Source organism: Streptomyces sp. NPDC005496, from assembly GCF_042872045.1.
Lineage (GTDB): Bacteria > Actinomycetota > Actinomycetes > Streptomycetales > Streptomycetaceae > Streptomyces.
In genome coordinates, this window is sequence record NZ_JBIAJQ010000015.1 from 115,344 (window position 1) to 173,014 (window position 57,671).

General features: G+C 70.3%; 50 protein-coding genes, 5 pseudogenes and 1 riboswitch (2 of these 56 cut by a window edge). Of the genes and pseudogenes, 17 read left to right on the top strand and 38 right to left on the bottom strand.

All coding sequences use genetic code 11. The features are described 5' to 3' along the window. The 3 genes and pseudogenes from ACFYQQ_RS35800 to ACFYQQ_RS35810 form a co-directional block, all read left to right on the top strand. A pseudogene (locus ACFYQQ_RS35800) lies at nt 1-260 on the top strand (adenosine deaminase) (it extends 890 nt beyond the left edge of the window). A 67-nt stretch (nt 261-327) separates the two neighbouring features. Continuing rightward, entirely contained in the window at nt 328-1,008 is a 681-nt protein-coding gene (locus tag ACFYQQ_RS35805) for a glycerophosphodiester phosphodiesterase (protein ID WP_355789183.1), read from the top strand. A gap of 433 nt (nt 1,009-1,441) precedes the next feature. Then, on the top strand, nt 1,442-2,614 hold the full coding sequence (locus tag ACFYQQ_RS35810; protein WP_355789186.1) for a serine hydrolase domain-containing protein: 1,173 nt from the start codon (nt 1,442-1,444) through the stop codon (nt 2,612-2,614). Between the two features lie 27 nt (nt 2,615-2,641). Here the strand turns inward: ACFYQQ_RS35810 and ACFYQQ_RS35815 are convergent, their stop codons facing one another. Both ACFYQQ_RS35815 and ACFYQQ_RS35820 read right to left on the bottom strand, forming a co-directional pair. Beyond that, nucleotides 2,642-3,832, bottom strand: a complete 1,191-nt coding sequence (locus ACFYQQ_RS35815; protein ID WP_355789189.1) for a spermidine/putrescine ABC transporter substrate-binding protein — start codon at nt 3,830-3,832, stop codon at nt 2,642-2,644. A gap of 224 nt (nt 3,833-4,056) precedes the next feature. Next, complete coding sequence (locus ACFYQQ_RS35820; RefSeq protein WP_356172009.1) at nt 4,057-5,496, bottom strand: gamma-aminobutyraldehyde dehydrogenase; 1,440 nt, start codon at nt 5,494-5,496, stop codon at nt 4,057-4,059. Between the two features lie 163 nt (nt 5,497-5,659). Here ACFYQQ_RS35820 and ACFYQQ_RS35825 point away from each other — a divergent pair, with 163 nt between their 5' ends. The 7 genes from ACFYQQ_RS35825 to ACFYQQ_RS35855 all read left to right on the top strand — a co-directional run bounded on the left by ACFYQQ_RS35825 (nt 5,660) and on the right by ACFYQQ_RS35855 (nt 12,521). After that, nucleotides 5,660-6,175, top strand: coding sequence for an Lrp/AsnC family transcriptional regulator (locus tag ACFYQQ_RS35825; protein WP_355794328.1), 516 nt, complete (start codon nt 5,660-5,662; stop codon nt 6,173-6,175). Continuing rightward, complete coding sequence (locus ACFYQQ_RS35830) at nt 6,160-7,539, top strand: aspartate aminotransferase family protein (protein WP_356172006.1); 1,380 nt, start codon at nt 6,160-6,162, stop codon at nt 7,537-7,539. Before ACFYQQ_RS35825 ends, ACFYQQ_RS35830 begins: the two co-directional genes overlap by 16 nt. Before the next feature lie 190 nt (nt 7,540-7,729). After that, nucleotides 7,730-8,467 (top strand): ATP-binding cassette domain-containing protein, encoded by a 738-nt coding sequence (locus ACFYQQ_RS35835; protein WP_355794047.1) that lies wholly within the window; start codon nt 7,730-7,732, stop codon nt 8,465-8,467. After that, entirely contained in the window at nt 8,449-9,807 is a 1,359-nt protein-coding gene (locus ACFYQQ_RS35840; protein WP_388906718.1) for a hypothetical protein, read from the top strand. Before ACFYQQ_RS35835 ends, ACFYQQ_RS35840 begins: the two co-directional genes overlap by 19 nt. Before the next feature lie 130 nt (nt 9,808-9,937). Next, a complete protein-coding gene (locus ACFYQQ_RS35845) occupies nt 9,938-10,345 on the top strand; it encodes a VOC family protein (protein ID WP_355794373.1) in 408 nt (135 codons plus the stop codon). Nucleotides 10,346-10,547: 202 nt separating this feature from the next. Continuing rightward, complete coding sequence (locus ACFYQQ_RS35850) at nt 10,548-11,693, top strand: LOG family protein (RefSeq protein ID WP_388906722.1); 1,146 nt, start codon at nt 10,548-10,550, stop codon at nt 11,691-11,693. 177 nt (nt 11,694-11,870) lie between these two features. Continuing rightward, the gene (locus ACFYQQ_RS35855; RefSeq protein ID WP_355794091.1) at nt 11,871-12,521 is read left to right on the top strand and encodes an LAETG motif-containing sortase-dependent surface protein; all 651 of its coding nucleotides are present in this window, start codon (nt 11,871-11,873) and stop codon (nt 12,519-12,521) included. Between the two features lie 89 nt (nt 12,522-12,610). On the opposite strand, the gene ACFYQQ_RS35860 is transcribed toward ACFYQQ_RS35855, so the two are convergent. The 5 genes from ACFYQQ_RS35860 to rlmN form a co-directional block, all read right to left on the bottom strand. Beyond that, nucleotides 12,611-13,408, bottom strand: a complete 798-nt coding sequence (locus ACFYQQ_RS35860; protein ID WP_355794092.1) for a maleylpyruvate isomerase family mycothiol-dependent enzyme — start codon at nt 13,406-13,408, stop codon at nt 12,611-12,613. Nucleotides 13,409-13,418: 10 nt separating this feature from the next. Then, nucleotides 13,419-14,480, bottom strand: a complete 1,062-nt coding sequence (locus ACFYQQ_RS35865; protein WP_356171991.1) for an ABC transporter ATP-binding protein — start codon at nt 14,478-14,480, stop codon at nt 13,419-13,421. Further along, entirely contained in the window at nt 14,480-16,171 is a 1,692-nt protein-coding gene (locus ACFYQQ_RS35870) for an iron ABC transporter permease (RefSeq protein ID WP_355779980.1), read from the bottom strand. Before ACFYQQ_RS35870 ends, ACFYQQ_RS35865 begins: the two co-directional genes overlap by 1 nt. Next, nucleotides 16,147-17,229, bottom strand: coding sequence for a thiamine ABC transporter substrate-binding protein (locus ACFYQQ_RS35875; protein WP_355779977.1), 1,083 nt, complete (start codon nt 17,227-17,229; stop codon nt 16,147-16,149). The genes ACFYQQ_RS35870 and ACFYQQ_RS35875 overlap by 25 nt, the downstream gene beginning before the upstream one ends. 79 nt (nt 17,230-17,308) lie before the next feature. Next, nucleotides 17,309-17,414, bottom strand: a riboswitch (TPP riboswitch). Nucleotides 17,415-17,499: 85 nt separating this feature from the next. Next, a complete protein-coding gene (rlmN, locus tag ACFYQQ_RS35880) occupies nt 17,500-18,606 on the bottom strand; it encodes a 23S rRNA (adenine(2503)-C(2))-methyltransferase RlmN (RefSeq protein WP_121406228.1) in 1,107 nt (368 codons plus the stop codon). Nucleotides 18,607-18,745: 139 nt separating this feature from the next. Here rlmN and ACFYQQ_RS35885 point away from each other — a divergent pair, with 139 nt between their 5' ends. Then, nucleotides 18,746-18,955, top strand: coding sequence for a hypothetical protein (locus ACFYQQ_RS35885; RefSeq protein WP_355779973.1), 210 nt, complete (start codon nt 18,746-18,748; stop codon nt 18,953-18,955). 86 nt (nt 18,956-19,041) lie between these two features. On the opposite strand, the gene ACFYQQ_RS35890 is transcribed toward ACFYQQ_RS35885, so the two are convergent. From ACFYQQ_RS35890 to rpsB, 5 genes are all read right to left on the bottom strand, one after another. Beyond that, on the bottom strand, nt 19,042-20,181 hold the full coding sequence (locus tag ACFYQQ_RS35890; protein WP_355779970.1) for a phosphatidate cytidylyltransferase: 1,140 nt from the start codon (nt 20,179-20,181) through the stop codon (nt 19,042-19,044). Beyond that, the gene (gene frr / locus ACFYQQ_RS35895; protein ID WP_121406225.1) at nt 20,181-20,738 is read right to left on the bottom strand and encodes a ribosome recycling factor; all 558 of its coding nucleotides are present in this window, start codon (nt 20,736-20,738) and stop codon (nt 20,181-20,183) included. The genes ACFYQQ_RS35890 and frr overlap by 1 nt, the downstream gene beginning before the upstream one ends. Before the next feature lie 171 nt (nt 20,739-20,909). Further along, entirely contained in the window at nt 20,910-21,680 is a 771-nt protein-coding gene (pyrH, locus tag ACFYQQ_RS35900) for a UMP kinase (RefSeq protein WP_355779967.1), read from the bottom strand. 186 nt (nt 21,681-21,866) lie between these two features. Beyond that, complete coding sequence (tsf, locus tag ACFYQQ_RS35905) at nt 21,867-22,703, bottom strand: translation elongation factor Ts (protein ID WP_355779964.1); 837 nt, start codon at nt 22,701-22,703, stop codon at nt 21,867-21,869. A 96-nt stretch (nt 22,704-22,799) separates the two neighbouring features. Further along, a complete protein-coding gene (gene rpsB, locus ACFYQQ_RS35910) occupies nt 22,800-23,732 on the bottom strand; it encodes a 30S ribosomal protein S2 (RefSeq protein ID WP_355779961.1) in 933 nt (310 codons plus the stop codon). 280 nt (nt 23,733-24,012) lie between these two features. Between rpsB and ACFYQQ_RS35915 the strand changes: the two genes are divergently transcribed. After that, nucleotides 24,013-24,822 (top strand): peptidoglycan DD-metalloendopeptidase family protein, encoded by an 810-nt coding sequence (locus ACFYQQ_RS35915; RefSeq protein WP_388906732.1) that lies wholly within the window; start codon nt 24,013-24,015, stop codon nt 24,820-24,822. 190 nt (nt 24,823-25,012) lie between these two features. On the opposite strand, the gene ACFYQQ_RS35920 is transcribed toward ACFYQQ_RS35915, so the two are convergent. The 4 genes and pseudogenes from ACFYQQ_RS35920 to ACFYQQ_RS35935 form a co-directional block, all read right to left on the bottom strand. Next, the gene (locus ACFYQQ_RS35920; protein ID WP_355792680.1) at nt 25,013-25,570 is read right to left on the bottom strand and encodes a helix-turn-helix domain-containing protein; all 558 of its coding nucleotides are present in this window, start codon (nt 25,568-25,570) and stop codon (nt 25,013-25,015) included. Between the two features lie 245 nt (nt 25,571-25,815). Next, on the bottom strand, nt 25,816-26,652 hold the full coding sequence (whiG, locus tag ACFYQQ_RS35925; protein WP_355792683.1) for an RNA polymerase sigma factor WhiG: 837 nt from the start codon (nt 26,650-26,652) through the stop codon (nt 25,816-25,818). Nucleotides 26,653-26,923: 271 nt separating this feature from the next. Then, complete coding sequence (gene dprA, locus ACFYQQ_RS35930; RefSeq protein ID WP_356243138.1) at nt 26,924-28,069, bottom strand: DNA-processing protein DprA; 1,146 nt, start codon at nt 28,067-28,069, stop codon at nt 26,924-26,926. After that, a pseudogene (locus ACFYQQ_RS35935) lies at nt 28,066-28,710 on the bottom strand (ATP-binding protein); the annotation flags it as partial. The gene dprA and the pseudogene ACFYQQ_RS35935, both read right to left, overlap by 4 nt. A 125-nt stretch (nt 28,711-28,835) precedes the next feature. Between ACFYQQ_RS35935 and ACFYQQ_RS35940 the strand changes: the two are divergent. From ACFYQQ_RS35940 to ACFYQQ_RS35950, 3 genes are read left to right on the top strand one after another with little or no spacing between them, the layout of a single operon-like run. Beyond that, nucleotides 28,836-30,014, top strand: coding sequence for a tyrosine-type recombinase/integrase (locus ACFYQQ_RS35940; protein ID WP_355782359.1), 1,179 nt, complete (start codon nt 28,836-28,838; stop codon nt 30,012-30,014). After that, nucleotides 30,011-32,620, top strand: a complete 2,610-nt coding sequence (locus ACFYQQ_RS35945; protein WP_355782362.1) for a tyrosine-type recombinase/integrase — start codon at nt 30,011-30,013, stop codon at nt 32,618-32,620. The genes ACFYQQ_RS35940 and ACFYQQ_RS35945 overlap by 4 nt, the downstream gene beginning before the upstream one ends. Then, on the top strand, nt 32,617-33,216 hold the full coding sequence (locus ACFYQQ_RS35950; protein ID WP_355782364.1) for a DUF6262 family protein: 600 nt from the start codon (nt 32,617-32,619) through the stop codon (nt 33,214-33,216). The genes ACFYQQ_RS35945 and ACFYQQ_RS35950 overlap by 4 nt, the downstream gene beginning before the upstream one ends. Nucleotides 33,217-33,484: 268 nt before the next feature. Here the strand turns inward: ACFYQQ_RS35950 and ACFYQQ_RS35955 are convergent, their stop codons facing one another. The 17 genes and pseudogenes from ACFYQQ_RS35955 to ACFYQQ_RS36035 all read right to left on the bottom strand — a co-directional run. Continuing rightward, the gene (locus ACFYQQ_RS35955) at nt 33,485-35,440 is read right to left on the bottom strand and encodes a hypothetical protein (protein WP_388906737.1); all 1,956 of its coding nucleotides are present in this window, start codon (nt 35,438-35,440) and stop codon (nt 33,485-33,487) included. A 658-nt stretch (nt 35,441-36,098) separates the two neighbouring features. Further along, a complete protein-coding gene (locus ACFYQQ_RS35960) occupies nt 36,099-37,019 on the bottom strand; it encodes a hypothetical protein (protein ID WP_355782372.1) in 921 nt (306 codons plus the stop codon). Between the two features lie 221 nt (nt 37,020-37,240). After that, nucleotides 37,241-38,239 (bottom strand): annotated as a pseudogene (locus tag ACFYQQ_RS35965) (YifB family Mg chelatase-like AAA ATPase); the annotation flags it as partial. After that, complete coding sequence (locus tag ACFYQQ_RS35970) at nt 38,239-38,610, bottom strand: YraN family protein (protein WP_388906740.1); 372 nt, start codon at nt 38,608-38,610, stop codon at nt 38,239-38,241. The gene ACFYQQ_RS35970 and the pseudogene ACFYQQ_RS35965, both read right to left, overlap by 1 nt. A 137-nt stretch (nt 38,611-38,747) precedes the next feature. Next, a complete protein-coding gene (locus tag ACFYQQ_RS35975; protein WP_003965949.1) occupies nt 38,748-39,056 on the bottom strand; it encodes a DUF2469 domain-containing protein in 309 nt (102 codons plus the stop codon). 55 nt (nt 39,057-39,111) lie between these two features. After that, nucleotides 39,112-39,641 (bottom strand): annotated as a pseudogene (locus ACFYQQ_RS35980) (NUDIX hydrolase). Beyond that, nucleotides 39,631-40,374, bottom strand: a complete 744-nt coding sequence (gene lepB / locus ACFYQQ_RS35985) for a signal peptidase I (RefSeq protein WP_355791678.1) — start codon at nt 40,372-40,374, stop codon at nt 39,631-39,633. The pseudogene ACFYQQ_RS35980 and the gene lepB (ACFYQQ_RS35985) overlap by 11 nt, the downstream one beginning before the upstream one ends. 78 nt (nt 40,375-40,452) lie before the next feature. Beyond that, on the bottom strand, nt 40,453-41,409 hold the full coding sequence (lepB, locus tag ACFYQQ_RS35990; protein ID WP_355791680.1) for a signal peptidase I: 957 nt from the start codon (nt 41,407-41,409) through the stop codon (nt 40,453-40,455). Next, nucleotides 41,297-42,373, bottom strand: coding sequence for a signal peptidase I (gene lepB / locus ACFYQQ_RS35995; protein ID WP_356171968.1), 1,077 nt, complete (start codon nt 42,371-42,373; stop codon nt 41,297-41,299). The genes lepB (ACFYQQ_RS35990) and lepB (ACFYQQ_RS35995) overlap by 113 nt, the downstream gene beginning before the upstream one ends. Then, nucleotides 42,366-43,082, bottom strand: coding sequence for a signal peptidase I (lepB, locus tag ACFYQQ_RS36000; protein ID WP_355791164.1), 717 nt, complete (start codon nt 43,080-43,082; stop codon nt 42,366-42,368). The genes lepB (ACFYQQ_RS35995) and lepB (ACFYQQ_RS36000) overlap by 8 nt, the downstream gene beginning before the upstream one ends. A gap of 45 nt (nt 43,083-43,127) precedes the next feature. Beyond that, entirely contained in the window at nt 43,128-43,478 is a 351-nt protein-coding gene (gene rplS / locus ACFYQQ_RS36005) for a 50S ribosomal protein L19 (protein ID WP_007384968.1), read from the bottom strand. A 132-nt stretch (nt 43,479-43,610) separates the two neighbouring features. Beyond that, nucleotides 43,611-44,444 carry a tRNA (guanosine(37)-N1)-methyltransferase TrmD gene (gene trmD, locus ACFYQQ_RS36010; RefSeq protein ID WP_355791161.1) on the bottom strand — a complete coding sequence of 278 codons (834 nt, stop codon included), beginning with the start codon at nt 44,442-44,444 and terminating at the stop codon, nt 43,611-43,613. Further along, nucleotides 44,444-45,055, bottom strand: coding sequence for a ribosome maturation factor RimM (gene rimM, locus ACFYQQ_RS36015; protein ID WP_355791158.1), 612 nt, complete (start codon nt 45,053-45,055; stop codon nt 44,444-44,446). Before rimM ends, trmD begins: the two co-directional genes overlap by 1 nt. Before the next feature lie 178 nt (nt 45,056-45,233). Continuing rightward, complete coding sequence (locus tag ACFYQQ_RS36020; RefSeq protein WP_005479813.1) at nt 45,234-45,473, bottom strand: RNA-binding protein; 240 nt, start codon at nt 45,471-45,473, stop codon at nt 45,234-45,236. A gap of 2 nt (nt 45,474-45,475) precedes the next feature. Then, nucleotides 45,476-45,904 (bottom strand): 30S ribosomal protein S16, encoded by a 429-nt coding sequence (gene rpsP, locus ACFYQQ_RS36025; protein WP_355791155.1) that lies wholly within the window; start codon nt 45,902-45,904, stop codon nt 45,476-45,478. A gap of 579 nt (nt 45,905-46,483) precedes the next feature. Beyond that, complete coding sequence (locus ACFYQQ_RS36030) at nt 46,484-47,080, bottom strand: hypothetical protein (RefSeq protein ID WP_351544937.1); 597 nt, start codon at nt 47,078-47,080, stop codon at nt 46,484-46,486. A 254-nt stretch (nt 47,081-47,334) separates the two neighbouring features. After that, nucleotides 47,335-47,828: pseudogene (locus tag ACFYQQ_RS36035) on the bottom strand (proline--tRNA ligase); the annotation flags it as partial. A gap of 297 nt (nt 47,829-48,125) precedes the next feature. Between ACFYQQ_RS36035 and ACFYQQ_RS36040 the strand changes: the two are divergent. After that, entirely contained in the window at nt 48,126-48,980 is an 855-nt protein-coding gene (locus ACFYQQ_RS36040) for a methyltransferase domain-containing protein (protein ID WP_355792968.1), read from the top strand. A 118-nt stretch (nt 48,981-49,098) separates the two neighbouring features. Here the strand turns inward: ACFYQQ_RS36040 and ffh are convergent, their stop codons facing one another. The 5 genes from ffh to ACFYQQ_RS36065 form a co-directional block, all read right to left on the bottom strand. Continuing rightward, nucleotides 49,099-50,646: a signal recognition particle protein gene (gene ffh / locus ACFYQQ_RS36045; RefSeq protein ID WP_355792966.1), complete on the bottom strand. Its 1,548-nt coding sequence runs from the start codon at nt 50,644-50,646 to the stop codon at nt 49,099-49,101. A 194-nt stretch (nt 50,647-50,840) separates the two neighbouring features. Beyond that, nucleotides 50,841-53,288, bottom strand: a complete 2,448-nt coding sequence (locus tag ACFYQQ_RS36050) for a [protein-PII] uridylyltransferase (protein ID WP_356171956.1) — start codon at nt 53,286-53,288, stop codon at nt 50,841-50,843. A 26-nt stretch (nt 53,289-53,314) separates the two neighbouring features. Beyond that, nucleotides 53,315-53,653 carry a P-II family nitrogen regulator gene (locus ACFYQQ_RS36055; protein ID WP_142192909.1) on the bottom strand — a complete coding sequence of 113 codons (339 nt, stop codon included), beginning with the start codon at nt 53,651-53,653 and terminating at the stop codon, nt 53,315-53,317. Further along, nucleotides 53,650-54,990 carry an ammonium transporter gene (locus ACFYQQ_RS36060; RefSeq protein ID WP_355790016.1) on the bottom strand — a complete coding sequence of 447 codons (1,341 nt, stop codon included), beginning with the start codon at nt 54,988-54,990 and terminating at the stop codon, nt 53,650-53,652. Before ACFYQQ_RS36060 ends, ACFYQQ_RS36055 begins: the two co-directional genes overlap by 4 nt. 334 nt (nt 54,991-55,324) lie before the next feature. Further along, nucleotides 55,325-56,803: a hypothetical protein gene (locus tag ACFYQQ_RS36065; protein WP_356171952.1), complete on the bottom strand. Its 1,479-nt coding sequence runs from the start codon at nt 56,801-56,803 to the stop codon at nt 55,325-55,327. A 448-nt stretch (nt 56,804-57,251) separates the two neighbouring features. Between ACFYQQ_RS36065 and ACFYQQ_RS36070 the strand changes: the two genes are divergently transcribed. Next, on the top strand, nt 57,252-57,671 hold the 5' portion of the coding sequence (locus tag ACFYQQ_RS36070) for a bifunctional DNA primase/polymerase (protein ID WP_355793679.1). It continues 243 nt past the right edge of the window; the window shows 420 of its 663 coding nt (coding positions 1-420); its start codon is at nt 57,252-57,254; its stop codon lies beyond the right edge, outside the window.

A 57,671-nucleotide genomic window follows, 5' to 3' on the forward strand; every position in this document is an offset into this window, starting at 1 on the left:
TCCGCACGCTCGACGAGCACCCGCTCAAGGAGATGGTCGGCGCGGGTGTCCTCGTCACGATCAACTCCGACGACCCGCCCATGTTCGGCACCGACCTCAACAACGAGTACGCGGTCGCCGCCCGGCTCCTCGACCTGGACGAGCGGGGTCTCGCCGGGCTCGCGAAGAACGCCGTCGAGGCGTCCTTCCTGGACGCGGCGGGCAAGCGCCGGCTCACGGACGAGATCGACACGTACACGTCGGCGTGGCTCGCCTCCTGACGTCCGGGCGCCGGGCCGCCGCACCCCGATGAGCGGACGCGGTGCGCACCGCCCCCACAATGGGCGCATGCGCACCGTGACTGCCGTGGCCCACCGCGGCGACCCCTACCGCGTCCGCGAGAACACCCTCGACTCCCTGCGTTCCGCGCTCCGGAGGGGCGCGGACGCGGTGGAGATCGACGTCCGGCTCACCCGCGACGGCGTTCCCGTGCTGCTGCACGACGAGACGCTGGAGCGCCTGTGGGGGCACGACCGCCCGCTGCTCTCGCTCTCCTCCGACGAGGTGCGCGGGCTGACGGCCGGCGGGGTGCCGACGCTCGTGGACGCGCTGGCCGCGACCGGGGACGGCCGGCTGATGATCGACCTGCCCGGCGCGGACCGCAGGACCGTGCGCGAGGTCGTCGACGTCGTCCACGCGTCCGGGGCCGAGGAGCGGGTGTACTACTGCGCGGGCGCCCCGGCGATGCTCGCGGTGCGCGCGGCCGACCCGGCGGCGGAGATCGCGCTGACCTGGACGACGCTGGCGCCCCCGCGGCCCGCTCTCCTGCGCGCGGTACGGCCCCGGTGGCTCAACTACCGCTTCGGGCTGGTCGACCGGGACCTGGTGGCGCGGGTGCACCGCGACGGCTACCTGCTGTCGGCGTGGACGCCGGACACCCGGCGCTCCATGCGGCGGCTGCTCGACCTCGGGGTCGACTCGATCACCACGAACCGCATCGACGCCCTGACGGCGCTGCGCGAGCAGTAGGGGCCCGTTGGCCGGGCGGGCACCCGCGGAAGCGTCGACTCAGGGCGAACTCCCGCACCCGGCAAGGTGTTTCGCGAGGGCGTTCCGTGCGAGCGCTCAGGCAGGGCGTTTCGGGAGGGCGTCCCGGGAAACGGTGAGCGGGTGCCCTTGAGCGAGTGCGACTCCGTTCGGCACTCACCGCTTCAGGACCGCGGTTCGCCCTCGCCGCTCCCCGGGAACCGCACGTTCGGCCTCCCCACCCCGCCCGCCTCCTCCCCGGCACCGGGCGCCCTAGGGCCTATCCCCCACAACACCCCTCCCTTGTAGGCCAGTTTCTCCGGGCTGGGGTCAGGGTCCATGCCCTCCCCGCTGACGATCCGCGCAGGAACGCGCGGCCGCAGGATGATCTCGCCGGCCACCGCCCGGCCCGTCGTCCTCCACCCAGGGAGCAGCCTTGCCGCACTTCAGCGTCCGGCCCCTCACCGCCGTCGCCACCGCGCTCGTCCTGGGGGTGACGGCGGGACCGCTCGCCGCCCCGGCCCTCGCCGCGCCCGCCGCTCCCCCGGTCGGGGCGCACGCCACGGCCACCGGGCCGGACGCGGAGGCCTTACGCGCCGCGCTCGCCGGGCTCCCGAGCCCGGACGCGACGGCGGCGCTCGTCCGGGTCGGCGGCACCGACGGGACCTGGCGCGGCAGCGCCGGCGTGCACGACCTGCGCGGTGGCCGCGACGCCGACCCGGACGCGCTCTTCCGCGCCGGTTCCACGACCAAGGTGGTGACCGCGGCGCTGGTGCTCCAGCTCGCGGCGGAGCACCGGATCGACCTCGGCGCACCGGTGGAGGACTACCTCCCCGGGCTGCTGCCCGCCTCCTTCACGGAGCCCGTCACCGTGCGGCAGCTGCTGAACCACACCAGCGGCATCCGGCCCGGCGACGGTTTCGGGGACTCCTTCGAGGAGGTGTACGCGCACCGCTTCGACACGCTGACCCCGGAAGCCGTGGTCGCCTCGGCGGTCGCGAAGGGCCCGGAGTTCGGCCCCGGCGACGAGCAGCACTACCTGAACGTCAACTACACGGTCCTCGGGATGCTGGTCGAGAAGGTCACGGGCCGCCCGTACGAGTCCGAGGCCGCCCGGCGGGTGTTCCGTCCGGCGGGAATGCGTCACTCGTACTTCCCCGGTACCGACCCCCGGATCCACGGACCGCACAACCACGGCTACCAGGCGGTGCGGGGGGCCGACGGCACGACCCGGCTGGTCGACGTCACCGACTGGAACCAGGCCGACCGCTGGGCGGCGGGCGACATGATCTCGACCACGGCCGACCTGGAGCGCCTGGTCACCCGGCTGTTCCGAGGCGACCTGGTGCCCGGGCCGCAGCTGGAGGAGATGTTCACCGTCCCGGCGGGCATCGAGGGCGCCGACATGAGCGCCGGGCTCCAGCGCTTCGAGTTCGGGGGCAGGGTCCTGTGGCTCAAGTCCGGCGCCCGCTACGGCTATTCGACCATGATGGGCGCCACCCGCGACCTCTCACGCACCCTGGTCTACTCGGTCAACTCCACGGAGGCGAAGGGCGAGGCGATGAATCCGGTGGCCGAGCGGATCGCCCGCGCGGCCCTGAAACCGTAGGGAGAAGCCCGCGTTGATCGCGGCCTGCTACAGCCCCGCGATCGCGTTCCACCGCTTCGCGAACTCCGGGCGCTCCGCGGACGTGACGTCGCGGGCGATGGCGAGACGCGCGCGCATGCCGGCGTCCGGGAAGATCAGCGGGTCCTCCGCGAGCGCGGCGGTGTCCCGGTCCCCGGCGGAGGCGAGGACGTCCCGGGCGGCCGGGACCGGGCAGACGTAGTTGACCCACGCGGCGAGTCCGGCGGCGACCTCGGGGTCGTAGTAGTGGTCGACGAGCGCCTCCGCGTTGGCCTTGTGGCGGGCCAGGTTCGGGATCATCAGGGACTCCGACCACAGTTCGGCGCCCTCCTCCGGGACCACGAAGCGGATGTCGGGGTCGTCGGCCCGCAGCTGCATCACGTCACCGGAGTACGCCTGGCAGGCGAGGACGTCGCCCGCGGCGAGGTCCTTGATGTAGTCGTTGCCGGTGAAGCGCCGGATGCGGCCCTCGCGCACATGCCCCTCGACCTGGTCGCACACGGTGTGGAAGTCGTCGGCCGTCCACCGGGTGATGTCGACGCCGTTGCCCTGCATGAGCAGCGCGAACGCCTCGTCCAGGCCGGAGAGCAGCGTCACCCGTCCCTTGAGGTCGTCGGCCCACAGGTCGGAGACGCGGTGGATCTCGCGGCCGAGACGGCGGCGGTTGTACGCGATGCCGGTGATGCCGGACTGCCAGGGCACGGTGGACCGGCGCCCGGGGTCGAAGGCGGGCGAACTCAGCAGCGGGTCCAGGTACTTGACGACGTTCGGCTGGCGGGTGCGGTCCATCTCCTGGACCCAGCCGAGGCGCACGAAGCGGGCGCACATCCAGTCGCTGACCACGATCAGGTCGCGTCCGGTCCGCTGGTGGTTCATCAGGGAGGGGCTGAGCTTGCCGAAGAACTCGTCGTTGTCGTTGATCTCCTCGACGTAGTCGACGGCGATCCCGGTGCGTTCCCGGAAGTCGTCCAGGGTGGGCCGGCGTGTGGTGTCCTCGTCGTCGGTGTCGATGTAGAGCGGCCAGTTCGACCAGGTCAGACGTCGCTCGCGGGCGGAGAGGTCGGCGCCGGCCCGGTCGCCCGGTGCCACGTACGCGGCCGGGACCCCGCATCCGGCCAGCGGGCCGAGCGCGGCGGCACCCCCCAGGGCGCTCAGCAGGGAACGGCGGGACAGGGCTGGGGACTTGCGGGTGACGGACACCCGGGCAGCCTGCCGCCGGGGGCTCGGCGCGGGCAATGGACGGTGCGTCGAGCAATCACCTCCGGGGCCGACACCCTGTCGACCGCCCCGGCGTCCGCCGCACCCGTCCGAGGCCGGACACGCGGGCGCGGCTCGAAGCGCGCGCCCGGGCACCGCCCGCGGGGGCCGGACACACGTGCGCGGCCCCGGACGGTGAGCACCGTCCGGGGCCGCGCAGGTGATGACTAGCCGTCGAGCGACGTCATCACGTGCTTGATGCGCGTGTAGTCCTCGAAGCCGTAGCCGGAGAGGTCCTTGCCGTAGCCGGACTTCTTGAAGCCGCCGTGCGGCATCTCGGCGACGAGCGGGATGTGGGTGTTGATCCACACGCAGCCGAAGTCGAGGGCCTTGGACAGGCGCATGGCGCGGCCGTGGTCCTTGGTCCAGACGGAGGAGGCGAGGGCGTAGTCCACGCCGTTCGCCCACTCGACCGCCTGCTTCTCGTCCGAGAACGACTGCACGGTGATGACCGGGCCGAAGACCTCGTTCTGGATGATCTCGTCGTCCTGCTTCAGGCCGGAGACGACGGTCGGGGCGTAGAAGTAGCCCTTGTCGCCGACCTGGTGGCCGCCCGCCTCGACCTTGGCGTGGGCGGGCAGGCGCTCGATGAAGCCGGCGACCTGCTTGAGCTGGTTGGGGTTGTTGAGCGGGCCGTACAGCACGTCCTCGTCGTCCGGCTGCCCGGTCTTGGTGTCGGCGGCGGCCTTGGCGAGCGCGGCCACGAACTCGTCGTGGATGCCCTCCTGGACCAGGACGCGCGTGGCGGCCGTACAGTCCTGCCCGGCGTTGAAGAAGCCCGCCACGGAGATGTCCTCGACGGCCTTGGCGATGTCGGTGTCCTCGAAGACGACGACCGGGGCCTTGCCGCCCAGCTCCAGGTGGACCCGCTTGAGGTCCTTGGACGCCGACTCGGCGACCGACATGCCCGCGCGCACCGAACCGGTGATGGACGCCATCGCCGGGGTCGGGTGCTCGACCATCGCGCGGCCGGTGTCGCGGTCGCCGCAGATGACGTTGAAGACGCCCTTGGGCAGGATCGAGCCGATGATGTCGGCGATCAGGACCGTGGAGGCGGGCGTCGTGTCGGACGGCTTGAGGACGACCGTGTTGCCCGCGGCCAGCGCCGGGGCGAACTTCCAGACGGCCATCATCATCGGGTAGTTCCAGGGCGCGACCTGCGCGCAGACGCCGACCGGCTCGCGGCGGACGATCGAGGTCAGACCCTCCATGTACTCGCCGGCGCTGCGTCCCTCCAGCATCCGGGCGGCGCCCGCGAAGAAGCGGATCTGGTCCACCATCGGCGGGATCTCCTCGGACCGGGTGAGTCCGATCGGCTTGCCGGTGTTCTCCACCTCGGCCGCGATCAGCTCCTCGGCCCGCTCCTCGAACGCGTCCGCGATCTTCAGGAGGGCCTTCTGGCGCTCGGCCGGGGTCTGGTCGCGCCAGGCCGGGAAGGCCGCGGCGGCGGCCGCCATCGCGGCGTCGACGTCCGCCTCGCGGGACAGCGGCGCGGTCGCGTACGCCTCGCCGGTCGCGGGGTTGACCACCTCGGTGGTCCGTCCGTCGGCGGCGTCCCGGAATTCTCCGTCGATGTAGTTGCGCAGACGACGCAGCTCGGTGCTCACTGCCGGCCCTCCTGTCGGGTGTCCAATCACTGAGACACCCACCCTAATCGGTGTGTCCACGTTTTCAACACCCTCGATCCCTCCAGATCTGCGAAATCCGCAAGTCACGTCCTCGTAAACAACGAATTTCATCGCTACGGCCTTGCGGAACTATCGAGACGTCGTGCAGAGTGGGCGCGTGGCCAGTCGAAGCGCAGACCCCAGGGACTCTCGGGAGTCCAGGAACGGCACTCCCCAGCTGGATGCCGTCTCCCTCGCCATCATCGAGCAGCTCCAGCAGGACGGCCGCCGTCCGTACGCCGCCATCGGCAAGGCCGTCGGCCTCTCCGAGGCGGCCGTGCGCCAGCGCGTCCAGAAGCTGCTCGACCAGGGCGTGATGCAGATCGTCGCCGTCACGGACCCGCTCACCGTGGGCTTCCGCAGGCAGGCGATGGTCGGCGTGAACGTCGAGGGCGACCTCGACCCGGTGGCGGACGCGCTGACGGCCATGTCGGAAGTCGAGTACGTGGTGATGACCGCGGGCTCGTTCGACATCCTCGCGGAGATCGTCTGCGAGGACGACGACCACCTGCTGGACGTCATCAACAAACGCATCCGGGCGCTGCCCGGCGTGCGCTCCACCGAGAGCTTCGTCTACCTGAAGCTCAAGAAGCAGACCTACATGTGGGGAACCCGATAGCCGTGAGCAAGGACCTCAGCCGAACCGCGTACGACCACCTGTGGATGCACTTCACCCGCATGTCCTCGTACGAGAACGCGCCCGTTCCCACCATCGTGCGTGGCGAGGGCACCTACATCTACGACGACAAGGGCAAGCGCTACCTCGACGGTCTCTCGGGGCTGTTCGTGGTCCAGGCGGGCCACGGGCGCACCGAGCTCGCGGAGACGGCGTTCAAGCAGGCCCAGGAGCTGGCCTTCTTCCCCGTGTGGTCCTACGCCCACCCGAAGGCCGTCGAGCTGGCCGAGCGCCTGGCGGACTACGCCCCGGGCGACCTGAACAAGGTCTTCTTCACCACCGGCGGCGGCGAGGCCGTCGAGACCGCCTGGAAGCTCGCCAAGCAGTACTTCAAGCTGCAGGGCAAGCCGACCAAGTACAAGGTCATCTCGCGCGCGGTCGCCTACCACGGCACCCCGCAGGGCGCCCTGTCCATCACCGGCCTGCCGGCCCTCAAGGCCCCCTTCGAGCCGCTGGTCCCCGGCGCGCACAAGGTGCCGAACACCAACATCTACCGCGCCCCGCTGTTCGGCGACGACCCCGAGGCCTTCGGCCGCTGGGCCGCCGACCAGATCGAGCAGCAGATCCTGTTCGAGGGCCCGGAGACGGTCGCCGCCGTCTTCCTGGAGCCGGTGCAGAACGCGGGCGGCTGCTTCCCGCCGCCGCCCGGGTACTTCCAGCGCGTACGCGAGATCTGCGACCAGTACGACGTCCTGCTGGTGTCGGACGAGGTCATCTGCGCCTTCGGCCGCCTCGGCACGATGTTCGCCTGCGACAAGTTCGGCTACGTACCGGACATGATCACCTGCGCCAAGGGCATGACCTCGGGCTACTCGCCGATCGGCGCGTGCATCGTCTCGGACCGCATCGCCGAGCCGTTCTACAAGGGCGACAACACCTTCCTGCACGGCTACACCTTCGGCGGCCACCCGGTCTCCGCCGCGGTCGGCGTCGCCAACCTCGACCTGTTCGAGCGCGAGGGCCTCAACCAGCACGTGCTGGACAACGAGAACGCCTTCCTCACGACCCTCCAGAAGCTGCACGACCTGCCGATCGTCGGCGACGTCCGCGGCAACGGCTTCTTCTACGGCATCGAGCTCGTGAAGGACAAGGCCACCAAGGAGACCTTCACGGACGAGGAGTCGGAGCGCGTGCTCTACGGCTTCGTCTCCAAGAAGCTCTTCGAGTACGGCCTGTACTGCCGCGCCGACGACCGCGGTGACCCGGTCATCCAGCTGTCGCCGCCGTTGATCTCCGACCAGTCGACCTTCGACGAGATCGAGGGGATCATCCGCCAGGTCCTGACGGAGGCGTGGACGAAGCTCTGATCTTCCTCCTGGATGATCAACACCGGCCCCGAAGGCGCCCGTTCGAGTGAGAATGGGCGTCCCGGGGCCGCGTGCTGTCCGCCCCGCCGCCGGCGAATACCTAGCGTGCCCAGTGACCGATCGGCCCTGCCTTCGTTCCCCCGGACGGGGGACGCGACCGGCAACAACTGATCTGAACGAGGTGTACGCGATGGTGGCCCCGCCGGACAACGACGTGCTCTGGGCACGCGCCCTGCACGTCACGCACAACGGCTCGCCCGCACTCAGCGGCGTCTCGCTCGGCGTCCGGGAGGGTGAGATCCTCGCCGTCAGCGGCCCGCGCGGCGCCGGCAAGACGACCCTCCTGCGGTGCCTGTCAGGACAGCTGCTGCCCCAGCAGGGCGAGGTCTGGTTCAACAGCACCCCCGTCCACACCATGGGCCCGCTCACACGCGAACGGCTGCGCCGCGACCGCTTCGGCTGGATCGACCCGGCGCCGGTCCTCGTGCCCGAGCTGAACGCCTGGGAGAACGCCGCGCTGCCCCTCATGCTGCGCGGCACCCGGCGCCGCGCCGCCAAGACCGTCGCCCTGGAGTGGCTGGAGCGCCTCGACATCGGCGAGTGCGCCCGCAAGCGTCCGCACGCCCTCCTCCAGGCCGAACGCCAGCGCGTGGTCATCGCCCGCGCCCTGGCCGCCTCCCCCACCGTGCTCTTCGCCGACGAGCCGACCGCCCCCCTGCACCGGGCCGACCGCGCGCACGTGCTGCGCACGCTCACCACGGCGGCCCGCTCCCACGGCATCACGGTCGTCCTCGCCACGCACGACGCGGACACCGCGGCCCTCGCCGACCGGACCGTGTCGCTGCTCGACGGACGGCGCGTGAACACCGTCCACCTCCCGCCCGTCGCCGAGACCGAAGGCCGGGCCGCGTGCTCGCTCTCCGTCTAGCGCGCGGGGGTCAGCCCCTGGTCCAGATCCGCCGCCTCCTGGTCGCCGCGGCCTCGGCGGGCACCGGCTTCCTGCTGCTGTGCACGCTGGGGTACGCGATGACGCACCCGGACGCCTCCACCGCCTCGGTGCTCCGACTGGTCTGGTGCGTCGCCCCGCTGGCCGCCACGGTGTACTTCGCGGTCGCGGTCGCCCGCACCGACCCCGGCACCCGGCCGCGCCCCGGCCTCTCCGCGATCGGCCTCGGCCCCGGCCGTCTGATGGCGATCTCCGCCACCACCACCGCCCTGTCGACCGTCCTCGGCTCGATGCTGGCGCTGCTCCTGTTCCTGCACCTGCGCGGGGACCTGACCGGCATGCCGTTCGACGGGGCGGCGGCAGACTTCCTCGCGGCGGACCGGCCCCTGCCGCTGCCGGCCGCCCTGACGCTGCTGTCCCTGGTGCCGGCGGCCGCCTCCGTGGCCACCGCGCTGGTCCTGCGCCCGCGCGGCCGGAGCACGGCCCGCGGCCGGCGGCACACCGGCGGGAGCGGCGGGAGCCGTACCGGACGCCACGCCATCGCCGCCCAGGCCGCTTCCGCGGCACCCGGCACCCCGGTGGTCGTGGGGACCCTGGTCGACGCCGACACCGTGGTCGCCACGGCCCCGCCCGCCCCCGACGCGTACGCCGTCGCGGCGGACACCCCCGAGCAGCCCGCCCAGGCGCTGGACCCGCGCCTGCTCGTCCCCGCGCAGACCGCCCCCGGCGGGCTCCCCTGGGGCGCGGCCGTCCTCGCGGCGGGCCTCGCCGTGGAGACGTACGCGAGCCGCTCGGACGCGACGCCCGGGCTCGCGCTGCCCGGCGGGTTCGCCGGCGGCCCGGCCGGAGTCCTCGCCGGCTGGGCGCTCACCGCGGTCGGCCTGGCGCTGGCGGGACCTGCGATCACCTACCTCTGCGGGCGGCTGCTCCAGGCGGTGCGGCCGGGCGCGCTGCGGCTGCTCGCCGGACGCGTTCTCCAGACCGAGGCCCGGCGCATCGGGCAGCCGCTCGGCGTGCTGTGCGCGGTGGCCTCCGGCGCGTACGCCATGGCGACCCTGTACGCGGGCGAGCGCCCCGACTTCGGTCCGCTGAGCACCCTCGGCGCGCTGCTGGTGGGCGGCTGCACCCTGCTGACGGTGCTCACGGCCGCCGTCGAGGCCCGGCAGGCGCGCGCCGACACCACGGCCGCCCTGCTGCGTCTCGGCGCCCCCGTCACGATGCTGCGCGGTGCGGCGGCCCTGCGCATCGGCGCGCTGCTCGCCGTGTTCGGGCCGCTGACCTGGGCGGTCGCCCAGCTCGCCGCGCTGCCGCTGGTCCGCTGACGGCGACGGGCGCCCGCCGGACGGAGCCGCACGGAACCCGTCCGGAAAAAGGTCCGCGCCGGACGATGAGTTCTCCGGGACTCCCCGGTCTAACCCTGCGAACGGCACGACACCGACGGGAGAGGCCCCCATGTACCAGCAGATGATCTTCGTGAACCTGGCCACGAACGACGTGGCCGCCTCGAAGAAGTTCTTCACGGAGCTCGGCTACACGATCAACCCCCAGTTCTCGACGGACGACTGCGCCTGCGTGGTGATCAGCGACACGATCGTCGCCATGCTGCTGAGCCGGCAGCGGTACTCCGACTTCACGAAGAAGGAGATCGTGGACTCGGCGAAGACCAGCGAGGTGCTGCTGTGTCTGAGCGCGGAGAGCCGCGAGAAGGTCGACGAGCTCGTCGAGAAGGCCATCGCCGCGGGCGGCTCCGCCACCGGCGAGACCCAGGACCACGGCATGATGTACGGCCGCGCGTTCGACGACCCGGACGGCCACACCTGGGAGGTCATGTGGATGGACCCGGCGGCCGTCCAGGGCTGAGCCCGGCGTTTCGCGAGACGACCGGCCCGGGACCGGGCGCGCGGTACGGGGGTCCGTGCACCCGGTCCGGCGGCTCGCGCGGTGCCCGGTGGAGCACGGCCCGCGTACCGGGCACACCCGGGTGATCGCGTGAACGCGGCGAAGTTCGGGCCGCGCTCACGGCCCCCGGGGTGACCCGGACGGCACCCCCTAACATGGCCGGGTGCAGCCGATACCCGAGCGCCCGTCCTCCGCGCGGGCCGAGGCCCCCGCCGCCTCCCACGACCGCGAGATCGAGTCCCTGGCCGAGTTCGACGAGGTCGTGGCGGCCCGCGGCTCCCTCGCCGGATTCCGCGTCCAGGCCGTCGACCTGACGGAGCGTACGGAGGTCCTGCTCTCCGTGGACTGCGCGGGCGCCGTGTTCCTCGGCTGCCCGATGCACCCCGAGGCAGCCGCACGGACCCGGATCTCCGGCGCGCTGGTCTTCCCGCCGGTCCCCGGTCTGCCCTTCGACCCGTACCTCGGGACCCTCTACTCCCCCGGTGAGCTCTTCGACGCGCTCGACGCGGGGTACGAGGCGACGCCGGACGCCCGCGCGTACGCCTGGTTCCAGCGGACCAAGGCCGACGGGGACATATTCGCGTCGATGCTGCGGGCGGTCCACGACGACTCCGTCTCGGACGCCCTGGACGAACTCCTCACCGGCGCGCGGGTGGTGGGCGTCATGGGCGGTCACGCGATGGCGCGCGGCACGGCGGAGTACGAGGGCGCCGCGCGGCTCGGCCGCTCCCTCGCGCGGGCCGGTCTCACCGTCGCCACCGGGGGCGGTCCCGGCGCGATGGAGGCCGCCAACCTCGGCGCGTACGCCGCCCCCTTCGACGACGGGATGCTCGGGGAGGCGCTGCGACTCCTCGCGCCCGTACCGTCGTTCGCGCCGTCGGTGACCGACTGGGCGCGCGCCGCCCTCGACGTGCTGGAGCGGCACCCGGCGGGCGGTCCCTCGGTGGGCATCCCGACGTGGTTCTACGGCCACGAGCCGCCGAACGCCTTCGCCACGCACATCGCCAAGTACTTCGCCAACGCCACTCGCGAGGACGGGCTGTTGGCGCGCTGCAACGCCGGTGTGGTCTTCCTGCCGGGCGCCGCCGGCACCGTCCAGGAGATCTTCGACAACGCGACGCCGAACTACTACGAGTCGCGCGGCGAGCCCACGCCGATGGTGCTCGTGGACGAGGCGCACTGGACGGACCGGCACCCCACGTGGCCGCTCCTCAAGTCCCTTGCGCGCGAACGGGCGATGGAGTCCCGGATCGCGCTCGTGGACCGCATCGAGGACGCCCCGGAGGCGCTCAAACGTCTCGGCGGTTAATGACAACGTAAAGCCGACGCCCGCGCGGGGCATATTCATTGACAGTGGCCGGGTTCCGCTTATAGACCTGTGAGACTCCTGGGGGTGCTGTTCTCACGTCAGGACCCTCACAACCCCCCGCAGTTGCACATTCCGTGAAGGGCGATCGTGTCCATATCCCGCCTTACCGCACGTTCCGTGCGCATTCTCGGTGTTGCCTCCGCCACTGCCGCGCTCGCGCTCGGCGTCGCGGGCAACGCACTTGCCTGCAACATCCGTGACTTCTCGGCCGCCGCCGTCTGCGACGACAACGGCAAGGGCGTCATCACCGTCACCGACACCGACGCCTCCGGTGTCGAGGCCGAGGTCTCCGTCTACCTGGAGTCGAACGGCGCGGACGAGCGGCTCGTCGGCAAGCAGACGGTGAAGGGCACCCGTGAGGGCGTCACCATCACCTTCTCCGAGGCCTGGGCCCCGAAGTCCGAGTACCGCGTCCACGTCACCGCCGGGAAGATCGTCGACGAGGACATCACGCCGAACCTGACCGCGCCTGCCGAGGCGGCCTGCAAGACCGAGGAGACCCCGAAGCCCTCGGAGACCCCGAAGCCGTCCGAGACCCCGTCCTCGTCCACCACCCCGTCGGCGACGCCCTCGGAGTCGGACAGCACGGCACCCGCGGCCCCCGGCGACAACGCGCCCTCCGCCGCGGCCGGTGAGTCGAACCTCGCCGAGACCGGCGCCAACTCCAACACCGGTGTGATCGCCGGTGTCGCCAGCGCGTTCGTCGTCGTCGGTGGCGGCGCCGTGTACTTCGGGATGCGCCGCCGCAACACCTCGAAGACGGGCTGACGGGCTGACGCCCTCCCCTCGCACGACCGTGTGGCCCGCTCCCGCATCCGGGGGCGGGCCACCCGCCGTCCAGGGGGGGGGCGGGTCCGTCAGTCGAACGACGCCCGCTCCAGCCAGAATTCGAGCAGTTCCCGGTCCCCCAGCACCTCCACCCGGCCGTCGTCCAGCGGCAGCCGCTGGTAGAAGGCCAGGAGCACGGAGGTCAGCGTGCCGCGCAGGGCCACCGTCGCCTTCTCGTGGCCGCGGCGCCAGGCGATGCCCTCCTCGGTGAGCTCGACGAGCCACTCGGCGTCCGACTCCGGTGTGCCGTCCGTGGCGTGGAGGTGGATGCTGCGGCCCGGGCCGCGCAGCTCGCGCGCCGGGTCGTCCGGCTGGGTGCGCTGCACGAACTCCACGATCTCCAGCCACTCGTCGATCGCGTCCGCCGCCACGTCGGGCGCGACCTCGTACGGCAGCCCGGCGGCCGCGGCCGCGTCGGCCCGGTGGATCGCCAGCTCGTGCGTCATCCGGCGGGCCCAGAAGCCCGAGTCCTGCTCCTCGGCCCACGTCCACACGGGTGTGCCGGGGCCGGCCGCCCGCAGGGTCCCGACGATCATCTCGCCGGTCTCGGCGAGCCAGGCGTCCAGTGCGGCCGGGTCGCCCTCGGCCTCCGGTCCCCCGCCGAGCGGCACCTCCTTCTCGGGCACGTCGGCGCGGGCCCGGGTCCGGACGAGGAGTTCGGCCCAGCGCAGCGCTCCGCCGGTGTGCCGTACGAGCTGCTCCAGCGACCAGTCCGGACAGGTCGGCACGGTGGCGGCCAGATCGGCGCCCGAGGTCACGACCTCCCTCAACTGCCGTACCTGGAGCTCGATCGAGTCGCAGTACCGTGCGTGTCCGAGTCGCGTCATGACCCGCACCCTACGCAGCCGGCCCCTCCCCCAGCACGACGATTTCCGCCGCGTCGAACTCCACGCCGACCTCGTCCCCGAGCCCGGGCGCGTCCCGCAGCGCACAGGCCGCTTCGAGCGGTGGGGCCTCACGCGGCTGCAGCCGTACGGCCACGTGTGTGCCGCGGAACGTGCGTGCGGCCACGGTGCAGCGCAGCCCGTCCGCCGGTGCCACGAGCCGTACCCCGGCGGGCCTGACGAGCAGCGTGCGCGGCCCCTGGGGCGCGCCGTCCGCGACGGGGACCTTCCCCCACGGGGTGTCCGCGGCGGCCCCGGTCACCGTCGCCGGGACCACGTTGTCGAAGCCGAGGAAGCGGGCCACGAACGCGTCCGCCGGGCGCTGCCAGACGTCAAGGGGCGTGCCGGACTGGGCGATCCGCCCGTCGCGCATCACGACGACCCGGTCGGCGAGGGCGAACGCCTCACCCTGGTCGTGCGTCACAGCGAGCACGGTCGTCCCCAACTCGCTGAACAGCTCCCGCAGTTCGACGACGAGCCGCTCCCGAAGCGAGCGGTCGAGCTGTCCGAGGGGCTCGTCCAGCATCAGCAGCCGGGGCCGGGGCGCGAGGGCGCGGGCCAGCGCCACCCGCTGCTGCTCGCCTCCGGAGAGCGAGGCGACGGCCCGGGACGCGGACCCGGGCAGCCCGACGAGCTCCAGCAACTCCCCTACCCGCAGCGCCTGTTCGCTCTTGGCCGCACCGTGCATCCGCAGCCCGAAGGCGACGTTCCCGCCGACGTCGCGCTGCGGGAACAGCTGGTGGTCCTGGAACATCAGACCCACGCCCCGCCTGTGCGCGGGGACCCCCGACTGGTCCCGGCCGTCGAGCAGTACGCGGCCGGCGTCGAGCGCCTGGAGTCCGGCCACGGCCCGCAGCAGGGTCGACTTGCCGCTGCCGCTCGGCCCCAGCACGCACACGATCTCGTGCTCGGCGACATCGAGTCCGACGGCGTCGAGCACGGGCCGCCCGCCGAAGCGCACGGTCGCCCCCTCCAGCCTCAGCAGGGCGTCGGCCCCTTTGGTGAGCCGGCTCATCAGAACTCCCCCGAACGGTCGGTGCGGATGCGCTCCAGCAGCAGCAGCGCGACCGCGCACACCGCCATCAGGATGGTCGAAAGGGCCATGGCCTGGCCGTAGTTGAGGTCACCCGGGCGGCCGAGGAGCCGAGCCACGGTGACCGGGAGCGTCGGGTTGTCGGGCCGCGCGATGAAGACCGTCGCGCCGAACTCGCCGAGTGACACGGCGAACGCGAAACCGGCCGCGACGAGCAGGGCGCGGCGCACCATGGGCAGGTCGACCTCGCGCCACACCCGCCACGGCGATGCCCCCAGCACGGCGGCGGCCTCCCGGAGCCGCTCGTCGACCGCCCGCAGCACGGGCAGCATCGTGCGGACGACGAAGGGGACACCGACCAGCGCCTGCGCGAGCGGCACCAGGATCCACGAGGACCGCAGATCCAGCGGCGGCTCGTCCAGGGCGATCAGGAACCCGAAGCCGACCGTCACGGCGGAGACGCCGAGCGGCAGCATCAGCAGCGCGTCGAACCCGCGGACGAGCCGTCCCGCGCGCCGGGTGAGGGCGGCGGCCGCGAGCCCCCCGATCAGCACGGCGACGGCGGTGGCCGCGAGCGCGTACCGGACCGAGTTGCCGATCGCCTCGATCGGCGGCACGAGGAACATGCCGCCGTCCTCCGACGTGAGCGCCCGGTAGTACGCGAAGCCGTGGCCGCCCGGGGTGTCCAGGGACCGCTGGACGAGCACGGCGAGCGGCAGTACGAGCAGGACGGCGATGCTCGCCAGGACCCCGGCGAGCAGTGCCCACTGCCCGGCGCCGCGGGGTCTGCGCGCGGTCAGCGAGGCGTCCACGAGCCGCAGCGCGGTCTCCCGGCGCCGTACGGTCCGGGCGTGCACGGCGAGGATCGCGCCGACCGCCGCGAACTGCACGAGGGTGAGCACCGCGGCGGTGGACAGGTCGAAGATCTCGGAGGTCTGCCGGTAGATCTCCACCTCCAGGGTGGAGAAGGTGGGGCCGCCGAGGATCTGCACCACACCGAAGGAGGTGAAGGTGAAGAGGAAGACCATGAGCGTGGCGGCGGCCAGCGCGGGGCCGAGCGCGGGAAGGGTCACCTTGCGCCAGGCGGCGAACCGGGAGGCGCCGAGCACCCGGGCGGCCTCTTCCTGGCGCGGGTCGAGCTGCGACCAGAGGCCGCCGACCGTCCGTACGACGACCGCGTAGTTGAAGAAGACGTGCGCGAGCAGGATCGCCCACACGGTGGTGTCCAGGCGTACGCCCCACAGCTCGTCCAGCAGCCCGCCCCGGCCGACCAGCGCCAGGAAGGCCGTGCCGACGACGACGGTGGGCAGCACGAACGGGACTGTCACGACCGCGCGCAGCACCTGTTTGCCCCGGAAGTCGAAGCGCGCGAAGACGTACGCGCCGGGGAGCGCGACCAGCAGGGTGAGCGCGGTGGAGGCGAGCGCCTGCCAGGTGGTGAACCACAGGACGTGCCGGACGTCGGACTGCCCGAGCACGTCGGCGATCCTGGCGAACCGCCAGGCCCCGCCGACGTGCAGCCCGCGGGCGACGATCGCCGCGACCGGGTAGGCGAAGAAGACCGCGAAGAACGCGACGGGCAGGGCCATCAGACCGAGCCGCGCCGCACTCCCGCGCCTCCCGGTCGCCGCTTTCGCGGGCGGCTTGCCTACTTCAGTACGAGCGAGGTCCACGACTTGACCCACTGGTCGCGGTGGTCGGCGATCCGGGCGGGGGCGAGGGTCTCGGGGTCCTTCGCCTGCGGGCCGAACGCGGTGAACTCGGCGGGCACCCGGGCGCCCTCGATCACCGGGTAGACGAACATGTTCAGCGGCATGTCCTCCTGGAACCGCTTGGAGACCAGGAAGTCGACGAGCGCCTTGCCGCCCTCGGTGTTCTTCGCGTTGCTGAGCAGGCCCGCGTACTCGACCTGCCGGAAGCAGGTGCCGGTCGCGACGCCGGTGGGCGCGGTCTTCGGCTTCGGGTCGGCGTAGATCACCTCGGCGGGCGGGGAGGAGGCGTAGGAGACGACGAGCGGGCGGTCGGCCTTGGCCTTCCTGCCGCCGGCGGAGCCGGAGAACTCCTCGTTGTAGGCCTGCTCCCAGCCGTCGACGACCTTCACGCCGTTGGCCTTGAGCTTCTTCCAGTAGCCCTGCCAGCCGTCGCCGTACGCGGCGGCCGTGCCGAGCAGGAAGCCGAGGCCGGGCGAGGAGGTGGAGGCGTTCTCCGTGACGAGGAGGTTCTTGTACGCGGGCTCGGTGAGGTCGTCGAAGGACTTCGGCGGGGTCAGCTTGTGCTCGGTGAACCAGGCCTTGTCGTAGTTGACGCAGATGTCGCCCGTGTCGATGGGGGTCACCCGGTGCTTGCCCTGGTCGGCCCGGTACTCGGGGAGCACCCCGTCCGCCCCCTTGGCCTCGTACGGCTGGAAGAGGCCGTTGTCGAGCGCGCGGGACAGCAGGGTGTTGTCGACGCCGAAGAAGACGTCGCCCTGCGGGTTGTCCTTGGTGAGGATCGCCTTGTTGACCGCCTGCCCGGCGTCGCCGTCCTTGAGGACCTTGACCCGGTAGCCGGACTGCTTCTCGAACTCCTTGAGCACGTCCTTGGAGGCGATGAAGGAGTCGTGGCTGACCAGGGTGACGGTCTTGGAGCCGGCGGCGTCGGTCCCGGAGTCGGACGAGCCGCACGCCGACAGCGTGACGAGCCCGAGTCCGGTGGCCACGATCGCGGCCGTGAACTTCGTGGTGGTGCTCACTGGATTCCTCCTGGAGTGACCAGGAAGAGACGCGGCCCTGCCCGGGAACCTCTGAAAGTTCCCGGGCAGGGCGCAACAGCTTGAGTGATGACCGAACTTCCTACCCAGAATGACCTGGGCAAGGTTCAGAGGGTCTGCGGCCCGTGCCGCACTCTCAGCGCTGTGGCGCTCCCCTGTCGGAATATGAAGATGTGTGTACGGGAGTCAGACTACCGCCCGCCGTTCCGCGGGCCCCGACCGCCGTCACCGGGGCCGGGACGAGCCCGTCCCCTACCGCTCGGACGCGGCCAGCTGCCCGCACGCCCCGTCGATCTCCTGGCCGCGGGTGTCCCGGACGGTGACCGGCACGCCGTGCGCCGCGATGGCCTCGACGAACGCCTTCTCGTCCTCGGGACGGGAGGCGGTCCACTTGGAGCCGGGTGTCGGGTTCAGCGGGATCAGGTTCACGTGGACCGGCTTGCCCCGGAGCAGCCGGCCGAGCCGGTCACCTCGCCACGCCTGGTCGTTGATGTCCCGGATGAGGGCGTACTCGATGGACAGGCGGCGCCCCGACTTGGCGGCGTACTCCCAGCCGGCGTCGAGGACCTCGCGGACCTTCCACCGGGTGTTGACGGGGACGAGGGTGTCGCGCAGCTCGTCGTCCGGCGCGTGCAGGGAGATGGCGAGGCGGCACTTGAAGCCCTCGTCGGCGAACCGGTGGATGGCGGGCACGAGGCCCACGGTCGACACGGTGATGCCGCGCTGCGAGAGCCCGAGGCCGTCGGGCTCGGGGTCGGTGAGCGCCCGGATCGAGCCGACGACCCGCTTGTAGTTGGCGAGCGGCTCGCCCATGCCCATGAACACGATGTTGCTGAGCCGCGCCGGGCCGCCGGGGATCTCGCCGTCCCTGAGCGCCCGCATCCCGTCGACGATCTGGTGCACGATCTCGCCGGTCGACAGGTTCCGGTCGAGGCCGGCCTGTCCGGTGGCGCAGAACGGGCAGTTCATCCCGCAGCCCGCCTGCGAGCTGATGCACATGGTGACCCGGTCCGGGTAGCGCATCAGCACGGACTCGACGAGCGTGCCGTCGAAGAGCCGCCAGAGGGTCTTGCGGGTGGTGTCGTCGTCGCAGCTGATGTGCCGCACGACCGACATCAGCTCGGGGAGCAGCGCCTCCTGGAGCTTGCCGCGCGAGGCGGCCGGGATGTCCGTCCACTCCGCCGGGTCGTGCGCGTACCGCGCGAAGTAGTGCTGCGAGAGCTGCTTGGCGCGGAACGGCTTCTCGCCGATCGCGGCGACCGCCTCTTTGCGCTCGGCGGGCGTGAGATCGGCAAGGTGCCGCGGCGGCTTCTTGGCTCCGCGGGGGGCGACGAAAGTAAGTTCTCCGGGCTTAGGCATGGCTGTACCAGTGTCGCAGATCGAATGGTGTGATCCGGGGGCCGCGTTGTGCCGGCAGGGGGCCCGGAGTCACTCGGTCACGCGGGGCGCTGTCGCCGGAGGCACACCTACCCCTAGTATCGAACGGGTGTACGAAAACATGTCTCGCCCCATCGTCGTCCAACGCGTCACCGGCACCGGCGGGCGCCGGGTGACGATCCGCGCCCAGGTGGCCGGGCTCGCGCACAGCGACGCCGACGTGGTCGAGTTTCTGCGGCGCGCGGGACTCCCGGACGCCTGGGAGCTGCTGGACGACCCGGACTGGGTGGAGTGGCAGGGCGGCCGGCCGCACGAGTACGGCACGGACTGACGCCGGGACCCGTCCCTACGAAGGAGGGGCCCGCCGTCCTGTGGACAGCGGGCCCCCCGTTCGGAGCAAAGCCTCAGCGGCGCAGGTCAGCCGGACCCCACGAAGAGGACCAGCAGCAGCCACACCACCGGCGCGGTCGGCAGGAGCGAGTCCAGCCGGTCCATGATGCCGCCGTGCCCCGGCAGGAGCGTGCCCATGTCCTTGATGCCGAGGTCCCGCTTGATCATGGACTCGCCGAGGTCGCCGAGCGTGGCGCTGACCGCGACCGCGAGCCCGAGGAGCAGTCCCTGCCACCAGCTGCCGTCGTCGATCAGGAACTCCATGCACAGCGCACCCGCCGCCATGGCGAAGGCGATGGCGCCGCCGAGACCCTCACGGGTCTTGCCGGGGCTGATGCGCGGCGCCAGCTTGTGCGTGCCGAAACGCCAGCCGACGGCGTACGCGCCGGTGTCGCTGACGACGGTGAGCAGCAGGAACGTCAGGACGCGCCAGGGACCGTCGTCGGCCGCCAGCATGAGGGCGACGAACGTGGCGAGGAACGGCACGTAGAAGGCGGCGAAGACCCCGGCCGTGACGTCCTTGAGGTACCCCTCGGGGGGTTCCGTCATCCGCCAGACCAGGACCGCGAGCGCGGTCAGCGCCATCGCCACCCAGGCGCCCTCGGTGCCCCGCGCGTACCCGGCGACGACCATGGCCGCACCGCCGATCGCGAGCGGCACGAGAGGCGCCTTGATGCCCTTGCGCTCGGACAGCCGTGACGTGAGCTCCCACAGGCCCACCACCACGGCGACCGCTATCACCCCGATGAACACGGCCTTGACGACGAACAACGACGCGATGATCACCGCACCGAGCCCGACGCCCACTCCTATGGCCGCGCCCAGGTCACGGCCCGCACTCTTCTTCTGAGGTGCGGGCGCTGGCTGGTGGGCGGCGCTGGGCATGGGCTCCTGCGGACTCTGCGGGTGGTGCGACGGGCCCGCGTAGGGCGCCGCCGATGGTGTCTCGTCGCGGAACAAGGGGCCGCTCAGCCGAGCTGCCCCCCGGTCGTCATCCTGGTCTCCGCCGTATGCGGGTACCTCGGGCACGATGGGCATGGGGCGAGTCTGCTGGGCGTCATGCGCATCGTACGTGGGACCCGCCGGGGCTGCCCCCTGGACAGGCCCCTGCTCGGACGGCCCCCAGTACCCGGCTTGTGGCGGCGCTCCCCAGGAAGAGTCGTTCATCAGACCTCGAGCAGCTCCGCTTCCTTGTGCTTGAGGAGCTCGTCCACCTGGGCCACGTACTTGTGGGTGGTGTCGTCGAGTTCCTTCTCCGCACGGCGGCCCTCGTCCTCGCCGACCTCGCCGTCCTTGACGAGCTTGTCGATCGCGTCCTTGGCCTTGCGGCGCACGGAGCGGATCGACACCTTGGAGTCCTCGGCCTTGGTCCGGGCGACCTTGATGTAGTCCTTGCGGCGCTCCTCGGTCAGCTCGGGGAACACCACCCGGATGATGTTGCCGTCGTTGCTCGGGTTGACCCCGAGGTCGGAGTCACGGATCGCCTGCTCGATGTTGCGCAGCGCGCTCTTGTCGAACGGGGTCACCACGGCCATGCGCGGCTCCGGCACCGAGAAAGAGGCCAGCTGGTTGATCGGCGTCAGCGCACCGTAGTAGTCCGCCACGATCTTGTTGAACATCGCCGGGTGCGCACGACCGGTGCGGATCGCGGCGAAGTCCTCCTTGGCGACCACGACGGCCTTCTCCATCTTCTCCTCGGCTTCGAGGAGGGTCTCTTCGATCACCACTTGCTCCTGCGTGTCTTGAGTAGGCCCGGCAGCTGTTCCTCGTCGGGGTCGGCGGCCGGCTGCGTCGCGTCTTGTTCCTGCACGGTTCCCGACCGGCAGGACATTGTCCATCCCCCGGTCAGGGTCCGTCCCCGCCCGGGTGCGTACCCCGTCGGGGTCCGTCCCCGGTCAGGCTCGGCTGTCCTGGTCACCCACGAGTGTGCCGATCTTCTCACCCTTGACCGCTCGCGCGATATTGCCCTCCGCCAGGAGCTCGAAGACCAGGATGGGGAGCTTGTTGTCCCGGCAGAGCGTGATCGCGGTCATGTCCGCGACCTTGAGGTCCCGGGTGATGACCTCGCCGTAGCCGAGCGCGTCGAACTTGACGGCCCCCGGGTTGGTCTTCGGGTCGGAGTCGTAGACCCCGTCCACGCCGTTCTTGCCCATCAGCAGGGCCTCGGCGTCGATCTCCAGGGCGCGCTGGGCGGCGGTGGTGTCCGTGGAGAAGTACGGCATGCCCATGCCCGCACCGAAGATGACCACACGGCCCTTCTCCAGGTGGCGCACGGCGCGCAGCGGGATGTAGGGCTCGGCGACCTGCCCCATGGTGATGGCGGTCTGCACGCGGCTGTCGATGCCCTCCTTCTCCAGGAAGTCCTGGAGGGCCAGGCAGTTCATGACCGTGCCGAGCATGCCCATGTAGTCGGACCGGGCCCGGTCCATGCCGCGCTGCTGGAGCTCCGCACCGCGGAAGAAGTTGCCGCCGCCGATGACGACCGCGATCTGCGCGCCGCCGCGCACGACGGCCGCGATCTCACGGGCGATCTTGTGCACCACGTCGGGGTCGACGCCCAGTCCGCCGCCACCGGCGAACGCCTCACCGGAAAGCTTCAGCAGAAAGCGTCCGGTGCCTTTGCCGTCGTCGGTCTTCTCGCCGTTGTCGGCCTGGGTGGTGGTCATGAAGATCTCGCCTCTTTACGTGTCGCACATACGAAGAAGGCCATTGCCGGTGGGGTGTTGGCTCCCATACGCGGCAATGGCCTCCTCGTCAGATCTGCTGTCGCCCGTCACGCACGCACGCGTGCCGGCGTACGCGGACGACTGCTGTCGACCCTAGCGGGGTCGCGCGTCGATCGCGGTACGGACTCAGATGCCGACCTTGATGCGCGTGAAGCGCTTCAGGGTGACACCGGCCTCGTCCAGGACCTTCTGGACGGACTTCTTGTTGTCGAGCGCGTACGGCTGACCGAGGAGGGTGGCCTCCTTGAAGAAGCCGTTGACGCGACCCTCGACGATCTTCGGGAGAGCGGCCTCGGGCTTGCCCTCGGCGCGGGTGGTCTCCTCGGCGACGCGGCGCTCGGACTCGACGACCTCGGCCGGGACGTCCTCACGGGAGAGGTACTTCGGCGCGAAGGCGGCGATGTGCTGCGCGATGCCCTTGGCGAGGTCGGCGTCGGCCTTGTCCAGCTCGACCAGGACACCGATCTGCGGGGGCAGGTCGGGCATGGTGCGGTGCATGTACGCGGTGACGTACGCGCCGGAGAACTGGGCGAAGCGGTCCAGGACGATCTTCTCGCCCAGGTTGGCGTTGGCCTCGTCGACGAACGCCTGGACGGTCTTGCCGGCCTCGATCTCGGACGCGAGCAGCGCCTGGATGTCGGCGGGGGACGTCGCGGCGGCGTGCTGCGCGATCTGGTTGGCGACGGCCTGGAACTTCTCGCCCTTGGCGACGAAGTCCGTCTCGCACTTCAGCTCGACGAGCACACCGGAGGTGTTGTCGTCGGCGATGATGGAGACCACGGCGCCGTTCTCGGCGGAACGGCCCTCGCGCTTGGCGACGCCCTTCTGGCCCTTGATGCGCAGCGCCTCGACGGCCTTGTCGACGTTGCCGTCGGCCTCGTCCAGCGCCTTCTTGCAGTCCATCATGCCGGCGCCGGTGAGCTCACGGAGCTTCTTGACGTCGGCGGCGGTGTAGTTCGCCATGATTCCTGGAATCTCTCTCGAAGTCTGAAGATCTACGGACCGAACGGCGGGGGCTTCGTGGGCCCCCGCCGTTCGACAACCCGAAAGGGGTGAGGGTCAGGCCTGCTCGGCGTCCGCGGCCGGAGCCTCGGTGGTGGCCTCGGCGGCCTCGGCCGCGGCGGGGGCCTCGGCCTCTTCGGCGTCGGCGACCTTCTCGGTCTCGGCGGAGGTCTGGACCTCGGCGGCCGGGGCCTCGGCAGCGTCCTCGGAGTCCGCCTTCTTCTCGCCCTCGAGCAGGTCGCGCTCCCACGCGGCGAGCGGCTCGCCCGCGGCCTTGTCACCCTCGGCCTTACCGGCGCCGGAGCGGGCGATGAGGCCCTCGGCGACGGCGTCGGCGATCACGCGGGTGAGCAGGGTGACGGAGCGGATCGCGTCGTCGTTGCCCGGGATCTTGTAGTCGACCTCGTCGGGGTCGCAGTTGGTGTCGAGGATGGCGACGACCGGGATGTTGAGCTTCCGGGCCTCACCGACCGCGATGTGCTCCTTCTTGGTGTCCACGATCCAGACGGCGCTGGGCACCTTCTGCATCTCGCGGATACCACCGAGGGTCTTCTCCAGCTTGGCCTTCTCGCGCGAGAGCACGAGAAGCTCCTTCTTGGTCAGACCCGACGCGGCGACGTCCTCGAAGTCGATCTGCTCGAGCTCCTTGAGGCGCTGCAGACGCTTGTAGACGGTCGAGAAGTTGGTGAGCATGCCGCCCAGCCAGCGCTGGTTGACGTAGGGCATGCCGACGCGGGTGGCCTGCTCGGCGATGGCCTCCTGCGCCTGCTTCTTCGTGCCGACGAACATGACCGTGCCGCCGTGGGCGACGGTCTCCTTGACGAACTCGTAGGCGCGGTCGATGTACGACAGCGACTGGAGCAGGTCGATGATGTAGATGCCGTTGCGCTCCGTGAAGATGAAGCGCTTCATCTTCGGGTTCCAACGACGGGTCTGGTGACCGAAGTGGACGCCGCTTTCCAGCAGCTCCCGCATCGTGACGACGGCCATGGCCGTTCTCCTTGAGGTTCTCGGTTGTGCCGCGCGTGCCGGACGGCACTCGCGCCTGACGCCCGCGATGCGCCTTGCCACAAAGGACCGAGGGGCGCTGACACCGGCTTTCGTCGAACGACGTGGGCCGGATGCGGGGCGTGCGAAGTCGACCCGGTGACCCGGATCGCCACAAGAAGTGTACGGGACCCGCGGAGCGCCGGGTGACGCCGATGTCCACAACCGGCGGGTACTCCACAGATCCCGGTCATGATCCGCCCAGGTGCGGGACGGTTCCGGCATGCGAGCGACACAACGCGTCCTCACGTGGCTGGTGTTACTGGCCGTGCTGACGACTCTCCCCACCGAAGCCCCGGCTCCGCCTGTCACCCACGCCATGAGCGCGGCCTTCCTCTCCGCACCGGGCCCGAAGGAAGCTCCGGGCCGACCGGGAAACCCGGCGACGGTCAGTGCGGAGGGGAAGCCGGCGAGGGCCGGGCGGCCGGGGACGGACGCCACCCCGGCCAGGGCGAAGAGCGCGGATACGGCGGAGAGCACGGACACGCCGGAGAACACGTACGCGCCGGAAGGGGGCGCGGCCGGCCCGCCGGGGCCGCACGGAATGCCCGGGGCGCCCGGGATCGACGTCTCGGTGCCGGCGGTGGGCCGCGCCTGGCCGGTGGGCGGGCGTCCCGGTCCGCGCCCCTCGGTTCTACGCGGCTGGGAACCCCCGGTCACGGCGTACGGCCGCGGCCACCGGGGCGTGGACCTGGCCGCGGCACCGGGCGATGCCGTACGGGCGGTCGCCCCCGGCCGGGTCTCCTTCGCGGGCCGGGTCGCGGGACGCGGAGTCGTCTCGGTCGAGCTCTCGGGGACGGGCGACCCTCCCCTGCGCACGACGTACGGCCCGGTCGAGCCCTCGGTGAAGAAGGGCGACGAGGTGGCAGCGGGAGCAGTGCTCGGCACCCTGGGCCCGGCGACGGACTCGCACTGCGCCACGACATGCCTGCACTGGGGCCTCCTGCGCGGCGGCACCTACGTGAATCCGCTCTCGCTGCTGCCACCCTGGCTCTTGCGCGCAGGCCCACCCCGCCTGCTCCCGGTCCCATGACCGCCGCCAGGGTGACCGGAGAGGCAACCGGCGGCCCAGCTACCGACAGGCACCGACAGCATCTCCGCCCGCCGTCCGCTGCCCGCCGTCCAGCCACCTCACGAACGAACGGCCAGGGCCGCCCCGCCCACCCCCAGCTGACAGAGGATTACGCACCCCTACGAGCCTCCGAAACTCCCGGAAAACCCCGTCAGCCGCGAACGCCCCGCAGCGCCATCGCGACCGCCGCGTCGGTGATCGCGTCGGGATCCTCGGCCGCCCCCAGCTCGATGCGCCGTACGGCGGCGTCCACGATCCCCTGAAGCAGCATGGCCGCGAGGCGCGGCTCCGTGTGCCCCATGGCCCGCAGCGCCTCCCCGATCATCGCGACGAGCCCGCCGTGCGCCGCGCGGATCTTCTCGCGGGCGCCCGCGTCCAGCTCGCTCGCGGAGATGGCGACCACGGCCCGGTGGCGTCGGTCGCCGACGAGGGCCAGCTGCCTCCGGACGTACGCCTCCACCTTGCCCTCGGGCCCGTCCGCCGCGGCCATCGCGGCCTCCACCTCGGCCGCCCAGACGGGGAAGTCGACCTCGCAGAGTTCCTGGACGACGGCCGCACGGGACCGGAAGTACTCGTAGACGGAGGACCGGGCCAGTCCCGTCCGCTCGGCGAGAGCGGGGAAGCTCAGCGCCTCCGTCCCGCCCTCGGACAGCAGGGACCGCGCCGCGTCCAGCAGGGCGGCTCGCTGCATCGACCGGTGCTCGGCCACGGAGGCCGCTCGAATCCTTGGCACGTCAACCACTTTACGGACGGACCGCCGAGGACGGGAGTCACTTCCGCCCACCCGGCCGAGCACAGACCTCCGGCACGCCCTCCGCCGAGCCGGACACGGTAGGGGTGCCGAGGAGGGGCCTCCAGTGCCCACGGCCCCCGGACCGGGCCGGGAGGAGGGACGATTCAGCTCAGCGGTGGCCGCGACGCCGGCCCGTCCCCGCGCCCCGTGTCAGCGTCGTGTCAGCGGCCGAAGCTCGCCAGTTTCGCGCGCAGCTGGAGCACGGACTTGGTGTGGATCTGGCTCACCCGGCTCTCGGTCACCCCGAGGACGTTGCCGATCTCGGCGAGCGTGAGGCCCTCGTAGTAGTAGAGGGTGACCACGGTCTTCTCCCGGTCGGGCAGCGTGTTGATCGCCCTGGCCAGAAACCGCCGCAGCTCCCGGTCCTCGGCGACCTCCACGGGATTGTCGGCGGCCGTGTCCTCCAGGGTGTCCATGAGGCTGAGGCGGCCGCCGCCCTCGCCCCCGACATGCAGCAGCTCCTCCAGGGCGACCACGTTCGCCAGCGACAACTGGCTGAACACGGCGTGCAGTTCGTCGACCCCGACACCCATCTCCGAGGCGACCTCGCCCTCGGACGGCGTACGTCTGAGCCGGGCCTCCAGCGTCGCGTACGCCCGCTCCACGCTGCGCGCCTTCTGCCGCACCGAACGGGGGATCCAGTCGAGCGCACGCAGCTCGTCGATCATCGCTCCGCGGATCCGCGTGATCGCGTACGTCTCGAACTTGATCTCCCGCTCGATGTCGAACTTCTCGATGGCGTCGATCAGCCCGAACACCCCGGACGAGACGAAGTCCGCCTGCTCCACGTTGGCCGGCAGCCCGACGCTGACCCGCCCCGCCACGTACTTCACCAGGGGCGAGTAGTGCAGGATCAGCTGCTCCCGCAGGCGCTCGTCCCCCGTCGCCTTGTACGACCGCCACAGCTCCTCGACCGTCGAGGGTGCGGGCGGGCGCACGCTGCCGCGGGCGGCGGGGGGAACCGCCGTCCGGTCAGACCCGGAGGTGTGCTGGGGCATTCGTCGCCTTGTGCCGTTCTGCCGTGAACTGGGTGTGCCTGGGTGAGCGTCGGTCTGATGTCGAGTTGCAGTGTCTGCGTCGGGATCCTTGTGAGCGTAGCGTGACTGAGGTGTCGCAGTGAGCGAAGGACCGGGGATCACCCGCACGCGAACGCGGGTCGCCCGGGCCCGCTCCGGGGCTCGTCCGTCGCACTGTGTGATCACCTGGAGACGTCAACTATGGGAATTGCCAAGGCTGTCGGGGATCGCCCGGACGGCCGAACGCACCCGGTCAACACCGACCGTGACCTTCGTGAACGGAGATCATCGCCTGGCGTGTCAACTTCCAGCCGTCGCCGTGTCGTTCGACGAAACCAAGTGCTCGGAGTTCGTACAGTCTCCCGATCGCGTCGTCCCCCGTCGTGCCCGCGCCGCGCGCGATCACGTCCGCGGTGGCGGTGCCCCGGCCGGGCAGCGCGGACAGCACAAGCCGGGCCGCCGGGTCCAGCAGGTCGCGCGGCAGCACGGGCCCCCGCCGCTCCGGGGCCAGCTCGCCCATGTCCCCGACCAGCTCGACCACTTCCCCGGCGTCACTGACCAGGACCGCCTCTCCGCGCAGGAGTTCGTGGACGCCCGCCGACAGGCCGCTGGTGGCGGGCCCCGGGACCCCCATCGCGAACCGGCCGAGCCTGAGCGCGGCCCGGGCCGTGACCAGGGCGCCGCTGCGGTACGCGGCCTCCACGACGACCGTGCCCCGGGTGAGTGCGGCGATGATCCTGTTCCGCTGGATGAATCTGCTGGGCGTCGGGTGATCGCCGGGCGGCAACTCCCCGACGACTAGGCCCTGTTCGGCGATCCTGGTGATCAACTGGGTGTGGCCGCGCGGGTAGGGGCGGTCCACGCCGCAGGCCAGCACGGCGACGGTGGCACCGCCCGCCCCCAGCGCGCCCCGGTGCGCGGCGCCGTCCACCCCGTACGCGCCGCCCGAGACGACCACCCAGCCGCGCTCGGCGAGCTCCGCGCCCAGGGTTGCCGCCATGTGCGCCCCGTACTCGGTACAGGCCCGGGCGCCCACGACCGCGACGGACCGCAGCGCCCACATCCGCAGGCTGGGTCGGCCCCGCACCCACAGTCCGGTGGGTCGGCCGTCCCCGAGGTCGTCGAGCTGTGCGGGCCACTCGCCGTCACCGGGGCACACGTAGCGCACTCCGGCCTCCCCGGCGCGCTCCAGATCCCGCTCCGGGCGCACGAGGGCGGCTCGGCCCCGCAGCCCCTCCCACCGCGTGTACGTGACTCCCGGCAGCGGGTCCCCACCGTCCACCAGGCGGCGGGCCACCGCCACGGCGCCGTACTCCCGCACCCAGCGCCCGCCCGTCTCGTCGCCCGGTTCCAGGACCCGGGAGAGGGTGACCCGGGCGAGCCGCTCCTCGTCCGTCACGACCGGGCGCCGATCATCATCGGCACGCCCCGGGGGACGCCGGTGCGCAGTTGCAGGGCCAGGGCGACGTCGTCGGCGTCCGGCCGGTCGTGGCCCGACAGGTCGGCGACGGTCCAGGCCACGCGGAGCACCCGGTCCAGGCCGCGGGCGGTCAGCATCCCGCGCTCCAGTCCCCGCTCGGCCTCGTCCATGGCTCCCGGTACGGCCTGCCAGCGACCGCGCAGCTCCCGTCCCGGCACCTCGCTGTTGGTGTGCCACGGGGTCCCGGTGAGGCGGGCCACACACCGCTCACGCGCCGCGCGCACCCGGTCGGCGACGGTGCGCGTCGTCTCGCCGCGCGCGCCGAGCGCGGTCAGTTCGGAACGGGTGACCGCCTCGACCTCCACGCGCAGGTCGACCCGGTCGAGGAGTGGCCCGGAGAGCCGGGACTGGTAGCGGCGGATGGCCGAGGGCGGGCACTCGCAGTGATCGCCGCTCACGCTGAAGCGCCCGCAGGGGCAGGGATTGGCCGCGAGGACCATGAGGAACTTCGCCGGGAAGCGGACCACGCCCGCGCTCCGGGCGATCACCACGTGCCCCGCCTCCAGGGGCTGGCGCAGCGCGTCGAGGACGAAGCCGCTGAACTCCGGCGCCTCGTCCAGTTTTCCGGCCGCCGAATCTGCTGTTCGTGATGTTCGCAGAGGGCCGTGACCTGGGACATCCCGACCTCGTTTGCCGACCGGCGTCGTGATGTTCGTGATGTCAGCAGCGTCGGCATGGAGGGCATATGGCACAGAGACTGGCAATGGGTCGGCTCAGGGTGCAGAAGGTGCGGCACCGGGACGGCAGCCGTTCCTACACCATCTTCGACTCGATGAGCGGTCTGCATTCGGCGGCGGAGCGCTACCTCGCCGGGTACGCGGGCCGGGGCTCGGACCGAACCTACGCGTATCTGCTCGTCGACCACCTTCGGTGGCTGGAATCTGAGGGGTTGACGCCCGAGATCGTGGGCTTCCGGGATCTTCAGCGGTACATGAAGGCGGTCGGAGCAGAGGTTTCGATGCCGTACGGATCGCCGTGGCGGGTGGGCAAGCGTCCGTATCAGAACGACGCTCTGCGGGGTGCTGCGGCCTGCCTAAAGGGCTTCTACCTGCGGCAAGCCGAGCTGGGCATCAACGCGGCACTCGCCGAGACCCTGGACCTTGAACGGCTGCCCACGCAGCGTGACAGGGACCGCGCTCTGCTGGGGCACCTCAAGCGGAGTATGGACGCGAACCCGCTCGCGCCGAAGGAGTTGCGGCGCCGGCACAAGAAGATGCTGCCGGAGGGGGCGCGCGAGGTCCTGCTCGAAGAGGTGAACTCGGCCCGCGACCGCATGACCGTTGAATGGCTGTGCGACGGCGGCCTGCGTATCGGAGAGTTCTGTGGCCTCCACCTCGCCGACCTGCACCTGCGCGAGAACGCCGCCTGCGGCGAGTGCCGGGCCCCGCACGCGCACGTCTGTCACCGTGACGGCCTGGCCACCGACGCCCGCGCGAAGACAAAGTGGCCCTGGGAATTCGAGGACGGGGTGGTCCGGGGCGGTCTAATCAAGCGGGTCAGCCCGGCGATGATCCACTCCTACTTCGACTACGTGATGAGTGAGTACCCGCGCGGAGCCGCCCACGGGATGCTGCTGGTCCAGCAGCATGGGCCCGATAAGGGACTGCCCTGGGCTCCCGAAGGCGCCCGCAAAATGCTCAAGCGGGCCGGCTACCGCGCCGGCCTCGGCCTGATCCGCCCGCACATGTTCCGCCACACCTGGGCCAACGCCGTCCTGGACGCCGCGGACGGCAACTTAGTGATCGTCCGAGACGCCGGCGGCTGGGCCTCGACCCAGACGGTCGATGAGATCTACGCGCACGTTGATGTCAACGACCCCACCTTCAACTCGGCCCTGCTGACGGCGTGGGGTGAGATGCAGTGAGCGACACCCTGCTACCGCTGCACACCGTCGTCGATCCGGCCGAGCCTCGGGAGGCCCGCGACCGTCTGGAGGTGCTGACCGCCCTGCTCTATGGTCCGCACGTCGAGCCACTCTTCCGCGAGGAACTGATCCATGTCCCAGCTGACCACCCGGTCTTCGGATGGCGCTGCCGAGTGGAGGACTGCCCCCACTCCCGCACCAACGCCCGCGACCTCTGCCACCCCCACAAGATGGAGTGGGACCGCGGCCGCCAGGCGAACCCTCAGCTGACGCGACGCGAGTTCCTCCGTGACGCGAAGCCGGCAAAGTTCTATGACCGGGCAGGCGAGCCCCCGGTCTGCCGGATTTGCGTGGTCCGCCCGGCACATCACCACGGGCTTGAGCTGTGTCTGGCTCACAACGGCCGATGGAAGAAGGCCTCCGCCGCGGAGCCCTCTCTGGCCTTCGATGACTGGCTCGCGACGCAGACCGAGCCGTTCCGCGGCTACGGCGACTGCATCGTCGCCTCCTGCCAATCCCTTTCCAGCAGCCCGCTCGGGCTCTGCCGGGCTCATGAAATGCGCTACGCGGCAGAGGGCAGTCCCGGCCACGCCATGCGGCCGCCAAAGTGGTTCAACCGCTACGAGATGATCGGCCGTCCCGTCCCGATCCTCTACGGGGACAAGGCCGCCTTCCTGCGCTGGTGCAAGACCACACACCCCGTCTCGCGGGCTGGCACGATCAATCTCCAGGGGCTGCCGCCGCTGGTGAGAGCCGAATTCCAGTGGACTTTGTTCGCGCACACCCAGCGGGGCGCCCACACCTATTGGCCGACCTGGTGGATCCAACAGGTGGTGAACCTGGCCCGCGAACGCCGCATCGGCTCGTTGACCGAGCTCGCCGAGGAACGCAGTCAGCTGGACGCCCGCAAACGGTTCATCCTCCACGAGGCTCTGACCGAGCTGCGGATCATCTACTACACGAAGGAGGAAACGAAGGAGGCCGGCTACATCGAGACCGAGCACTTCGGAGTCAAGTTTGCCCAGCGGCACAGCAATTGGGACCTTACGGATGTCCCCCAGCGGTGGTTGCGCGACCTGCTCTGGGAACACCTTGCCAACCGGCTGCGATCCGCGAGGGGGCCTCGCAGCACCGGCCCCCTCGACAACGACCGGCGGTCCTGCGTCGAGCTGGGCGCCTTCCTGGAGATCACAGCCCCCGGGGGCGGGCATGATCCGCAGCTGCTGGACGCCGAGCACATGGAACGGTTCGTTGCCGACCACAACCAGCGAATCCGCGAGAACCTGCCCGCTCTGGGCGTCCGCAGCCACATGGGGAAGCCGAGCACGGTCACCGAGAACACCGGCCGCTTCATCTTCAACCATGCTCGGGTGATCCTTCGGTTCGCGCTGGACACCGGGCTCGCCGAGGAGATCGGGCTGTCCAGGAAGTTCGTCGTCGCGCTGCCGACCGGCAACACTCCTGCCGTCAAGGCCCGGCGTCCATTCCCCGACCAGGTCGCCCGGGCCCTGGCTGACCGATCAAACCTGGAGATGTTGGCAGACCGCTACGACCCGAATAACCACGGGCTCCGGGATGCCTGGGAATCTCTGGTGTTCACCGGCCGCCGCGCGAACGAAGTGCTGCAGCTGAGGCTGGACTGCATCACGATCCACCGCCGTGTCCCGTTCCTCTGGCACGACCAGACCAAGGTCGGCAACCTCGACGAGGCGATCCGCATCCCTGAGACGCTCTACCTGCGGCTGCAGAAACGCCAGCAGATCACCCTCGAACGGTTCGAGGACCGCCATGGCCGACAGCCCACCGCGAAGGAACGGGCGGGGCTGGCCCTGTTCCCTTCGCGCAGCCGAAATCCGAAGGGCACGATGGCGATTTCGTACACCTTTTTCCATACCGGCTTCAGCGGCTGGCTCGAAGATCTAGACATCGGAGCCTGGGTCCCCCACCAGGCACGTCACACCCTGGCAACCAATCTCCTCAAGCACGGCGCTGGCCTGCACCACATCAAGAAGTACCTCGGCCAGGTCTCCCAGCGGATGGCCGAGCACTACGCGAAGGTCGCCTCGTCCGAGATCGACGACGTTCTGGAGCGGGTCTGGGTCGGCGGCCCAGGCTCGGCCAACCCGGGCAAGCTCCTTGTCTCCCCGGCCGAGGGTCTTAGCAAAGCCGAGGCCGAGGCGATGGCCATGGACCTGGCCCGCCGCAGCACACCAGCCGAGGGCGGCTTCTGCACCTTCCAGCCCGTGGTCCGCGGGGACGCCTGCCCCTGGAACATGGACTGTCACAACTGCGACAAGTTCGTCATGTCCGGCGCCGACCTCCTCTACTGGCGCCGCAAGGCCGAGCAGTGGCGAACCTTGGCCGAACGCTCTCCCACTGACGCGACCGCCGACTATCTGCACGCCTACTTCGAGCCCACCGCCCGAGCAATCGACGGCCTGGAGAAGGCACTGGCTGGCCTCGGCCTGCTCGAAGAGGCGCTCGCGCTGGACCTGCGGCGCCCTCAGGACTACTTCCATCGGCTCTGGAGCCTGGCATTCAGAGCCAGCGACCTCGCCGCCGAGCACGACGACAACACCATCCAGTTGCCAGAGGTGACCGAGTGACCACCCCCGCCGTTCCCGCCGCCCGCACCTCCCGGGCACTGGCGGTCCGTCGAGAAAGGACGGCAGCCAGCCTGGCCCGGATCAAGGACGTCCTGGACCAGATGATCAAAAGCAGGACGCCCATCACGATGGCCGCGGTCGCGCGCAGCGCAGACGTCTCACGCACGTTCCTCTACGAGCACCCCAACGCCCGCACTCTGGTCGACGAAGCTGTGAACCAAGCCGCCGGCAGGCGTGTCCAGGACCGCCAGACCGTCCAAGCCGAACTCGAAGCGTCCTGGCGCGAGCGAGCCCTGAATACCGAGGCCGCCCTCAAAATCGCTCACACCGAGATCCTCGCTCAGCGCGAGCAGATCGCCGAACTTCTCGGGCAGGTCCGCGATCTCGGGAGCGAATGGTCCCAGGAAGACGTCGCCCGGATCATCACTGACAACGGGAACCTGAAGAGGAGGGTCCGTGAACTGGCCTCGGAAGGCAAGTCCCTAGCCGAGAAGCTGGCCGCCGCCCGTGACAACGTCCGCTTCGCCGACAAACGCATCGCTGATCTCGAAGTAGAGCTGGCCGAACGAGCCGTACAGTCCTCGACTGAGACCTAGGCGGCATCCCGTTACGTTCGTAGCCCCGGCGACATCGCTGCTGCCAGCGGTCCACCGGGGCTTTCTCCAGAAGACTACAACCGGGCTCAGTAGACGTTCACCAGTTCTTCGCTCAGTTATGCAGTCTCGCCGGGCGCCGATCCCGCCGAGCTACTGCATACTTACCGCCCGATTGACTCTCTCAATTCCGGTGCGTGCGCGAGGAGTTGGCCTTATCCTTTAACGTTTACTCTGCGACGTTAAAAGATAAGGTCGGGGCTGTCCGGCTTCAGCTAGCCACTGGGCCAAGGAGGTGAGGGCCACTGGCGGGCAACATCCACACCTCGACGTTGTTCAGAACCTCGTCCAAATCTCGCCGATCCTCGCTAGTAGCGTAGAGCACCTGACATCCGCTGGCCGCCGACATTTCTAGGCGCTTCACGAAGGCGGCGAGACTTCTGCGGTCGGTCTCTTGCTGGCGAGGCTCGTCGAGCATCAATAGCCTGGCGTGCCGATTTCGAGGTGCGGAGATAGCGGCCTCGAACAGGGATAGATAATACGCCCACTTCGTTCGAATCATGTCGGAGGCGCTGATCCCCATCGACAGGTCGAAGGTCAGCTCTACCCCATCATTAACAGGAATGAGAGCCGATTCGTCAATCGATAGGTCAGAAGGCGGAACGCTGCGTAGTCCGTAATCCCGGACCTGAGCTTGGAAACTCGAATTCATCCGCGAAACAATCTGCTGATCGGCGCGACTAAGCGTCCCATCGCGCAGTTCAGCCAATCGGTCACGAACATCTTGCCAACGAAGTGCTAGTTCATCGAAATACTCATCAGCCTCGTCGGCCAAGTCGAGCAAGCGTTGCGCTCTTTCGATAGAGGAGGCAAGAAGGATCTGCTGCTGAACCTGTGCGCGACTCGGCACGGCCGAAGGGCCAGCGAGCTCATCGCGTAGGGCCCTCGACTGCCGCATAGCTCCGTGCAATGCAGCCTGAAGAGAACTACGATTTCGTTCAAGGGTTGCTCTGCGACGTTCAGCGCTCTGTGCCGCCGCACGGACCGTTTCCCTTTCCGCTTCGATCTCCGCGAGGGTTTGATCGAGGTCGGCTGCGACTCCCGTTGCCGTTTCCCGCCCATCCAGCATCTGCCCACATGTGGGGCAAACGTCATTGGATACCGCCCCGATTCCCAATGTGCTACCTAGATTGCGGAGCTTCCTCAGGTCCGCGAGGCGATTCCGCTCAACATCGAGACTGGCTGAGCGACTCATAAGCGCATCCGAGTCCGTACGCGAGAGGTTCAGCTGTTCATCGATAAGTCGGATGCGGCCACCAATTTCTCGCACAGAGGTCTCAGCGACGGACAACTCCTCACGTGCTTGTTGTGTGTGTTCACCCGCCGGCTCAACGCCATCCCGTTCCATCTCACCCAGACGCTGGCGCCAGACGCCAATCTGGTGCTCCAATGGAACCCAGGAGTCGCTCTCCATAACCTCGATCACACAGTGTTGCCGACGGGCAGGCGTGACTGGAGATTCTTGATGCATGAAAACGCGACAATTCAAACCCTTCGCGGCTTCACCAAGACGATCGCTGGCCGACTGCCAACGCTTCTTGACTTCGTCTTCCTCGCTTTTCACCGCAGCCAAAGCAGTGAGTCGTTCCAAGGCTGACAACCCAAGAACGTACTCAACAGAGCGCCTCAACACATCGCGGATACCAAGATACGTAGGCATCCGAGGGGCGACTCCCGACCACCCGGACTTCTGCTCGACGTAGAAGAGAGGGAAAAGCGCTTCGAGATAGAGCGAGACTTCAGCCGCATTGAATCCCGGGACGGTCGGAAGATCCCACCCCAAGAAATCTGCCAACTCCCTATGGAAACCTAGCTCACGGAAAGCCGCACCAGGCTGTCGGACGAACATATCGACGCGGCTAACCGAATCGAGCTCGGCTCGACTGCCAGATTTCCAAGTCATGATCAGCGATGGGTCGATGCCGTCGCCGCGTACGAACCGCTTACATCGCATATGAGCACCCTGCTCATTCGCAATGGTCAGCGACACCCACGATTCCCGTACGGGCGAACGCGTTCCGTCCGGAAAATCTGCAACCGTCAGAAGTGCCGGACCGAAGGGAGGTTTCCTACTGGAAGAAAACATTCCTTCCAGCCCCAAGGCGTAAACGATTCCCTGCAGCAGCGTAGACTTGCCGAAACTGTTCGGGGCGGCGATCACGTTCAAACCAGGCGACAGATCTGTAGCGTATCGCAAGAGACCACGTTCAGTCCTGGACGCAATCTCCACACTTATAAGTCGAATCCGCACGCTCAAGCCCCCGTTTCCCCGCGACTGGCCGCCTTTACAACTCCCAACCGCTCCCACATGCCTGAGGTGGAGATCGGCCTTAGAGCGGCAAGGAAGCGCTTCTCCTCTTCCAGGAGTTCGATATCCGAGTTGAGTAGTCCCAGATATCTTTTTCCGAGTGGAGTAAGACCATATCGCACCTTGGCCTTTTGCTCAACGAGCCCTTCTGAGTGAGCAATCTTGAGGGCGTCATCAAGCGGCGGGAAGAATTTACGCAGTGGCGCCTTCTGCGGGTCCCTACTCCGCCAAGTGGACAGGAACACCTCGGCACTCACACGATCACTTATGGCCCAAAGAAGACAGTTCAGTTGTTCTACGGTGGCCGAACTTCCTCTACAATTTCCGAGGATAAGCACGAGAGCGGTTACACGCCACCCTGCCCTGCTCGTTGTTGGGACAGGGAGGGGAACACGGTGCAACTCGATGGGCGTCAGAGGACTACGATGGGGGAACTCTTTGAGCGCGACCAGATCCGCCGGCTGTTTTTCCTGATTGATCGACTCGAGAGGGATGCTATCGGGAAGAGTGGACCACATCAGGCTGCCGCCCTTCTGAAGCGTAGCGGGCAGCGAACAAGCCAGGACGAGACCGCATGCCAGGCGATCTCCTCGCAAAGCACACTGGACAGACCTGGTGCATCCTTTTTGAGGCCCTCCGCCAATCTGCGTACCAGGGTGTCGATCACCTCAGTGCCAGGCTTCTCCATTGCGGAAACGGTCATCGTCAAGGACCTGAGGACGGATTTGAGCCTCCGCTCCACCGCTGCATAAAGGGTCGGATGTTCTACCTTGAGACGCTCCATCTGAGATTGACCTCGAAAATAGACTTTGAGCATCTCGTCGCGGTAGTCGGCCAACCACTCTGGATCAGATGCAAGGGAAGGCACCACCGACAGCTTTGTGGAGACTCGGTCTGCTATCTCATTGCCCTCGCCGAAATTCCATAGCGACTCATCCGGATCCGGAACATCAAGATGAAGCTCTGTCTCCACCTGTCCGACGAGACGAGCACGCTCAGCAGCGAACTCCTCATCGGTGATAACCAACACCTTGAACTCGTCAGCTAGCCATTTCGGGCGCGGCAGGATGGCTGACACGTCTTTCTTCTTTTTCTGCGCATGCTCAACGAGTGAACGGCTGTCAAACTCAGGGGTCATCAGGACCCAGGTATGCAGGCGCACGTCGCCAAGAAGTCGACAGGTGCCTTCAACGTCGTCACAAAGGCGCTTGATGTCCTTCGTAATCTTGCGTTTCTGGGAAGTTGTCTGAGATTCCAGGCTGTAAGCGTCTTCCGGGACGTAGCACTGATAGCCCACCCCATCGAAGCGGAAGGCCTCCAAGCCGCCGTCACCGCCGTCGCGGGCGGGAATGAACTGAATGTTCGAGTCGTAGCGCATCGACAGGAGGCGTCGGCAGTACTCCTCCCATTCGCCCCCGCTCCACTGCTCTCTGATCACTGGAGCACTCTAACGGCGGAACCCTCCCCAGAGACACCGGTTGACTACGGTCAGTTCCAGCTCAGGAGCTTCGAGGCGACTCAAAATCGAACGCCTGAACCACTTCAATTACGGTCGTGCGCCTCACTACTCCTTGCGGGTGATCCATCCACTACATCCCTCAACCTCGCGGACATGTCCGGTACGTTGAGCCGCAGGTCACCGCCCCTACGCGGCGTCACTCGGCCGGAAAACTTGAGGAAGAGCACCCCGCGATGCGACAGCGAGACCGCTCCGGGCCGCGCCAGCCCCTTTCCGCCGCCGACGAGCGACTGCATGGTCGCGGAGTGGTGGGGCGCGCAGTAGGGCGGGACGTCCACGAGCGGCCGGCCCGGCGGGAGGAGACCCGCCACGGAGTGGATCGCCGTCACCTCCAGGGACTCCTGCCGGCTCAGGCGGGGCAGGATGGCGGGCATCCGCTCGGCCAGCATCGTCTTCCCCGCGCCCGGGGGTCCTTGCAGGTAGACGTGGTGGCCGCCCGCGGCGGCGACCTCCATCGCCGTGCGCGCCGACAGCTGGCCGACCACGTCGGCCAGGTCGTGGCCCTGGTCGTGCTCGGGCACGGCGATGCCGCACAGCCCGGTGGCCTCGCCCGTGCCGGGTACGCGCAGGCCGGCCAGCAGAGGGTCCGGCCTGCCCAGCTCGTCCGGGGTCTCGTCGGGCACCGGCTCGTCGGTGAGGACGGCGATGAGCTGGCGCAGGCTGCGGACGCCGAGCACGGAGATCCCGGGGACGAGGGAGGCCTCGGCCGCGGCGCACTCCGGGACGACCACTTGCTCGTAGCCCGCGTCGGCGGCGGCGAGGACCGCGGGCAGCACACCGCGGACCGGGCGCACCCGTCCGTCGAGTCCCAGCTCGCCGACCATCACGATGTCCGCGAGCACCCGGGGGTCGATCCGCTCGGCGGCTCCCAGCACCGCGCAGGCGACGGCCAGGTCGAAGCCCGAACCGCCCTTGGGGACGGACGCGGGACTCAGGCCGACCGTGAGCTTCTTCTGCGGCCAGGCGCTCCCGGAGTTCACCACGGCGGCCCGCACCCGGTCCCGGCTCTCGGTGAGGCTCTTGTCGGGCAGGCCGACCAGGGTGAAGGCCGCGACGCCCGGTTCCAGATCGGCCTGCACCTCGACGACGACGCCCTCCACGCCGACCAGGGCCACCGCACACGTACGCGCGAATCCCATCAGGCCACCCCCCGCACGTGCTCCACGACGGGGGCGCCGCGGTCGGGCAGGACGACGCCGACGAGGTCGATGCGGACCCCGCCGGGCGGTGCTCCGCCGTGCTCCTGGACCCAGCACTCGGCCAGGCTGCGCAGCCGTCCCGCCTTCACCGGCGTCACGGCCGCCATCGGGTGCTCGAAGGCACCCGCCCTGCGGGTCTTGACCTCGCAGACGACGAGCGCGTCGCCGTCGCGGGCCACGATGTCGATCTCACCGGTCCGGCCGGCGCGCCAGTTGCGCGCCAGGACGGTCATTCCGGTCTCGGTCAGCCGTCGTGCGGCGAGGTCCTCGCCGTACCTGCCGAGTGCGCCGCGTGCCGTATGCGTGTTCATGTGGGCACCACCTCCGGCACCCACACTGCGGCCGCGGCGGTCCTCTGTTGGATCTTGGTGGACGGCCGCTCGATTGTGGACAACTGCGTCACCCACACGAGCGACCCACCGGTCCCGCCGGGAGCTCAGCCCCGCGTTCAGCCGCCGGGCAGCTCCAAGTCGCTCTTGTTCAGCTCCTCGATGTTCACGTCCTTGAAGGTGAGGACCCGCACCTGCTTCACGAACCGAGCAGGCCGGTACATGTCCCACACCCAGGCGTCCGCCATGGACACCTCAAAAAAGACCTCACCCTGGACCGAGTGCACCTGCATCTCGTAGTCGTTGGTGAGGTAGAAGCGCCGTTCGGTCTCGATCACGTATTTGAACAGACCGACGACATCGCGGTACTCCCGGTAGAGCTTCAGCTCCATCTCGGTCTCGTACTTTTCGAGGTCCTCGGCGCTCATGGCATGTTCCCCTTCAGCCGTGCGTCCCCCCATTGTGCGCCAGCCCCGCGAGCCCCTAGACGATTTCGGTGTCGAGGACCTCGGGTCTGGCCGGGGGGCCTTCGTCGAGCAGCCTGCGCAGCAGCCCGGCGAGTCTGGTCGGATACACCGTCTCATGTGCCTCGGTCAGTTCCCGGCACGTCCACCAGCGCGCTCCGGCGACACTGCGCCGTTCCAGTTCCGTCAGCCCCGCGGCGACGGTCGCCGTCTGGGCCGTACGGGCCAGGAAGTACCACTCGTCCTGGTCCCAGCGGCGTCCGGCGAACGGAAAGGAGCACCTCCGCCGCCACAGCACCGGACCCAGTTCGACCTCGGTGATGCCGGTCTCCTCGGCGAGTTCCCGCAGAGCGGCCTCCTCGCGCGTCTCCGCGCCCTCCAGGCCGCCGCCGGGCGTGAACCACCAGTCGTCGGCCGGGTCCTCGGGTTCGTGCCCGTGCAGCAGCAGGATGCGGTCCCGCGGGTCCAGCAGCACCACCGGGCGACCTTGCGCAGCCCGCCCTCGTACGCGTCCTGCGCCGGTCCGCCGTGCGACGGCTCAGCGGGCACCGGCGAGCTCCGTCCGGGCCCGGCCCCGCCGGCCGGCGCGCTTGGCGACGGGGCCGTAGGCGGCGCCTCCGAGGACGAGCACCGCACCGGCCACCACCGCGGCGAGCACCAACCGCAGCGGGCCGGGCGAGGAGATCGTGCCGAGGGACTCGAAGCCGCTGGGCCGCTCCAGCATGCCGTTCATCGGCCAGACCACGGCGTCCACCCGCCCCTTCACCGCGCTGCGCGGCACCGTGCCGTTGAAGGCCTCGGTGAGGTGGGCCGTCGAGTCCAGGGAGCCGCTGCGCTCGTCACCGAGCAGGAACAGCCGCCCCTTCGGGACCTCGATCGCCGGTATCTTCTTCGACTCGGCGGCCTGGCCCTTGGGCAGATACGGTTCCTCGATCCGCTTGCCGTTGACCGTCAGCCGGTCGTCGGTGCAGCAGGCGACCGTGTCCCCGCCGACCGCCACGACCCGCTTGACCATGGGCATGTCGCCCCAGGTCTTCTGCTTGAAGACGACCACGTCACCGCGCCGGATGTCACCGCCGTCGATCCGCTCGGCCAGGACGCGGTCACCGGCCGCGATGGTCGGCGTCATGGACTCCGTCGGCACGGTGTACGGCTGGTAGACGATCGCGCCCCAGACGAATCCCCCGAGGAAGAGCACACAGCCGAGGGCCACGGCCAGTCCCGACAGCGTGCTGCCGAGCCGTCCGTGGCCCTCGTCCGTACGACCTGTCGTCCTGCTCATCCCAGTGCTCCCCAACTCGGAGAATCGATCTCGCGGCCCGGTGCGGGCCACGGAAGATCGGCGATCTGGGACGGCACCCTACCCGGCGGTACGCCGCCCAGAAACCCTCGAGTCCGCGGCCGTGAGACGGCGGCGGCGCCACAGCACCAGCGGAGCGGCGCCCGCGAGGCCGAGCGCCCCGGGAGCCACGGCGGCGCTCAGGTTCTGGTCGAAGGTGTCGGGAATCGGCAGGGTGGCCCAGCGGGTGGGGGGCCAGGCGATTACGATGGCGCGGCCGACCACGTTGCCCACCGGCACGAAGCCCTTGTTCTCGTCCTGCTGGTGGTAGCGGGAGTCCAGCGAGTTCTGGCGGTGGTCGCCCATGACCCAGATTTTGCCCTTGGGCACCTTCACCTTGAACTGGCCGCCCTGGTCGTCGACGCTGCACGGGGTGTTCCCGGCGAAGACGTACGCCTCCTCGTTCAGCGCCTTGCCGTTCACCTTGAGCGGGCCGCTGCCCTTGCACTCGACGGTGTCGCCGGCGACCCCGATGACCCGCTTGATCAGGTCCTTCTCCTCGGCCGAGGGCATCAGGCCGATCCAGCTGAGGGCCTTCTGCACGACGTTCGGGTTCGGCGTCGGCTCGCCCGCCAGCCAGTTGTCGGGGTCGTGGAAGACGACGACCTCGCCGCGCTCGGGCTCGGAACCGAACCAGGGGGTCAGCTTGTCGACCAGGACCCGGTCGCCCTGCTGGAGGGTGTTCTGCATCGAGTCCGAGGGGATCGAGAACGCCTGCACCAGGAAGGTCTTGATCAGCAGCGCCAAAACCAGGGCGATGCCGATGAGGAGGGGGAGCTCCTTCCAGAAGGAGCGCTGCTTCCTGGGCCGGTCCTGCCCGTCGCTCCCGCCGTCCTGCGCGCGCGTGCCGCTGTCGTCCGCGGACTCACTCCCGGAGCCTGCGACGTCGTCTGCCGGGGAAGCCGCATCGCCGGGCCGCTCCGGTCGCTCCTCCGGGCCCTCGTGTCCGGATCGTGCGCCGACCGCCAAGTCCCCCACATCCACTCCTCAGTCCGTGCCGCCGCCCGCGTCGCATCCGGCGCAGGCCCACCACTCCCATAACGAGCGGGAGTTCCGCAGGGCTCGGGAGCGGGATCAATCCGTATCGATCCGCGGGAGCCACCCTATGCGAAGGGCCGAGAGCGGTGGTCGACCCAGTCGGCACGGAGGCATACGTGTCCGGTTCCTTCAGGCGGGTCCAGTGGCCGACAGGCCAGGCGATGACCATGGCCCGGCCGACGACCGACTTCTCGGAGACGGTGCCGCCGTATTTCTCGGTGCGGTGGTAGCGGGAGTCGGCCGAGTTGGCCCGGTGGTCGCCCATCACCCAGAGGCGGCCCTTCGGCACGGTGACCGAGAACGCGAACGAGGAGGGCTTGTTGTCGGGGTGGATGTACGGCTCGTCGAGCGGCATCCCGTTGACGGTCACCCGGCCCTGCTTGTCGCAGCACTTGACGGTGTCGCCCCCGACCGCGACGACCCTCTTGATCAGGTCCTTGTCGTTGTCGGAGGGCAGCAGCCCGATGAAGGTGAGCCCTTCCTTGACCTGCTTGACGACGATCGGGTCGTCCTTCTTGGCGGTCTGCTCGCCTTCCAGCCAGTTGCCCGGGTCCTTGAAGACGACGACGTCACCGCGCTGGGGCTTGGAGCCGAACCAGGGCGTGAGCTTGTCGACGAGGACGCGGTCGCCGATCTGAATCGTGTTCTCCATGGAACCCGACGGGATCACGAACGCCTGCACCAGGAACGTCTTCAGGACCAGGGCTATGAGGACGGCCACGCCCACGAGGAGCGGGATCTCCTTGATGGCGGAGCGGCGCCTGCGCCGCTTGACCTTGCGGGCCAGTCTGCGCCGCTCGGCGCGGCCGGGGCGGGCGGCGCCGCCGGCCCGCCGGGAGCCGGTGGGCAGCAGGTTGTCGGCGGCGCTGCCGGGGGCGCCGCGGGGTTTCCCGCGGTTACCCATGGGCACCGTCCGTGGCGGGCACGCGCGCGTAGGCGCCGGGGCGCTCCAGCCGGGTCCAGTGGCCGGCGGGCCAGGCGATCCAGTCGGCCCGGCCGATGACGTCGCCGACCGGGATCATGCCGCCGCCCGGCGAGCCCAGGTGGTCGCGGGAGTCGCTGGAGTCGCCGCGGTGGTCGCCGAGCAGGAACAGGGTCCCGTCGGGCACCATGACGTCGAAGGGCACGTCGGACGGACGGTCCCCCGGAAAGAGGAACGCCGACTCGTCGACCGACCGGCCGTTCACCTCGACCCTCCCCTCCTTGTCGCAGCAGACCACGTGGTCGCCGCCCACCCCGACGACGCGCTTCACGTAGTCGGCGTCCCCGAAGTAACCGGTGCCGTCGAACACCACGACATCGCCCCGCCGCGGCTCGGCACCGAAACGGTACGCCAACTTATTTACGAGAACGCGGTCCCCGATCCTCAATCCCCGCTCCATGGAACCGCTCGGAATCTGGAACGGCTGCATCACGAAGGTGGCGAGGAGCAGCAGGAACAGCAGGCAGACGAGCAGGGTGAGGGTGATGCGGCCGCCCGGGAGCCGTCCCGCGATCCGGTCCGGCAACGCAGAACGCGACCGCCCCTCCCGGCCCTCCGTGTCCGAGATCTCCTCGGAATCACAAGGGCGAGAGGAGCGGTCGCGCTCCACAGGCTGTGCTTCGGTGTCCATCGAGGCCAGATGCTATCCGGCCGCTCCGTGACCCCGTGCGCGAGCTCAGTTGTCGCGCTTCTCCTTGATCTTCGCGGCCTTGCCGCGCAGCTCACGGAGGTAGTAGAGCTTGGCGCGACGCACGTCACCGCGGGTGACGAGCTCGATCTTCTCGACGATCGGGGTGTGCACCGGGAAGGTGCGCTCGACGCCGACGGAGAAGGAGACCTTGCGGACCGTGAAGGTCTCGCGGACACCGGCGCCCTGGCGGCGGATGACTACGCCCTTGAACTGCTGCACACGGGAGCGGTTGCCCTCGATGACGCGGACGTGGACGTTGACGGTGTCACCCGGGCGGAAGGCCGGGATGTCGGTGCGCAGCGAGGCGCTGTCGACGGTGTCGAGCAGGTGAGACATTTCGTCTGCTTTCTTCGTTGATGCCACAGGTCATCAACGGACGTTGATTTCCAGAAGGTGGGCCGCCGCGTCGGGGCGGGCGTCGTGTCCCCCTGTGGCAGGGGCGCGCGCCGGACGACGTACAGCAGCGGCCTATTCTTCCACGGCCGGGCGCCTGCGCCAAAATCGGCCCTGCGGCTCCCCGTCCGGGTCCGGTGACCAGCCCAGGATGGAGAGCATCTCCCGGTCCTTCTTGTCGAAGGCCGAGGGGGCGCAGCGCTCGATCAGGTCAGGCCGGTTCGCGGTCGTCCGGCGCAGTGCCTCGTCGCGCCGCCAGCGCGCGATGCGGCCGTGGTGACCGCTGACGAGCACGTCGGGGATGTCCCGGCCGCGCCACTCGGGCGGCTTGGTGTAGACGGGCCCCTCCAGGAGGTTGGCCATCGCCCCGGGCGCGAAGGAGTCGTCCCGGTGGGACTCCGCGTTGCCGAGGACGCCGGGCAGCAGCCGGGCGACGGCCTCCGTGACGACGAGGACGGCCGCCTCGCCGCCGGCAAGCACGTAGTCGCCGATGGAGACCTCGTAGACGGGCATGCGGGTCGCGTACTCGTCGATGACGCGGCGGTCGATGCCCTCGTAGCGGGCGGGCGTGAAGACCAGCCAGGGCCGCTCGGAGAGCTCGACGGCGAGTTCCTGGGTGAAGGGGCGCCCGCTGGGGGTGGGCACGACGAGGACGGGTCCGTGGGAGCCCGTCTCGTAGCCGTCGGCGAGGACGGAGTCCAGGGCGTCGCCCCAGGGTCCGGTCTTCATGACCATGCCGGGGCCGCCGCCGTACGGGGTGTCGTCGACGGTGTTGTGCCGGTCGTACGTCCACTCCCGCAGGTCGTGCACGTGCACGTTGAGCTGTCCCCGCGCGCGTGCCTTGCCGACGAGGGAGACGTTCAGGGGTTCCAGGTACTCGGGGAAGATCGTGACGACGTCGAGCCGCATCAGGCGTCTTTCCCGGTGGTGCCGTCCTCTTCGCCGGACGCGCTCTCCGGCTCAGGGGCGTCGCCGTCCTCGGAGGCGTCCCTGGCCGAGGCGATCTCGGCGCGGTCGTCGATGAGTCCCGGCGGCGGGTCGATGACGGCCCGCTGTTCGGCGAGGTCGATCTCGGTGACGATCTCCTCGACGAACGGGATCAGCACCTCGGTGCCGTCGGGCCGCTCCACGACGAACAGGTCCTGGGAGGGCAGGTGCGAGATCTCGGTGATCCGTCCGACCTCGGTGCCGTCCGCGGTGAAGACGTCCAGGTCCATGAGCTGGTGGTCGTAGTACTCGTCCGGGTCCTCGGGCTTCTCGTCCGGGTCGACCTCGGCGATGAGGAGGGTGTTGCGCAGCGCCTCGGCGGCGTTCCGGTCGCGTACGCCCTCGAAGCGCAGCAGCAGACGGCCGCTGTGCACACGGCCCGTCTCGATGGTCAGCGGACCGGTGGAGGCGGGGTCCGTGGCGAGGACGGCGCCGGGCGCCAGCCTGAGCTCCGGCTCGTCGGTGCGTACCTCGACGGTGACCTCGCCCTTGATGCCGTGGGCACGGCCGACGCGAGCGACTACCAGCTGCACTTCTTTCGATCTCCTGTCGTGTGCCTGCGGCCTGTGGTGCGTGTCTGTGGTCCGCCCGCGCGAGTACGGGGAGGCGTACCCGTCGTCCGCGTGCGGCGGGTGGTGTGGGGCGCAGACGACTACGGGCCGGGGACGGCCGGATAGGCCTTCCCCGGCCCGAGCCGGTGCTGTCTGCTGATCAGCGGACGTGGTCCACGTCGACGAGGTCGACGCGGACACCGCGGCCGCCGATGGCGCCCACGACGGTGCGCAGAGCGCGCGCGGTGCGGCCGTTGCGACCGATCACCTTGCCGAGGTCGTCCGGGTGGACCCGGACCTCGAGCACGCGTCCGCGGCGCAGGTCACGCGAGGCGACCTGCACATCGTCGGGGTTGTCGACGATGCCCTTGACGAGGTGCTCGAGAGCCTCCTCGAGCATGCTCAGGCCTCGGTCGACTCAGACGAAGAGGACTCGGCCGCGGCGTCGTCCTTCTTCTCAGCCTTCTTCTTCTGGGTGATGGCCTCACCCTTGCCCTCGTCGTCGCCACCGAGGGCGTCGAACGACGGGCGGGTCGCCTTCGGCTCGGCCACGAGCAGCGGCGCCGGGGCGGGCTCGCCCTTGTACTTCTGCCAGTCGCCGGTCAGCTTGAGAATGGCGAGGACGGGCTCGGTCGGCTGCGCGCCGACACCCAGCCAGTACTGCGCACGCTCGGAGTCGACCTCGATGCGCGAGGGGTTCTGCACCGGGTGGTACAGGCCGATCTCCTCGATGGCCCGGCCGTCACGGCGGGTACGGGAGTCGGCGACGACGATGCGGTAGTGAGGCGAACGGATCTTGCCCAGACGCTTCAGCTTGATCTTGACTGCCACGGAAGTGGTGTCTCCTGGTCTTGACGTGGTTGGGCACGGCGAGATTGCCGCGTGGGGTTGCGGTACCCGAGTGCCCGATGGACGCGTCAGCCGGAGGAGAGAGGGGTCCTATGCGACTGTCGAGTACAGCTAGCCATTGTGCCACATCCCCGGGACCCGGCTTCACCCACGGCGACGCACCCCGCGCACACCGGACCGCGCCCCGGCCGGCGCACACCCGCCCGTGCCTCGGCCCGACCCGGCCGCCACGGTTGACCCGGCCGACGCGGACCTGACCGCGTCGCACCCGCCCCCCGTCGCACCGCGTCCCGCAGGCGACCCCGCGGCACACCTCGCCAGGCCCCGGACCAACCCGGAGCATTGCCCGCTCGTCCCGCGCCGCAGCTCCCGTCGCCGGAGCCGTGTCGCCCGCCCGCCGCGGGCAGCCCGGTGCCGGGACGGAACCGGCCCCGCCGTGCGACCCGGCACCCACGAGGTGCCGCCGCTCGCCGCTGGTAGCCGACCGCGACCCGGCGCTGCGAGGCGCTCCCGCGCCCGGCCGTACCGCCCCGTGCGGCACGCCAGCGCGGGACGCGGGGCTCAGCCCGCCGCCGCGCCCACGACCTCCGGGATCCGGAAGGGTTTGCCGCACCCCCCGCACACGATGGGGGCCTGCGCCAGGACCGACGGGACGACGCGGACGTTGCGCCCGCAGTCGCAGACCGCCTTGACCCGGACTCCTCCCCCGGACGAGCCGTGCCGGGCGGCCGGGCCCCGGAAACTGCGGGCCGTGTCCGCGGCGGTCGCCGCCGAGTGCGCCTTCAGGGCGCGCTGGAGCCGCTCGATGGTCGGGCGGTAGCGCCGCTTCGCTTCGGGGTTGAGCGTGACCAGCGAGAAGCCGCTGCTGGGATGCGGCTCCTCGGGGTGGTCCAGGCCCAGCTCCTCCGCGATGGCGAGGAATCTGCGGTTGTGGTACCGGCCGGCGCGCGAGGTGTCGCGGACTCCGCGTGCGGCGGCGATGCCGTGGACTGCCTCGTGAAGCAGTCGCTCGAAGGAGAGTTCGTGTCCGCAGGCGGACGACGACTCCCCGATCAGGGATTCGGGCGCGGCGAGATCCGGCAGCTCGGGGTGGTGCCGCTGAATGTCGGCCCACGCCCCTGCCAGCTCTGCGGCGAGAACAGGTGGTGTCGTGCTCACGTCGTGACAACGAGCCGAGGTGCCTCTGTGTTCCTATTCCGGGGCATCCCAAATAATTTGCACGTACCCGTCAGTTGCCGCTGATGCGTCCTGACGAGGGCGGGTGCGCTGATCTGCGGAGAAGCCTCACAGTTCGCCTCCAGCCGGTACGTAGCCACGCGTACGTCTCGGCCCGTACACGGGCTCCGTACGCCGGGGCACCCGACGTCATCAGATGCGCAAGGGGCCTTTCGGCCGCGCTCCGTGGCGGGCGGGAAGGCACGCGCCACGGGGGTGACGTTACCGGGTGCGCGGTCGGCGTCCGGCACCGACCCGTCCTCCGCCACCGCCCACCGTACGGTCACCGGGCGCCCGGCGAGCCGGACCTCGCCCTCTTCGCCCAGGTCGGTCCGTGGGATGCGGGCCGGCCGCCCGCCGCGACGGTGGACCCGTCCGCCGTGCGGGACTTTCGAGGAGCAGCGCCTGGTCCTCCTCCAGGACGGCCGGCACCGGTCCGGGGAACGTCGAGCGGGACCGGCGGTGTGGTGCCTGAACGGGGTGTCCGTGCGGTCGCCGACGTGGACGCGCACGCCCGGCGGCCGCAGCCGGTCGCCGGTCTCGCGGACCTTGGCCGGAACCGCGTCGTCCTCCTTGACGGCGAGGACGACGCTCCGGACGGGGCGCGGCGCGGCGGCACCGGCGACCCGCTGTCATCGCCGTACGACACGATCAGGCCACCCGCCATGCGGGGTGAGGAGCCCCCGGTGGTGCACAGGAGCCCGCGGCCGCATCGCCAAGTCGCCCACCCGGGACGGGAGAACGGGGCCTCCGCCATGCCGCGCAAGCCACGGCGGTGGCCCGCCGCGGCGTGGCCCAAACCTCGCGCGCACGTGGATCCGACGGAGTACGACGGCGTGTGCGGACGGTACGCAAGCAAAGGCCCGCAACCCCTGGACGCCGGGACGAGCGCGGAGTTATCTGGCATACGGGGGGAGTGCGAGCGCACTGCACGGGGGCCATGGAAACGGGGCACGGCGACAACTCTCGGCGGATTGGGGCGCTTTCGATGACACCTACGCTCGTGCGGCAGCAGCCGGCTCACGCGGGACACCCTCCTCGCGTCGATCGGTGTGCACGCGCGCGTGACTGGGCCGAGATCCAGGAGCGGATGCTGGTCCCGCTCTACGAGGCCGTCTACGAGCGACTCGAAGTGGGTGACGGGACGCGGCTGCTCGGCCTCGGCTGCGGGGCGGGCCTGGCGCTGCTGATGGCGGCGTCGCGGGGTGCCTCCGTCACCGGTGTGGACTCCTCGGCCGAACGGCTGGCGCTGGCGCGGGAACGGATGCTGCCGGAGACGAGGGGCACGCGTGCGCGTGGCGAGGCCCGGCTCGTCGAAGGGGGCCCGGCCGACCTGGGCGACGGGGACTCCCCCGCGTACACCGTGGTGACGGCGTTCGAGCCGATCGGCTGTGTGGCCGGGGACTCCGAAGGGCTCGGGGAACTGCTGGAGACGGCGGCGCCGCTCGCCGGGCACGGCGCGTCCGTCGTGCTGGCCGGCTGGGGTCCGCCGGAGCGGTGCACCACGTCCTCCGTGCTGCGGGTGGCCACCGAACTGGCCGAACCGCGGCCGCGCAGGAGCGGCTGGCGCCCCGCCCGGCGCGACGACCTGGAGGAGGTCGCCCAGCGGGCCGGGCTGCGGCCGGACGGATCGGGGCGGGTGGCCTGCCCCTTCGGGTACGCCGATGTGGGCAACGCGGTGCGGGGACTGGTGTCGACCGGGCTGTTCGACGCCGCGATCGCCGCGACCGACCGGGTGCAGGTCGACAAGGAGCTGACGGAGGCGCTCCATCCGCACCGCCGGAAGGACGGCACGGTGTGGATGACCAACGTCTTCCGCTATCTGATCGCCCGCGTCCCGTGAGGTGAGCGGACGGCCCGCGTGCCGCCCGGCCGGGCAGCCGCGGGTACGCCACCGGGGGCGCCCCTGTCGTGGGGCGCCCCCGGTGGCGTACGGGCGACCGTGCTGCGGAGTAGGACCGTCAGCCCATGAACTTCTTGAACTCGTCGGGCAGTTCGAAGTCCTGGGCCTGCTGCGGCAGACCGAAGGCGCCGCCGGGCTGGGGGCCGGCCTCGCGGCGCTGCGCCTCCTCCAGCTCCTGCTGCCTGCGCTTCATCGGGTTGCCGGAGCGCTGCTTGCCCTTGGCCTGCTTCTGCTTCTTCTTGGCGCGGCCGGGACCGCCGCCCATGCCCGGCATCCCGGGCATCCCCGGCATGCCGCCGCCCTGCGCCATGCGGGACATCATCTTGCGGGCCTCGAAGAACCGCTCGACCAGGTTCTTGACGGCGCTGACCTCGGTACCGGAACCCTTGGCGATACGGGCGCGGCGCGAGCCGTTGATGATCGTCGGCTCCTGGCGCTCGGCCGGCGTCATCGACTTGATGATCGCGGCCGTGCGGTCGACGTCACGCTCGTCCAGGTTGTTGATCTGGTCCTTGATCTGGCCCATGCCGGGAAGCATGCCGAGCAGCTTGGAGATGCTGCCCATCTTCCTGACCTGCTCCATCTGCGCCAGGAAGTCGTCGAGCGTGAAGTCCTGGCCCTTCTTGGACGCCAGCTTCGAGGCCATCTTCTCGGCCTCTTCCTGACTGAACGTCTTCTCCGCCTGCTCGATCAGGGTGAGCAGGTCACCCATGTCGAGGATGCGGGAGGCCATCCGGTCGGGGTGGAAGGCGTCGAAGTCGTCCAGCTTCTCGCCGTTCGACGCGAACATGATCGGCTTGCCGGTCACGGACGCGATCGACAGCGCGGCACCACCGCGGGCGTCGCCGTCGAGCTTGGACAGGACCACGCCGTCGAACCCGACACCGTCGCGGAAGGACTCGGCGGTGTTGACCGCGTCCTGGCCGATCATGGCGTCGACGACGAAGAGGATCTCGTCGGGCGAGACCGCGTCGCGGATGTCCGCGGCCTGCTGCATCAGCTCCTGGTCGATGCCGAGGCGGCCGGCGGTGTCCACGATGACGATGTCGTGGACCTTCGTCTTCGCGAACTCGATGGAGTCCTTGGCGACCTTGACCGGGTCGCCGACGCCGTTGCCCGGCTCCGGGGCGTAGACCGCGACGCCGGCGCGCTCGGCGACGACGCTGAGCTGGTTGACCGCGTTCGGGCGCTGGAGGTCGGCGGCCACCAGGATCGGGGAGTGCCCCTGGTCCTTGAGCCACTTGCCGAGCTTTCCGGCGAGCGTGGTCTTACCGGCACCCTGGAGGCCCGCGAGCATGATCACGGTGGGCGGGTTCTTGGCGAAGCGCAGGCGCCGGGTCTCGCCGCCGAGGATCGTGACCAGCTCGTCGTTGACGATCTTGAGGACCTGCTGGGCGGGGTTCAGCGCCTTGGAGACCTCGGAGCCGAGGGCGCGCTCCTTGACGTTCTTGATGAAGGTCCGCACGACCGGCAGCGCCACGTCGGCTTCGAGGAGCGCGATACGGATCTCGCGTGCGGTGGCGTCGATGTCAGCTTCGGACAGCCGGCCCTTGCCCCGCAGGTTCTTGAACGTCGCTGAGAGGCGATCGGAGAGAGTATCGAACACGGCGCTCGTCTGTCCTCAGGGGTCGGGGGCGATGGGAATCGCCCTCCAGGGTATCCGGCCGGGCGCGGTGGGGTCTCCACCGCGTTCGTACGAGACTGTCTGCGCCATCGTACGAACGCGGCCGTACCCCCTCCGGGACGGCTCCGCGGGCCCGGTCCACTCCCCCGCGCGAACCCGCGGCACGCCCCGGTTCCCTAGGCGCGCAAGGTCTCCTCCAGGGCCCTGGCCACCGTGGCCGCCTCCTCGCCGGGCAGGGGCGTGCCCTCGGTGCCGGTGACGTAGAAGGCGTCCACGGCGTTGGCGCCCAGGGTGGACACGTGCATGCTGCGCACGCGTACGTTCGCCTTCTCCAGCGCCCGGCCGATGCGGTGCAGCAGGCCGGGGGCGTCGTGGGCGCGGACCTCGATGACCGTGGCGTGCCGGGAGGCGGCGGGGGCGACCGTGACCCGGGCGGGCGGCGCGACCGTCCCGCGGCGCCGCGGGTAGGCGGCGTCCCGCTCGGCGAGCCGGCCCGCGATGTCCAGGGAGCCCTCCAGGGCGCGGACGAGGTCGGCGCGCAGCCGGGCGGCCTGCGGCAGGGAGCCGTACTCGGCGGCGACCCGCCAGTTGAGCAGCAGGACGGAGCCCTGCACGGACTCGGACAGGTCCAGGGCCCGCAGCTCGGCGGTGCGGACGGTCAGCCGGTGCATGGCGAGGACACCGGCCACGGCGGGCAGCACCTCGGGCTGGTCGGGGACGGCGATGAGCAGTTCCACGCCGAGCGGTTCCGGGTCGCCGGAGGGTTCCTCCTCGGCCGGTGCCTCCGTCTGCGCGCGCAGGGCGAGGACGGGTCCGCCGGTGCGGAACGCCTCGATGGCGAGCCGCTCCTGCTCGGCGGTGGGCGCGGCGTCGTCCGGTTCCTCGGGGGCGTCCCCGGCGAGTACGGCGGCGACGCGTTTCACCAGGTCGGCGACGAGGGATCCGCGCCAGGACGACCATGCGGCCGGTCCGGTGGCCAGCGCGTCGGCCTCGGTGAGCGCGTGCAGCAGTTCGAGGGTGCCCTGCGAGCCGACGGCCTCGGCGACCGAGCGCACGGTGGCGGGGTCCTCCAGGTCGCGCCGGGTGGCGGTCTCGACGAGCAGCAGGTGGTGGCGGACCAGGGTGGCGAGGACGGCGACCTCGGCGCGGTCGAAGCCGATGCGGGCGGCGACGTCCTTGGCGATGATCTCGCCCGCCACCGAGTGGTCGCCGGGCCAGCCCTTGCCGATGTCGTGCAGCAGCGCGGCGACGAGCAGCAGGTCGGGGCGGCCGACGCGGCGGGTCAGTTCGGAGGCGCGGACGGCGGTCTCGATGAGGTGGCGGTCGACGGTCCAGATGTGGACGGCGTTGCGCTGCGGCCGGCAGCGCACCCGCTCCCAGTCGGGCAGCAGCCGGGTGATGAGTCCCTCGGCCTCCAGCGCCTCCCAGACCTCGATGGTCGGTCGGCCCGAACCGAGCAGGGTCACCAGCTGTTCGCGGGCCTCGGCCGGCCAGGGCGTCGGCAGCGGGCGGGCGACGGCGGCCATCCGGCGAACGGCGTGCAGGGAGAGCGGGAGTCCGGACTGGGCGGCCGCCGCGGCGGCGCGCAGCGGGAGCACGGGATCGCGCTCGGGCCGGGCGGCGCGGGCGAGGACGACCTCGCCGTCCTGTTCCACCACGCCCTCGGCGAGCGGGGAGCGCTCGGCGGTGGGCTTGGCGCCGCCGAGCATGGCGCGCAGGCGCGGCCGGACGGCCCGCGACCTGAGCACGCGGCCCACCTCGCGCCAGGTGACGTCGCTGGCGTACGAGACGACGCGCGCCGCCTCGTACACCTGGCGCAGCAGGGTGTCGGCGTCGAGCAGGCCGAGTTCGGCGGCGACCTGGTCCTGTTCCTGGAGGGCGAGGCGGTCGGTGGCGCGGCCGGTGGCGAGGTGCAGCGCGTCGCGTACGTCGAGGAGCCTGCGCCGGGCGTCGGCGAGCCCTTCGCGGGGGGCGTCGGCGAGCCAGGACGCGGCGACGGCGCGCAGGGCCGTGGCGTCCCTGAGCCCGCCGCGGGCCTCCTTGAGGTCCGGCTCCAGGAGGTACTGGAGTTCGCCCTGCCGTTCGGCGCGTTCGGCGCACAGCTCCTGGAGTTCGGGCAGGCGTTTGGGCGCCTGGTTGCGCCAGTCGGCGAGTACGGCCGTACGCAGTCCGGCGGTCAGGCCGAGGTCGCCGGCGAGGTGGCGGGCGTCGAGCAGGCCGAGCTGGACCTTGAGGTCCTCGCCCGCCGTCCTGCGGGCCTCGGCGGGCGTGCGCACGGAGTGGTCGAGGGCGAGGCCGAGGTCCCAGACCGGGTACCAGATGCGGTCGGCCAGGGCGGCGATCTCCTTGGCGTCCCCGCCGTCGTGCAGGAGCAGCAGGTCGAGGTCGCTGCGCGGGGAGAGCTCGCCGCGGCCGTAGCCGCCGACGGCGACGAGGGAGACACCGCGCAGCCCCGCGGCGCCGGCGTCGAACAGGCCGGTGAGCCAGTCGTCCGTCAGTTCGGCGAGGGCCGCACGGCGCGGCGGCCCGGACCGCGCCCCCTCCTGGAGGAGGCGCAGCCGGGCCGCCGCGTAGCCGCTGGGTCCCGAGTCCTCTGCATCCGTGCGCATGTCCGTACTCGTCACCCAGCGACTCCTGTCTTTCTTCGCTTCTACAGCGCGTCCGGGCCGCGCTCGCCGGTCCGGACGCGGACGGCGGTGTCGACCGGGACGGACCAGACCTTGCCGTCACCGATCTTGCCGGTGCGGGCGGCCTTCACGACGACGTCGATGAGCTGTTCGGCGTCGTCGTCCTCGACCAGCACCTCGATGCGGATCTTGGGGACCAGGTCGACGGTGTACTCGGCACCACGGTAGACCTCGGTGTGTCCCCGCTGCCGACCGTAGCCGCTGGCCTCGGTGACGGTGAGACCGTGCACGCCGAAGGCCTGGAGGGCCTCCTTGATCTCGTCGAGCCGGTGAGGCTTCACGACGGCGGTGATGAGCTTCATGCGTCCACCTTCTTGCTCGCGCTGTCCTGGACCGGGGCGGCCACGGCGGTCCGGTCCAGACCGCCGCCGGCGCCGCTGAAGTCGTATGCGGTCTCGGCGTGTTCGGCCTGGTCGATGCCGGCCACCTCCTCGTCGTCCGCGACGCGCATCCCGATGGTCTTGTCGATCAGGAAGGCGAGGATCGCGGAGACCACCAGGGAGTAGCCGAGGACGGCGAAGACACCGGCGCACTGCTTCCAGAACTGGTCGAGGCCGCCGCCGTAGAAGAGGCCCTGGACGTCGGACTGGCCGCCGCCGCTGGCGAAGAAGCCGATGAGCAGGGAGCCCACGACACCGCCGACGAGGTGGACACCGACGACGTCGAGCGAGTCGTCGTAGCCGAGCTTGTACTTGAGGCCGACGGCCATGGCGCACAGCACACCGGCGATGGCGCCGACGGCGATCGCGCCGAGCGGGGAGACCGCTCCGCCGGACGGGGTGATCGCGACCAGACCGGCGACCGCGCCGGAGGCGGCACCGAGGGTGGTGAACGCGCCGTGGCGGATCTTCTCGTAGGCCAGCCAGGCCAGCATCGCGGCGGCGGTGGCGACCTGCGTGTTGACGAACATCAGCGCGCCGACGCCGTCGTCGTTGCCGAGCCACGAGCCGGCGTTGAAGCCGAACCAGCCGAACCACAGCAGACCGGAGCCGAGCATGACCAGCGGCAGGCTGTGCGGGCGCATCGGGTCCTTCTTGAAGCCGACCCGCTTGCCGATGACGAGGATCACGCCGAGTGCCGCGGCGCCCGCGTTGATGTGGACCGCCGTACCGCCGGCGAAGTCGATGACGCCGAGCTCGAACGCCCAGCCGCCGGTGCCCCACACCCAGTGGGCGACGGGGAAGTACACGATCGTGACCCAGAGGGTGATGAACAGCGCCCAGGCGGTGAACTTCACGCGGTCCGCGAGGGCACCGCTGATCAGGGCGGGCGTGATGATCGCGAACATCAGCTGGAAGACGGCGAAGACGTAGACCGGGATGGTGTAGCCGTCCCACAGCTCGGTCAGGCCGATGCCGCTGAAGCCGACGTAGTCGGACGACCATCCGATGACGCTGCCGGAGTCGGTGCCGAAGGCGAGCGAGAAGCCGTAGAGCACCCACAGGATGGTGACGATCCCGAGGCTGATGAAGCTCATCATCAGCATGTTCAGGGTGCTCTTGACGCGGACCATGCCTCCGTAGAAGAAGGCCAGGCCCGGTGTCATGAGCATCACCAGGGCGGAACAGATGAGCATGAAGCCTGTGTTGGCGGACGACAGCTTCGGTGCGTCCGCCGCAAGCATGATGGCTGATGCCATCGGCGTCTCCTCGTCGTTGGTACGGCCCCGTGCGGGCGAAGCCTGAGCGGTATGAGGGGTGGGCCGGTTATGCGCCATGAGATTGACGCAGCGCGGTTTCCGTCGACGCCCCTCGATGTTTCGCCGCAGTGACGAAGGCACCTTGTGTGTTACGCGTCCATGAACTGCCTGATGCCGGGCCGGGCGATCGTTATCGTGGCGCAACCTTCTGTCGCGGGCAGTGGGCCGGCCGCGACCGGCCGTCCGATGACCTGGCATGGGGGAGCCGAGTCGGGCAGTTCGGGACGGCCGGCCGCGGCCGGGGTACGGGGCGGGGCCGCTCGCGCGGCCCGGGTCAGACCGCCGCCTCGACGGTCTCGGGCAGGTCGACGGCGAGCTGGTCGGTGAGGTCGATGATCTCGGCGAGCTCACCGAAATCGCGTACGGCCGTGTCGACGGTCTTCCGGATACGGGTGTTCACCCGCTCGGAACGCACCTTCTTGGCGCTCACCATCGCCTGCTTGGCCAGGACCGCACCCCGCTCGGGCTCGCGCTGGAGCAGGTGCACCGTCGCCAGGCCGATCAGGTTGAGTGCGTACGACCGCTGGTGCTCGGAGTCCTTGGCGAAGAGGTCGACTGCCCGCTGCATCAGCGGCTCGGCCAGCGAGGCGTAGGTGGGGCTGCGGCCGGCGACATAGGCGAGGTCGCGGTAGGAGTGCGAGTTCTCCCCGTACAGCTCGGCCTCGGAGAAGAAGCGGATCCAGTCGGGGTCCGGGTCGTCCCATTCGTGTATGTCGGCGAAGGTGTCCTCGGCCATCCTGACGGCCCGCTTGCACTTGCCGGGCTGCCCCATGTTGGCGTAGGCGCGGGCCTCCATCGCATACAGCATGGCCTGGGTGCGCGGGCTCGCGCAGTCGCGGCTTCCGTACTGCGCGAGATGGACGAGTTCGAGCGCGTCGTCGGGCCGCCCGAGGTGGATCATCTGGCGGCTCATGCTGGAGAGGATGTACGAGCCGAGGGGCTTGTCGCCGGCCTCCTTGGCCGCGTGCAGCGCGAGCACGAAGTACTTCTGCGCGGTCGGCTGGAGCCCCACGTCGTAGCTCATCCAGCCCGCCAGCTCGGCGAGTTCGGCCGCGACCTTGAACAGGCGCCTGTTCGTGGCCTCGGGCTGCGGCTCCTGGAGCAGGTCCGTCACCTCGTGCAGCTGGCCGACCACCGCCTTGCGGCGCAGGCCGCCGCCGCACTGGGCGTCCCACTGCCGGAACATCACGGTGGTCGATTCCAGCAGGTCCAGCTCGGGCTTGGACAGGCGGTTGCCGCGGCGCGCGGAGGCGGCCGGCTCGGGCTCGGGGCGCGGCGCCGTCGGACTGGGCACCAGCCAGCGCTGCATGGGCTCGATCAGGGTGGGTCCGGCGGCGAGGGCCAGTGAGCTGCCGAGGAAGCCGCGCCGCGCCAGCATCAGGTCGCTGCGCGAGAACTCGCTGATGAGCGCCACCGTCTGCGGGCCCGTCCAGGGCAGGTCGACCCCCGACACGGACGGTGACTGGTGGGCGGTGCGCAGGCCCAGGTCCTCGACGGCGACGACGCACCCGAACCGCTCCGAGAACAGCTCGGAGAGGATGCGCGGGATCGGCTCCCGGGGGTTCTCACCGTCCAGCCAGCGGCGTACGCGCGAGGTGTCGGTGGAGATGTGGCTGGCCCCCAACTGGCGTGCCCTGCGGTTGACTTGCCGGGCGAGCTCGCCCTTCGACCAGCCGCTGCGCACGAACCACGAGCCGAGCATGTCGTTGGGGCGCTTCTCAGCGTTCGTCGCGCCTCCGCCGTTGCCGCCCACTGGAACGCCCCCATCCCTCAGACCACTTGTACGCTGCGTGCGCCAAGCCCTATCAGAATGCCGGTAAACACCGCCGCGCGTCCGGCAGTTGTCACCCTTCGAACGGGAAGCCGAGTTGCCTCCGGCATACCCACGAGTGCGCGCATCCCCGGGGCTTGTGCACTCAAAGTAATCCTACGATCACCCGTCCAGCCATGGCGATCCCGGAAACGCCACCATTCGCCACCCCTTCGAATGAACTACCGGTGGCCTTCACGCGATTCACTTGACACAGGACGAGAAGTGCCGGGCGGAGGGGTGCATTCAGGGGCGCACGGAGACGAGCGCGCCACCCTGAGTACTTCCACGCGCTGCCTGGAACACGCGGAAGCCGGGAAGCAGCGAAACAGAGAGTCACAATCCGGATTCGCTTCGTAACCACCGGCGCGCTGGACCCGTTGGAGGGGGCATGGGCTTCACGATCGGCGGCACTCGCGGGATGCGCGAAATCCGGCCCGGCGCTCGGCGCCGCGGGCGCTCCTCGGAGTGCACCGCCGTGGCCGAGTTCACCGGACTCTGGGGCTGGGACGTGGTGCCCGGCGCCCGCGCCGCGGCCGGCGTCTGCTCCTGCGGCAAGGCGGACTGCCCCGCCCCCGGAGCGCACCCCCTGGACTTCGCCCCGGTAATCCCGGCGGGCGCCACCCTCGACGAGGTCTCCGACATCTGGGGCGAGTTCCCCGGCGCCGCCGTGATGCTGAAGGCGGGGCGCGCCTTCGACGTGATCGAGGTCGCCGAGGCGGCCGGGCGCCGCGCCCTCGCCCGGCTCGAACGGATGGGGCTCCCCCTCGGGCCCGTGACGGCCTCCCCCGACGGCCGCGCCCACTTCTTC

Bases quoted from the DNA above. Each gene is read 5' to 3' on its own strand.
- ACFYQQ_RS36020 (WP_005479813.1), bottom strand. From the start codon at position 45,473: ATGCTCGAGGAGGCTCTCGAGCACCTCGTCAAGGGCATCGTCGACAAC.
- ACFYQQ_RS35975 (WP_003965949.1), bottom strand. From the start codon at position 39,056: ATGAGCGCCGAGGACCTCGAAAAGTACGAGACCGAGATGGAGCTGAAG.
- rpsB (WP_355779961.1), bottom strand. From the start codon at position 23,732: ATGGCCGTCGTCACGATGCGGGAGCTGCTGGAAAGCGGCGTCCACTTC.
- trmD (WP_355791161.1), bottom strand. From the start codon at position 44,444: ATGCGGCTCGACGTCGTCACGATCTTCCCCGAGTACCTGGAACCCCTG.
- ACFYQQ_RS35915 (WP_388906732.1), top strand. From the start codon at position 24,013: ATGCGAGCGACACAACGCGTCCTCACGTGGCTGGTGTTACTGGCCGTG.
- lepB (WP_356171968.1), bottom strand. From the start codon at position 42,373: ATGGGTAACCGCGGGAAACCCCGCGGCGCCCCCGGCAGCGCCGCCGAC.
- ACFYQQ_RS36040 (WP_355792968.1), top strand. From the start codon at position 48,126: ATGACACCTACGCTCGTGCGGCAGCAGCCGGCTCACGCGGGACACCCT.
- lepB (WP_355791164.1), bottom strand. From the start codon at position 43,082: ATGGACACCGAAGCACAGCCTGTGGAGCGCGACCGCTCCTCTCGCCCT.
- ACFYQQ_RS35865 (WP_356171991.1), bottom strand. From the start codon at position 14,480: ATGAGCCGGCTCACCAAAGGGGCCGACGCCCTGCTGAGGCTGGAGGGG.
- ACFYQQ_RS35860 (WP_355794092.1), bottom strand. From the start codon at position 13,408: ATGACGCGACTCGGACACGCACGGTACTGCGACTCGATCGAGCTCCAG.
- ACFYQQ_RS35885 (WP_355779973.1), top strand. From the start codon at position 18,746: ATGTCTCGCCCCATCGTCGTCCAACGCGTCACCGGCACCGGCGGGCGC.
- rlmN (WP_121406228.1), bottom strand. From the start codon at position 18,606: ATGCCTAAGCCCGGAGAACTTACTTTCGTCGCCCCCCGCGGAGCCAAG.
- ACFYQQ_RS35970 (WP_388906740.1), bottom strand. From the start codon at position 38,610: ATGAACACGCATACGGCACGCGGCGCACTCGGCAGGTACGGCGAGGAC.
- ACFYQQ_RS35835 (WP_355794047.1), top strand. From the start codon at position 7,730: ATGGTGGCCCCGCCGGACAACGACGTGCTCTGGGCACGCGCCCTGCAC.
- ACFYQQ_RS36060 (WP_355790016.1), bottom strand. From the start codon at position 54,990: ATGGCATCAGCCATCATGCTTGCGGCGGACGCACCGAAGCTGTCGTCC.
- ACFYQQ_RS35845 (WP_355794373.1), top strand. From the start codon at position 9,938: ATGTACCAGCAGATGATCTTCGTGAACCTGGCCACGAACGACGTGGCC.
- ACFYQQ_RS36055 (WP_142192909.1), bottom strand. From the start codon at position 53,653: ATGAAGCTCATCACCGCCGTCGTGAAGCCTCACCGGCTCGACGAGATC.
- ACFYQQ_RS35890 (WP_355779970.1), bottom strand. From the start codon at position 20,181: ATGAACGACTCTTCCTGGGGAGCGCCGCCACAAGCCGGGTACTGGGGG.
- ACFYQQ_RS35940 (WP_355782359.1), top strand. From the start codon at position 28,836: ATGGCACAGAGACTGGCAATGGGTCGGCTCAGGGTGCAGAAGGTGCGG.
- whiG (WP_355792683.1), bottom strand. From the start codon at position 26,652: ATGCCCCAGCACACCTCCGGGTCTGACCGGACGGCGGTTCCCCCCGCC.
- lepB (WP_355791678.1), bottom strand. From the start codon at position 40,374: ATGAGCAGGACGACAGGTCGTACGGACGAGGGCCACGGACGGCTCGGC.
- rplS (WP_007384968.1), bottom strand. From the start codon at position 43,478: ATGTCTCACCTGCTCGACACCGTCGACAGCGCCTCGCTGCGCACCGAC.
- pyrH (WP_355779967.1), bottom strand. From the start codon at position 21,680: ATGACCACCACCCAGGCCGACAACGGCGAGAAGACCGACGACGGCAAA.
- tsf (WP_355779964.1), bottom strand. From the start codon at position 22,703: ATGGCGAACTACACCGCCGCCGACGTCAAGAAGCTCCGTGAGCTCACC.
- ACFYQQ_RS35805 (WP_355789183.1), top strand. From the start codon at position 328: ATGCGCACCGTGACTGCCGTGGCCCACCGCGGCGACCCCTACCGCGTC.